We start from the raw sequence: 57,061 nt of genomic DNA, 5'->3' as shown, positions 1-57,061 counted from the left end.
TGCGGCATGAACTGCCCGTTCTGCGCGACGGGGCAGGCCGGGCTCACCCGCAACATGTCCACGGCCGAGATCGTCGAGCAGGTCGTCGCGGGCGCCCGGGCGCTGGCGCGCGGCGAGGTTCCGGGCGGTCCCGGCCGGGTGACCAACGTGGTCTTCATGGGCATGGGCGAGCCGATGGCCAACTACAAGGCCGTCATCGGCGCCGTACGCCGCCTGGTCGACCCCGCGCCGGAGGGCCTGGGCATCTCGGCGCGCGGGATCACGGTCTCGACGGTCGGCCTGGTGCCCGCGATCGGCAAGCTCGCCGACGAGGGCCTGCCGGTGACGCTCGCCGTCTCCCTGCACGCCCCGGACGACGAGCTCAGGGACACGCTCGTGCCGATCAACACCCGGTGGAAGGTCGCCGAGGTGCTCGACGCGGCCTGGAGCTACGCGGCCAAGACCAAGCGGCGCGTGTCCATCGAGTATGCCCTGATCAAGGACATCAACGACCAGGAGTGGCGGGCCGACCTGCTCGGCCGCCTGCTCAAGGGCAAGCTCGTGCACGTCAACCTGATCCCGCTCAACCCCACGCCCGGCTCGAAGTGGACCGCTTCGCGTCCCGAGGACGAGCGGGCGTTCGTACGCCGCCTGGAGTCCCACGGCGTCGCCGTCACCGTACGGGACACCCGGGGGCGGGAGATCGACGGGGCGTGCGGGCAGCTCGCCGCGGCGCCCCAATAAGGCGCGGCACCCGCGTCCCGATACCCGCGTCCCGATACCCGCGTCCCGAGACCGCGCTCCGACGATCGGTGCCTTGGTGTCCGGCACCCTGACGACCGGCACCTCGGCGACCGGCGTGGTGGTGCCTCAGGGGCGTGTGCGGCGCAGCCACGTGTAGGCCGCCAGGCCGATCGCGGGCCACAGCAGCGACTGTGCGGTGATCAGGGGCAGCCCGGACAGCAGCACCCCGTGATGGGCGTCCCGCATCCAGCCCATGACCGGCACGGTGAGCCAGCGGGCCCCGGCCATGCTGAGCACCAGCATCGACAGGTAGCCGAGGATCAGGGCGATCGTGGACACCGCCGGGGAGGGCAGGATCGGGCGGCTCGTCAGCGCTCCGAGCGTGAGGCCCGCCGCCGCGGACAGCAGATGCAGCCACACGCCCACCAGCAGCACGGTGAGGGTGGGGGAGCCGGCGAGGCGGAGGAGCAGCGCGGCCTCGCCGATCGCCGCCAGGACGAGCAGCGACGCGTACGCCGCCAGAAGGCCGCCGGCCAGTTCCTTCGCGCCCAGGGCCGAGATGGCGACGCTGCGCTGCTCGTCGGGCTCGGTGTCGAGCAGGCCGCGCGCGGCCCAGGCGAGCACCGGCACGAGCATGGCCGCCGAGTCCGCGGTGGCCGCGATCTCCTGCCCGGCGGGAATGGGGCTCGCGTAGAGGATCGCGAGCAGTGCCAGCAGCGCGATCAGCGGTTGCAACGCCCGGTGTGAGGCGACGTAGCCGGCCAGGCGGAACCTCGCCAGCGCCATCACGGCGGTCATCCGGCGACCTCCCGGGTGGCGCGGGCCGTGATGTTCACCGTGCAGCCCTCGGCACGCAGACGGTCGGCCAGGTCCTGCGCCTTCGACGCGGCCACCGCCACCTCCAGCACGGTCAGGGCCGGCTCCCCGGTGCCCTCGATCGGATCGATCGGATCGAGTTCCCGTAGGGCCCGGTCGCGGACCTCGCAGCGGCGCAGGCCGGGGAAGGAACGCAGATCGCCCTGGTGGTCGCTCATCACGACGATGCCGCCGCGCGCGCTGATCTCCCCGATGATCCGGGGGAGCTCGGCCCGGGTGGCGGCGTCGAGACCGGCGAAGGGCTCGTCGAGCACGAGCAGCCCCGGCTCGGCGAGCAGCGCCTGCGCGAGGCCCACCTTGTGGGCGCTGCCCTTGGACAGGTCGGGCAGACGCTGCCCGAGCAGATGGTCCATGCCCAGCCGCTCGCTCCACCGGCCGATCGACTCCGTGCCCACCCGCCGGACCGCCGCCATGTGCCGCAGGTAGGCGGCCACGGTGAACGGCTGGTCGGCGGGGAACCGCTCTGGGGCGTACCCGACGACCCGGGGGCGGTCCTCGACGCTTCCGCGCGTGGGCCGGAGCAGCCCGGCGACCAGCCGCAGGAGGGTGGACTTGCCGGTGCCGTTGGGCCCGGTGACCTCGACCACGTCGCCCGCGTCCAGGACCAGACCGGCGTCGGAGAGGATCCAGGGGGCGCGCCGTCCGTACCGGAAGGAGAGGCTGGCGATCCGCATAGTCATTTGAGCCTATCCGGATTGTTCCTCCCCGCGTGCGGACATCGGGCGATCTTTGGGTCTCGCCTTTTTGTTCGGAGTCCCGTCAGAATGGACGGGCTTGAGCAACGGGCAGGGAGGTGTGGTGTGAACCGCTTTCCCCGTGTCATGGCCGTGCGTTTGGGCTACGACCCCGCGCAAGTCGACGAATTCGTGCGCAGGATCGAGCGGACGCTCGGCCTCGGTCCGCTCGATGGGCCGCCCGTGACCGCCGACGAGATCAGGAATGCCAGGTTCGCCGTCAAGCGCGGGGGTTACAACGAGACGGCCGTGGACTTCGCGCTCGACGCGTTCATCGTGGCGGTCGAGGCCAGAGGAGACCGGGACACCGCTACACCCGCACCGAAGCCGCCCACCACTCCGGCCGTGCCACCGCCGACCGCCCCCGTATCAAAGCCGCCGCTCACCGCCCCGGCCGTGCCAGCGCCGCCCGCAGCCTCGGGGGCCACCGGCTCCGGATCCGCTGCCCCGGAGGCCTCCGCCGAAGAGTTCGCACCGGCCGTCCGGTGGCCCGCCGGACAGGCCGCTGCCGGAACGTCCCGGTCCGCCGCGTCCGCCCCCGCGTCCGCCGACGTGTCCCGGCCCACCGGGGCCTCCGGGCCCGTCGGGCAGGCCGCTGCCGGAACGTCCCGGTCCGCCGCCTCCGCCGCCGTGTCCCGGCCCACTGCCGCCCCGGCCTCGGCGGCCCCGCTACGCCGTACGCCTGCCGAGGACCGCGCACGCCCGCAGACGCCCTCCGCGAAGGCCGCCGTGGGCGCCGGCCGTGAGGAGAGGACGGGCACGCTCCCGCCGGAGCCGGGCTCCCCGAGCTGGCTGGAGACGCAGGCGGCGCGGGTGGAGCGGGTGGCCTTCCGCCCCGGGCGGCTCGGCATGGGCTACCGGGAGGAGGAGGTCGACGACTTCCTCGACCGGATCGTGGCGACGCTGCGCGGGACGGCGGCCGAGCCGCTCACGGCGGAGCAGGTCAGGAAGGCGACGTTCGCGACCGTGGTGTTCCGGCCCGGCTACGCGGTCGGTGAGGTGGACGGCTTCCTCGCCGACATGGCGAACGTGCTGGAGCGCCGCCCCTGAGGCGACTCGCAAAGCTCGTGGCCTGTCAGCGGCCGGTGGGAGCCGGTTCGAACCCCGCCGTGCGATACCGCTCGACCTCCGACCATGCGGCGGACATCCCGGCCAGGCACCGGTCGAACACCTCCGCCTGCCGGACGTATGCCTCGCGGGCGGGACCGGGGCGGACGCACAGGTCGTCGGTGTCGCTGACCGACCACGGCACGTCGCTGTGCCCGAGCGCGGCGGGCAGCAGCGAGGCGACCCCGCGTGCGCCGAGTTCGCTGGTGAGCTGACGGCGGACGGGACGGCCGAGCACGTCGGCGAAGATCTGCGCCCAGACCTCCGACCGTGCGCCGCCCCCAGCCAGCCGCCAGGGACGGTCGCCCACGTCGGCCCCGCTGGCCAGGACGCGGTCGAGCTGCACCCGGTGATACTGCGCGACCCCCTCGATGACCGCACGGGTGAGATGCCCGCGACGGTGTACGGCGGAGATGCCGAGGAAGGTCCCTGAGGCCGCCGGGTGCTCGGGGGCGCCGTTGACGAACGGCAGGAACAGCAGCCCGTCCGCGCCCGGCGCCACCGTCGCCGTCTCGGCCAGCAGGTCCGCCGCCGGAACGCCGGTGGTCGCCCGGTGCGGCACCGACGCGGTGCTCAGCCAGTCGAGGTTGGCGGCCGACGTGGGGGCGACCTCCATGGCGAGCATCGTTCCCGAGTCGGGCATCAGCGCGCTGAGCGTGACCTCGGGCGCGGGGGTGGCGGCGGGGACGACGACCCCGTTGATGGCCCAGGTGCCCACGATGATCGTCACGTCGCCCGGCGCCCGGCCGCCCGCGCCCAGAGTGGCGGCCACGCAGTCCATGCAGCCCGCGATCACGGGCAGCCCCTCCGGCAGTCCGGTCAGCTCCGCGACCCGCGCGCTGAGTCCGGCCACGACCTGCCCGGACTCGCGCAGCGGCGGGAAGCGGTCGAGGTCGCCGGCCGGAAGCCCCACCAGTTCGAGCGCCGTCGGCGTGTATTCGCGGGTGTCCAGCGCCACCATGCCGAACGCGCTCGCGTCGCTGTAGTCGGCGCTCGGCACGCCGGTGAGCTGCGAGGTCACCCAGTCCTTGCATGACAGCGCCCACCGGGTCGCGGCGTACGCCTCGGGGTCGGCGTCGTGCATCCAGCGCAGGAGCACGGACGGCTGGGCCGCCCAGGGGATGGAGCCGGTCTCGGCGGCCAGGCGGCGGGCGGCCTGCGGCTCGATCGCGTCCACGATGTGCTGGGCCCGGCTGTCCGACGACGCGATGGCAGGTCCGACCGGCCGCAGCGACGCGTCGACCGGGTAGAGCCCGTTGCCGTGCGCGGCCACGCCGATGCCGGCCGGCGCGTACCCGTCGGCGGCGAGTTTGCCCGCGAGGTCGCCGAGCAGTGACACGACGGTGCCGGCCAGCCCGGTCATGTCCACGTCGTGCCGGTGGGCGGTCACGCTGGTGCGGGGAGTGCGGGCGTGCACCACCCCCACCTCGCGTCCCTCGGTGTCGAACGCGGCGGCCTTCGACGCGGTCAGGCCGACGTCGACCCCGACGTAACACGTGGCCAGGTTCGTCATGGTCTCCTCCCGTCGTTGTCCATGCCTGCGCCCGCGCCTCCACCCGCCGCGGCGGCCAGCGCCCGGGGACGGTGGCGCCGCAGTTCGTTCTCGTAGGCGGCCACCTCGGCGCGGGCCCGCCCCTCGTCCCAGCCGAGGTGGCGTACGGCGACGTCGGCGCAGGTCGCGGCGCTGGAAAGGCCCATGTCGCCGTTGAGCCCGACAAGGATACGTCGCAGCATGACGTCGGCCAGGGTGACCGCGCCCTCCTCGCATACGGCCATGACGACCTCGGCGGCCAGGGCGCCGGTCTCCCTGTCGACGACCTCGGCGAGCGAGGGGTTCTCTGCCGCCAGGTCGAGCACCCGGCGGGCGCGCACGCCGTAGAGCTGCAGCAGCCTGCGGGAGGACGCACCGTCCAGCGGCGACTCACGCAGGAAGTCGCGCACGAACTCCGGCCAGTCCGAGGTGTCCGCGCCGGGGAACGGCCGGGTCCGGGTGACGCACGGGCGCGGCCGCTTGCCGAGCACGCGCAGCACCTCGTCGGTCACGTCCTCCGCGAGCGCCCGGTGGGTCGTGAGCTTGCCGCCGATGACCGTTAGCAGGCCCCGGTAGGCGGGCGCGTGGTTGAGCACGGTGTGTCCACGGCTGATCTTGGCGTTGTCCGACACCCCGGCCGTGTACGGCAGGGGCCGGATCCCGGCGACGCTCCACAGCACGTCGGCGGGTGTGAGGTTCGCCTGCGGGAAGATCCGGTTGGTCTCGGCGAGCAGGTAGTCGATCTCGGCGTCGCCGGCCACCACCTCGTCCAGGTCGCCCTCGTAGGTGAGGTCGGTGCTGCCGAGCATGTAGCGGCCCTGCCAGGGGAAGACGAAGATGGGCCGGCCGTCGGCCGCCGCCTCGAAGAAGATGCAGGTGTCGGGGGCTCCGGGGAACGGGTCGAGGACGACGTGGCTGCCCTTGGTGCCGCCGTTCAGCCGCCGGCTCTCGATCTGCCCGTCGAGGATCCGGTCGATCCACGGCCCGGCGGCGTTGACGGTGACGGCGGCCCGGATCTCCCCGCGCTCCCCGGACCGCACGTCCTCGGTCTGAAGGCCGGCGACCCGGTCGCTCTCGACGATCAGTCCGGTGACGGAGGTGTAGGTGAGGACGCGCGCGCCCAGGCGGCGGGCGTCGAGGAGCAGTTCGACGCAGAGCCGCTCCGCCCACGGCACCTGCGCGTCGTGGAACAGCGCCGCCCCGCGCAGGCCCTCGCGTGACAGGGTGGGCCACCGGCGGGCCACCGTGCGGACCGGTACGCCGCGGCTGAGCCCGCGTCCCCGGCCCAGGGCCATCGTGTCGAACGCCAGCAGGCCGAGCCGGATCAGCGCTCCCGGCCGGGTGTTCCCCTCGTAGAAGGGGATCAGCATCGGGTAGTCGCGGATGAGGTGGGGCGCGGTGCGGAACAGCAGGTGCCGCTCCCGGATGGATTCGTGCACGAGCGTGAAGTCGTAGCGCTCGAGATACTTGAGGCCGCCGTGGATCAGCCGGCTGGAGGTGCTCGACGTGCCCGAGCCCACGTCGGCGCGGTCGACGACGACGACGCGCAGGCCGCGTGCGGCGGCGTCCCGGGCGATGGCGAGCCCGTTGATGCCGGCTCCGATGACGGCGAGATCGACGACGTCGGTCTCACCGAAGGGGACGTGTTGCGACATGGGTGGCTCCCGGAGGGTGACGGGCGCGGGTCCGCGGGCGGACCCGCGCCGGAGAAGGATCGGACTAGGCGGCGGAGCCGCGCGCCCTCTCCTTGTAGATCTCGTACGCCTCCTCGGGCTTGAGCCCGTCGTGCACGACCGCGCGGACCGCGGCGAGCATGCCGGCGGGGCTGTCGCTCTGGAAGATGTTGCGGCCCATGTCGACGCCGGCGGCGCCCTCCTGGATCGACCGGTAGGCCATCGTCAGGGCGTCGATCTCGGGCAGCTTCTTGCCCCCCGCGACGATGATCGGCACCGGGCAGCTCGCGGTGACGGTCTCGAAGCCCTCCTCGACGTAGTACGTCTTGACGATGTGGGCGCCCATCTCGGCGCTGATCCGGGTCGCGAGGCGGAAGTAGCGGGCGTCGCGGACCATGTCCTTGCCGACGGCGGTGACGCCGAGCACGGCGACGCCGTGCCGCTGACCGGCGTCCACGAGCGCGGCCAGGTTGGCGACCGACCGCGACTCGTGCTCGCCGCCGATGAACACCTGGATGGCGACGGCGGCGGCGTTGAGGCGCAGCGCGTCCTCCATGTCGAGCGCGATGTGCTCGTCGGACAGCTCGCGCAGGATGCTCGGGCCGCCGCTGGCGCGCAGCACGATCCCGGCGTCGGTGGTCGCGGGGATGCTGGTGCGCAGCGCGCCGCGGGTCATCATGATCGCGTCGGCGTCCGGGATGAGCGGGGCGATCCGGGTGTCGAGGCGCTCCAGCCCGGCCATCGGGCCCACGAAGTAGCCGTGGTCGAACGCCAGCATGACCGTGCGCCCGGTGTCCGGCCGGAAGATGCGCGACAGGCGGTTGCGCAGGCCCCAGTCCTGCCCGTGCGCGCCCTTGACGTGGAAGCCGCTCGCCGCGGGCCCGGCGGACGTCCCGAAGTCGCGGGCGTCGAGCAGGCCGTCGGTGTCAGCCATCAGTGTCGTCTCCTGTACTAGTGGTGGTGGCGGTCGCGGTGCGCGATCGCCGTCTGAACAGAGATGCCGTACGGTCGCCTCCACCGGCGAGGAAGAGGACGAAGAGCACCAGGCCGCCCTTGAGCAGGTTCTGCGCCGCGGTGCTCCAGCCGACGAGGTTGACCAGTCCGTCAAGCAGGATGAAGAAGACGGACGCGCCCCACACGCCCACCGGGACCGCGCGACCGCCGGAGATGAGCGTGCCGCCGATGACCACAACGGCCACGGAGTCGAGCAGGTAGCGGGTGCCGAGATCGGCCGAGGGCGCGATGTAGGCGGCGAGCAGCGCGCCGGTCAGCCCGGCCAGCGCCCCGCTGAGCAGGTAGGTCGCCCCGATGATCCGGGCGACCGGGATGCCGGCCCGCTCGGCCGCCCGGCGGCTCTGGCCCACCGCGATCAGCGACCGGCCGTAGACCGTGCGGCGCAGCAGCGCAACGACGAGCACGGTCAGCACCGCGATCGCGAGCGCGAGGAGCGGGATGCCGACAGGGCGCAGGTTGAGCGCCGAGCGCAGACCGGGGTCTGGCACGGCGGTGAAGCCGTTGGCCGTCGACAGCGTGATCGACGAGGCGACGAGCCCCGCGGCCAGCGTGGCGATGATCGGGGGGACGGACAGGCCAAGGATGGCCACGGCGCTGACCGCCGCGACGAGGACGCCGACGCCGATCCCCGAGAGGATCCCCACGGCCGCGGAGCCGGTCGCGGAGGCCGCCGCCACCGAGACGAACCCGGCGAGCGAGATGACCGACCCCACCGACACGTCGATGTTGCCGGGGCCCGCGCTGATGACCAGCATCTGCCCAAGCCCGACGATGACGAGGTACGGCGCGAGCGACAGGGCGAGGGAGACGGTCTGCCCGCCGCCCTGGCCCGAGATGGCCAGGATCACCAGCCACACGAGCGCGGCGGAGGCGAAGCCCCAAATCCAGGGGGCACCGTTCCAGGGGCCGCTCCACTGGCGGGTCACGCGGATGTTCATCGCAACACCTTCCCCACGACGACGCGGCCCGCGAGCACGGCCAGGACGATCACGCCTTGCACGGCGGACTGCATGTCGGATCGGACGTCGAGCAGGCTGAGAACCACGCTGACCAGCCCCAGCGTCACTCCGCCGATCGCGGCGCCCCACGGCACGGCGTTGCCGCCGGAGAAGGAGCCCCCGCCGAGGATCACCGCGGCCACGGTTGTGAGCGTGTAGCTGGAGGCCGACGACACGTCTCCGCCGCCGGTCTGGGAGGCCAGGACGAGGCCGGACAGCACGCCGAGCGCGCCCGCCGTCGCGTAGGCGACGACGCGGGACGTGAGCGGCCGCAGGCCGGCCCGCCGCAGCGCGACCGGGTTGCTGCCCAGACCGCGCATCCGCACGCCTGCGGCGCTGCGTGCGGTGAGCAGGTAGACCACCAGCGCGACGACCAGGATCGGCAGCAGCGGCGCCGGGAAGCCCGCGGGTTGCCATGCGCCGAACGACGCCAGCCACCCGGGGGTCATGCCGCCCGGCGTCGGCAGCAGGAACAGGCCGAGCCCGAGCCAGACGAACGAGGCGCCGAGGGTCGCGATCAGCGCCGGCACCTCGCGCAGGTGGATGAGCAGGCCGAGCACGGCGTACGCCGCGACCAGCCCGATCAGGACGAGCACGCCGAGGAGAGGGGACGACACCAGCAGGGTGGCGGAGACCACCGTGATCAGGCCGACGAAGTTGCCGATCCCGAGGTCGATGTCGCCGACGGCCATGAGCGTCATCTGCGCCTGCGTGGCGATCACCAGCGGGACGGTCGCGGACAGGACCAGCGTGAGGCCCTCCACGGTCAGCACACCCGGCTGGAGCGACGAGCAGACGCAGAGCATCGCGACCAGGGCGACGGCGCTGACCGCGGCCGGGGCCGAGCGGCGCATCCGCGCGCGGTCGGGCAGCGCCGGGGCGAGAAGCTGGGCCATCAGTCGTTTCCTCCGTCCTCGTTGAAGGAGACGGCGATGATGCGTTCCTCGGAGATCTCCTCGCCGGTCAGTTCGGCCACGATCCGGCCGGCACGGAAGACGTAAACCCGGTCGCAGTGGGCCATCTCGGCGTTCTCGCTGGAGTACCAGACGATGCTCCGGCCCTTCGCCGCCTCATCCCTGATGAGGCGGTACAGATCGGTCTTGGTGTGCACGTCCACGCCCCGGAACGGGTCGTCGAGCAGCACGAGCCCGGAGGCGGAGGCGAAGGCGCGGGCGACGATGACCTTCTGCTGGTTGCCGCCGCTCAGCTCGGTGATCCCGGCCTCCGCGCCGCCCCTGATGGCGAGGCGCTTCACCCAGTCACCGACCACCGCGCGCTCCTCGGCCGGGCGGCGCAGCCCCCGGCGGGCGATGCCGCGCAGCGCGGTCACGATCAGGTTGTCGCCCACGCTCCACAGGGGCAGGACGCCCGAGCGTTGCCGGTCGCCCGGCACGTACGCCCGCGTCACGTTCACCGTGGTGTCGCGCCGCACCGGTCGCCACAGGCGTTCGAGCACTTCCTGCTGGCCCTGGCCGGCCAGCCCGGCGAGGCCCACGACCTCGCCCTTGCCGACCCGCAGGGTGACCTCCCGCAGGCCGGGTCCGATGGCGCCGCGCAGCTCGGCCACCGTCTCCCGCGCCGCGGCCCCGGCGGCGGCCGTCCGTGTGCCGGTCGCCGAGGGAGCGGCGACGTGGGCGCCCATCAGCTCGAGGACGTCCGGCTCGCCGAGCCCGGCGGCCGGCCGTTCCGCGGTGACCGCACCGTCGCGCAGCACGGCCACCCGGTCGGCCACCGAGAGGACCTCGCGGATGCGGTGCGAGATGAGCAGCACGGCGGTGCCGGCCCCGGTCAGCCTGCGCACGTAGGCGTACAGCGACCGGGCGGCGTCCGGGCCGAGCGACTCGGTGGGTTCGTCGAGGATCAGCAGGTCGAGCCGGTCCACCAGGCAGGCCCGGGCGATCTCCACCATCTGGCGCCGGGCCAGCGACAGGTCCTCAACCCGGTCACGCGGGGAGACGCCGTGGCCGGGAAACATCTCGTCGAGGCGGCGGCGCACCGCGTCGCTCGCCGCCCGCCGCCACCGCAGGCGGGGCAGGCAGTGCCGCGAGGACACCCACATGTTCTCCGCCACGGTGAGGTCGGGGCACAGTGACGTCTCCTGGTAGGCCATCCGCACCGACCGGAAGTCCCCGGCGGAGGCCTTCCTCCCGTGCACGAGGACCGTGCCCGTGTCGCAGGCCTCCAGCCCGGCGAGCACGCGCATGAGCGTGCTCTTGCCCGCGCCGTTGTGACCGACCAGCCCGAGCACCTCGCCCGCGCGGACCTCCAGGTCCACGCCCGTCAGGGCCCGGGTGCGCCCGTACGCCTTGGTCACGCCCCTGGCAGTGACGACGGGCGGCCGGGCGGCCGGTCCGGTGCCCGTCTGCGGCGGCGCCGTGCCGCCGGCCGGGAGATTGTCGACGTGCATGCCCGGTCTCCTCCGTCTCCTCCGTGCCGTGGTCGTTGCGAAGCCGGGTCAGCTCGCGGCCGACGGGATCGGCGGCTGGATCGGCTTGCCGCCGGTCTTCACGGCCTCCACCTGCTGCCGGAACAGCTCCCGGGTCCACGGCCAGGCGGCGTACTCGTCGGGCTTGAGCACCGAGGCCCAGGCGTCGCGGTCCTTCTGCTCGATCAGGACGATCGGGAAGGTCATCTGCTTGGGCACGTCCTTGCCGTCGAGCAGGTCCAGGGCCTCCCAGAGCGCGGCGACCGACTGGCCGGGGTCGGACATGACCGCGACCGAGCCGTTGTCGATCTTGTTGTCCCGCCAGTAGCTCAGCGCGCGGCCGTTGGTCTCGAAGTCGACCGCGGGCACGGGCTTGCCCGCCGTGGCGAACGCCTGGGCCACGCCGTAGCCGTCGCCGCAGCCGATGACGCCGTCGACCTTCGGCACGCTGGACAGCACGCCGAGCACGGCCTTCTGCGCGGTGGCGCCGTCGCACATGCCGGTGACCGTCGCCACGGTCTTCACCCCGGGGTAGCCCGCGAGGATCTTCTTGGTCGTGTCGAGCATCTCGGCCTCGGGCTGGGAGCCGACCACGCCGCGGCTCACGATGACCGAGCCCTTGCCGCCGATGCCTTCGAGCAGCGGCTTGGCGGCGTACGTCGCCCAGTCCACGAAGCTGTTCTGCAGCACGTGGGCGCAGGGCGCGTCGATGGCGGAGTCGAAGACCACGACCTTGACGCCGGCCGTACAGGCCTGCTGGATCACCGGCTGCAGCGCGGTGGGCGAGGCGGGGTCGATGAGCAGCGCGTCGGGCTTCTGCAGCAGCAGGCTCTTGATCTGGGCGACCTGCTCGGTCGCCGAGTTCTCGCCCGGCGCGTTCACGACCTTGTACTTGCCGATCAGCCCGTCGGCCTTGGCCTGCTCGGCGGCGGCCTCGAACTTGGCGATCATCGTCTGCCGCCAGCCGTTGCCGATGAAGCCGTTGCTCAGTGCGATGAAGGGCTTGTCACCGCCGCCGCCCGCGGTCCCGCCAGCGGCGTCCGCGGTGGCGCTACCGGAGCCGGAGCCGCAGCCCGCGGCCAGTACGGCGAAAGCGGAGATCGCCGCGGCGGAGGCGGCGCGCCAGGACCGGCGTGTGGGACGCATGTGCATGGTGTCTCCAGACAGAGCGGGTTCGCGAGGGGGGAGAGTCGGCGTCAAGGCTTCGCTCGATCGACCTGTCATTACAGGCCTGTAGTGACAAGCAAACTAGGCGGGCGTTACGGGCCTGTCAAGAGCGTGTTTTCGGTCGCCTCGGACCGCCAGTGACGATTAATCTTGGTAACAGCCGGGCCAACTTGTAGTTACAGGTTCGAGTGGGGCATCCTGCTGCGGTGCCGCCGAGGAGGTTCCCGTGACGATGACCTATCCGCCTCTCAACCGCGACGGGGCGGAACCGCTGTGGATGCAGCTCATGCGGGCGTTGCGCGCGGAGATCGAGAGCGGCGTGCGCGGGCCCGATCAGCCGCTGCCGTCCGAGGCCGAGCTGAGCGACCTGTTCGGCGTCTCCCGCACGGTCGTCAGGGAGGCGCTGCGTGAGCTGGTCCAGCAACGCCTGATCTACAAGGTAAAGGGCAAGGGAGCCTTCGTCGCGCCCCGCAAGACCGAGCTGAGGTTCGTCGGATCGATGTCAGGGTCGGCCGACGACCTGCGGGAGTCGGGGCGCCGGGTGACCACGCAGACCGTCCGCCAGGCGCTCGGCGAGGCCGACGAGCGGGAGGCCGCGCTCCTGCGCATACCGCTGGGGGAGCAGGTCGTCCGGCTGCGCAGGCTCCGCCGGGTCGACGGCCAGCCGTGGCTGCTCGTCGACACCGCCCTGCCCGCCCGGCTCGTCCCCGGGCTCGAACGCGCCATCATGGAGAACCAGTCGCTGTACGACGTGCTGCGCCGCCGGTATGGCATCGAGCCCGCCGCGGCCGACCGCTGGATCGAGGCGGTCTTCCCCAACCGGGAGGACGCGGCCCTGCTCGAGGTGTCCACCTCGACGCCTCTGCTCGGCATCGAGTCGGTCGCGTGGCTGGAGGACAACACCAGGTTCGAGGCGTACTACGCCCTCCACCGAAGCGACCAGACGCGCTTCTACGTCGGCATCCGCTGACCTGCCGGGCGTTCAGACCCGGCCGAGCTGTCCCGCGGCGCGGAGGGCCAGCCACACCTCGGCGAAGTCGCCCGTCGCCGACAGGTCGCGCCCGGTGAGCGCCCCGAACCGGCGCAGCCGGTACGCCAGCGTGTTGGGGTGCACGTGCAGGGCCCGCGCGGCGTCGTCGACGCGGCGGTCACGCTCCATCCAGGTCCGCACCGACGCGACCAGTTCGGATCCGTGCTCGGCGTCATACCGCAGGACGTCACCGAGCACGTGCTCGACGAGGGCGGTCAGCACGCCCACGTCGGCGGGCAGCCACCGGCCGGTGGTGTCCGCGCCGTAGGCGACCAGCGGCCGGCCCGACTCGGCGGCGCGGGAGGCCGCCCACAGCGCCTCGCGCTGGGCGACCCGCAGCGACGATCCGGGTGCGATAGCGCGGCTGACACCGGCCGCGATCCCGGGCACCGCCTCCAGCTCCGCCGTGTCGGCGTCCGCCGCCGTCAGCACGTACAGGTCGCTCTGCCGGCGGAGCATGAGGTGCGGATGCTCGCCGAGCGCCTGTACGACGGCGTCGTCGGCGGCGTCGCGCACCACGAGCAGCACGACGTCGCGGTCGGCCGCCAGGCCCGCCAGGGCGAGCCTGCGCCGCGCGGTCTCCGGGTCGAGCACGTCCTGCAGCAGCTCGGCCAGCGTCTCCGCGCCCTGCCGCCGCAGCGTCTCGCGTTCGCTGCGCACCATGGCCACCCGCAGGGCGGCGACGGTCGCGATGTGCTGGACGACGGCGAGCCCGGCGGGCCTGGCGCCCTCCCGCTCGAAGGCGACCAGGAACCCGGCGGGACCGCCGGGAGCGGGGACGGGGAGCGCGAATCCGCCGGGGATCGTCGGCGGGGCCTCCAGCGAGGCGGGCAGGCGTACGCCCGGCGGGGGCGCCGGCACGCCGGGCAGCAGCGGGCGGCCCTGCGGCGTGGTCAGGTAGATGTCGTAGCCCGACAGTCGTTCGAGCCGCCGGAACAGTCCGGCCGTGTCCAGGCTCTCCGAGGCGAGCCAGCGCAGCGCGCCGAACACCTGGAGCTGTGCCCCGAGCCGCTGCCGGGCGTCCGCCTGCACCGCGGCCGCGACCTCCTGGGCGATGGCGATGAACGGCACGGCCAGCGGCACCTCAAGCACGGGGAATCCGCGGTCCTCGGCGGCGTCGAGGAAGGCTCGGCGCAGCGGGGGGACGTGCAGGCCCGCGCTGAGCGCGAGCGCGGCCACCCCGGCGTCGTCGAGCCGTTCCAGGTACGCGCGCTGGGCGGCGGCCGCGCGCGGCACTCCGATGCCGGTGGTCATGATGACCTCGGCTCCGAGCAGCCAGGGCGTGGGGTCCTCCAGCTCGCTGACGTGGGCCCACGACACCGACCTGCCGAGTCCGCGCTCGCCCGCCAGCACTTTCAGCTGCAGCGCGGGGGAGCGCACCAGGTCTTCCACCGTGTTGTGCCCGTCCACAACGTCCAGCCTATTTCCGGTGATTGACCCAATTGTTCTGATTTGGGGCCGTTAGGCACACTCAAGCCATCTCCCCCCGACCTGGAGGAATGTATGACGACGGCTGCCCCCTCCGCCTCGCCCGGCGCCATCGAGGTCCGTTCGATCGACTACGTCCCGGAGGGCGAGCGGCACGGCAAGGTCTGGCACCAGGGCCCGTTCTGGTTCTGCGGCAACTTCCAGCCGTACACCGTCGCGATCGGTTTCGTCGGCCCGGCGATGGGGCTGCCGCTCGGCTGGACCTCGCTGGCGAGCACGCTCGGCATCCTGTTCGGCACCTTCTTCATGGCCTTCCACGCCTCGCAGGGCCCCTGGCTCGGGCTGCCCCAGATGGTGCAGTCGCGGGCCCAGCTCGGATATCGCGGCGTCATCCTGGCACTCGCCGGCACGCTCTTCACGTACGTCGGCTTCAACGTCATCGACACGGTCATCATCGACAACGGCCTCAACGCGGTGTTCGGCTGGAGCAAGCCGGTGATCGGGATCGTCATCACCGTGGTGGCCGCGGTGCTGGCCATCTACGGCTACGACTGGCTCCACCGGGCGTTCCAGGTGCTGTTCTGGATCTCGCTGCCGCTGTGGCTCGTGCTGACCGCCGTCATCCTGTTCGGGGGCGCGGGCGGGCAGGCGGCCCCTTCCTCCGGCGGCTTCACCTGGGTCGCCTTCATGGTCCAGTTCGCGGTCGCCGCCTCGTACAACATCACCTACGCGCCGTACGTCTCGGACTACTCGCGCTATCTGCCCCGGCGCACCAAGACCTCGCACATCGTGTGGTCGGTCTTCTGCGGCGCCGCGGCCTCGCCGCTGTGGCTGATCCCGATCGGCGCGTGGATGGCCACCCGGCTCGGCGTCACCGACACGCTCGTCGGCATCCACGACGCGGGCGAGAACGTGTTCACCGGCCTCGGCAGCGTGCTCACGGTAGTGTCCGTGCTCGTGCTGGTCGCGACCATGGGCCTCAACGCCTACAGCGGCATGCTGACCGTCGTCACCGCCGTCGACACCCTGCGGCCGGTGCGGCCGACCCGCTCGATCAGGATCGTCACCGTCGTCGTGCTGGCCGTGGTGTGGGCGCTCGTGGGGATGCTGCTCATCGGCGACTTCTCCACCGCCTTCACCAACGTGCAGCTGATCATGCTGTACGTGCTCGTGCCGTGGACGGCCGTCAACCTGGTCGACTACTTCTTCGTACGGCGCGGCCACTACGCGATCACGCACCTTTTCCGCAAGGACGGCATCTACGGCATGTGGGCGTGGCGCGGGCTGGTCTCCTACCTGCTTGGCCTGGCCGCGATGGTTCCCTTCGTGGTGCTCAGCTTCTTCACCGGCCCGGTGGCCGAGGCCATGGGCGGCGTCGACATCGCGTTCGCCGTCGGGCTGATCGTCGGCGGCGGCGTCTACCTGCTGCTGTGCCGCACGCTCGACGTCTCGTCCGAGGAGGGCGTCGTCGCGGCCAGCGAGCGCGAGCTCGCCGCGTCCTGAACCCCGCCGGATGTCGTCCGAGGAAGGAATCACATGACCGTCACCAACGCGGCCGTCCTCGTGCCGGGGCAGGGCCTGCGAAGCCGGGTGTTGCGCCTGGCCGACCCCCGGGACGACCAGGTCCTCGTCCGTATCGAGGCGAGCGGCGTCTGCCACTCCGACCTGCACGTCCTCGACGGGGACTGGCCGGTCGAGGAGCCGATCGTCCTGGGACACGAGGGCGCGGGCGTGGTCGAGGCCGTCGGCCCTGCCGTACGCGACGTCAGGCCCGGCGACCACGTCGTGCTGTCGTGGTTCGCGCCGTGCCGCCGCTGCGAGGCGTGCGCAGCCGGCCGTGCCTGGCTGTGCTCGAACACCAAGGCCGTGTCCAACACGCTGCCGGACGGCTCGACCCCGCTGTCCGACGAGGACGGCACGCCCGTGCTGCCCTTCCTCGGGCTCGGCACGTTCTCCGAATATGCCGTGGTGCCCGAGACCGCCGCGATCGTCGTTCCGGACGAGGTGCCGTTCCCGGTGGGGGCGCTGATCGGGTGCGCCGTGACGACCGGGGTCGGGGCCGCAGTGCACACGGCGGGGGTGCGGCCGGGCGAGTCGGCCGTCGTCATCGGCTGCGGAGGCGTCGGGCAGGCGGTCGTGCTCGGCCTCGGCCTGGCCGGCGCCCAGCCGGTCGTCGCCGTCGACCTGTCGGACCGGCGGCTCGGCCTTGCCCGGGAGCTCGGCGCCACGCACACCCTGCGCGGTGACGACCCGGCGCTGGCGGAGAAGGTGCTGGAGATCACCGGCGGGGCGCATCACGCGTTCGAGGCCATCGGCCGGGCCGCCACGATCGAGGCGCTGCCCGGGCTGCTGCGCGCGGGAGGCAACGCGGTGCTCGTCGGCATGACCGCGCTCGGCACGCGGGTCTCCTTCGACCCGTTCGACCTCGCCGACCAGGGCAAGAACATCCTCGGCTGCAACTACGGCTCCAGCGTGCCCGCGGTCGACTTCCCCCGGCTGGCGAGCCTCTACCTGTCCGGGCGCCTGCCGCTCGACCGGCTGGTCGGCGCCGAGGCCGGGCTCGCCGGCCTGCCCGCGGCCTTCGCCGACCTGCGCGCCGGCACCGGCCTGCGCACGGTCGTACGGCCGGGGGCGCCCGCGGGGACGTCCGCGGGGACGTCCGCGGGGACGGACACATGGACGGACACAGGGGCGAACGCGGGGACGAACGAGGGGGTGCGGTCGTGACGCGGGTCGCGGTGGCGCAGCTCCCGCTGCGGGTGGGCGAGCCGGAGGCGAACCGCGCCGCCGCCGAGGCGGCGATCAGGGAGGCGGCCGAGGCCGGCGCCCGGCTGGTGGTGCTGCCCGAGCTGGTCAACAGCGGCTACGTCTTCACCGGAGCCGAGGAGGCCAGGAGTCTCGCCGAGCCCGCCGACGGCCCCACCGTGACCGGATGGCGGCGGCTGGCCCGCGACCACGACCTCGTGATCGTCGGCGGGTTCTGCGAGCTGGACGGCGGTGCCGTACGCAACAGTCAGGTCATGGTCGACGCCACCGGCACCAGGGCCGTCTATCGCAAGGCCCACCTGTGGCACGACGAGCAGGACGTGTTCGTCCCCGGCGACGAGCCGGCCCCGGTCGTCGGGACCACGCTCGGCCGGATCGGCATGATGGTCTGCTATGACCTGGAGTTCCCCGAGTGGGTGCGGTCCGTGGGCCTCGCGGGGGCCGACCTGCTCGCCGTCTCCACCAACTGGCCCGCCTCGCCCGTCCCCGAAGGGGAGCGCCCGGTGCTGGTCGCCTTCGCCCAGATCGCCGCGGCGGCCAACCGCATGTTCGTCGCCGTGGCCGACAGGTGCGGGGTGGAGCGCGGCGTCGGCTGGGTCTGCGGCACCTCCCTGATCGGTCCCGACGGCTATCCCCTGGCGGGCCCCGTGCTGCGGGACGGGCCCGCCGTGCTGGTCGCCGACTGCGATCTCGCGCACGCGCGGGACAAGGCCACCGGCCCCCGCAACGACGTCCATCGTGACCGGCGGACCGACCTCTACTGGAAGGAAGAGCGCACGCCATGACAGAGCCCCGGGGACCCGTCGACTCCTCCCGGATCCCTCGATTCGCCGGACCGGCCACGTTCGCGCGGCTGCCGCGGCTGGACGAGGTCGGGCACGCCGACGTCGCGGTGGTGGGCGTCCCGTTCGACGGCGGGGTCTCCTACCGCCCGGGCGCCCGGTTCGGCCCTGCGGCCGTCCGGGAGGCCAGCCGCCTGCTCCGGCCGTACCATCCGGGCCTGGACGTCTCGCCGTTCGCCACGGTCCAGGTGGCGGACGCGGGCGACATCGCGTGCAACCCGTTCGACATCCGCGAGGCCGTCGAGACGGTGGAGGAGTCCGCCTCCGGGCTCATGGACGGAGGCACGAAGCTTGTCACCATCGGCGGCGACCACACGATCGCGCTGCCGCTGCTGCGCGCGGCCGCCCGGCGGCACGGCCCGGTCGCGCTGCTGCACTTCGACGCGCACCTCGACACCTGGGACACCTACTTCGGGGCTGAGTACACGCACGGCACGCCGTTCCGCCGTGCGGTCGAGGAGGGCATCCTCGACACCGAGGCGGTCTGCCACGTCGGCACCCGCGGCCCGCTGTACGGCAAGAAGGACCTGGAGGACGACCGGCGCCTCGGCTTCGGCATCGTGACCAGCGCCGACGTGCTGCGCCGGGGCGTGGACGAGATCGCCGACGCGCTGCGGCAGCGCATCGGCGGCCGGCCGCTCTATCTGTCGATCGACATCGACGTGCTCGACCCGGCGCACGCGCCCGGCACCGGCACCCCCGAGGCGGGCGGCCTGACCAGCCGGGAGCTGCTGGAGATCCTGCGCGGCCTGGCCGGCTGCGACATCGTCGGCGCGGACGTGGTCGAGGTCGCCCCGGCGTACGACCACGCGGAGATCACCTCGGTCGCGGCCTCCCACGTGGCCTACGATCTGATCGGCCTGCTCGCGCTGGGGAAGGCCTGACGCCAGGGGGAGAAGCCGTGATCGTCGACCTGTCGGTGCCCGTCGTGAGCGGCATGCCCGTCTACCCCGGCGACCCGGAGGTGGAGATCGCGCCCGCCCTCACGGTGGCGGCCGAGGGCGTCAACGTCCTCGGCCTGCACCTGGGGTCGCAGTCGGGCACGCACGTGGACGCGCCGTTCCACATCGACGACGCGCTGCCCACGCTCGACGACCTGCCGCTGGAACGCTTCCTCGGACCGGCGGTGGTCCTCGACGCCCGGGGCCTGCCGCCGCGCGCGCCCGTCACCCCGGCGATGCTCGCCGCGGTGACCGGGCGGCTGGCCCCGGGGACCGTCCTGCTGGTCGCGACCGGCTGGGACGAGCACTGGGGAACCCCGGAATACCTGACCCACCCCTACCTGGACGCGGAGACCGCCCGCCTGATCGTCGCCGCGGGCGTGCGCACCGTCGGCGTCGACGCGCTCAGCGTCGATCCCACCCCGGCTCCCGCCGATCTGCCGGCGCACCGCGTGCTGTGCGGCGCGCACGCCGTCATCGCGGAGAACCTGCGGGGTCTCGGCCCGCTGCTGGACGCCCAGGCCGCCGGTCGCCCGATCGAGGTCTCGCTGTTCCCGCTGCGCCTGGCCGGGGCCGACGGCGCTCCCGTCCGCGCCGTCGCCCGGATCGGCTGACCCCCGCGTACGCCGTGGGTTGACGGATGGCGGCATCGGGCTGCTATCGTGTCCGGCGCTCGTGACCCCAGGCTAGGAGACCAGACGTGGCAGGTGAGGACGACATCTCCGGGTGATACCGGAGATCGAGCGGCCCCGGCAGGCGCGCATGACCGCCGCCGATGTGGCCCTCGTTGTCGTTCTCTGATCCCTGTCCCCTTGCCGGGCGGCTCCGGTGCGCCCGGATCACGTACGAGGTCTCTCGCATGTCCGATGCGTTCATCATCTGTTCCGGCCTGTCCTTTTCCTGGCCTGACGACACGCCCGTCTTCGACGACCTGTCCTTCACCGTGGGCGGTGGCCGTACGGGCCTGGTCGCTCCCAACGGCGCGGGCAAGAGCACGCTGCTCAAGCTGATCGCCGGTGAGCACCGGCCTCGCGGCGGGAGCGTGTCCGTCAGCGGCGTGCTCGGTTATCTGCCGCAGAGCCTGCCTCTCACCGGCGACCTGGCCGTGGCCGAGGTGCTCGGCATCGCCCCGGTGATCGCCGCGCTCGACGCCATCGAGTCGGGCGACGCCGCCGAGGAGCACTTCACCACGATCGGCAACGACTGGGACATCGAGGAACGCACCCGTGCCCAGCTCGACCGGCTGGGGCTCGGCGACCTCGCGTTCGACCGCATCCTGCGTACGCTGAGCGGCGGCCAGGTCGTCTCGCTCGGCCTGGCCGCCCAGCTTCTCAAGCGGCCCGACGTCCTGCTGCTGGACGAGCCGACGAACAACCTCGACCTCGGTGCGCGCCGCAGGCTCTACGACGTGCTCGGCGACTGGAACGGCTGCCTGCTGGTGGTCAGCCACGACCGGGCCCTGCTCGACCGCATGGACCGCATCGCCGAGCTCGACCGGGGAGAGATCCGCTTCTACGGCGGCGGTTTCACCGCCTACGAGGCGGCCGTACGCGCGGAGCAGGAGGCCGCCGAACGGACCGTGCGCAGCGCCGAGCAGGAGCTCAAGCGCGAGAAGCGGGAGATGCAGCAGGCGCGTGAGCGGGCCGAGCGCCGCGCGGGCAACGCCGCCCGCAACCTCAAGAACGCCGGGCTGGCGCGGATCTTCGCCGGGAACATGAAGCGGGGCGCCCAGGAGTCGGCCGGGCGGGCCGGCCAGATGCACGCCGCCCGCGTGAGCGACGCCAAGGCCAGGCTCGACGAGGCGGGCCGGGCGCTGCGCGACGACCAGAAGATCGCGCTGGAGCTGCCGGGGACCAACGTGCCCGCCGGGCGGACGGTCTTCCTCGGCGAGGGCCTGCAGGTCCGTGGCCTGTTCGCCGAGCCGGGCATCGACCTGGCGATCCGCGGCCCCGAGCGCATCGCGCTGACCGGCGCCAACGGCGCGGGCAAGTCCACCCTGCTGCGCGTGATCGGCGGCGAGCTGGAGCCGGACGCCGGCACGACCAGGCGGGCCGACGGCCGGGTCGCCTACCTGTCGCAGCGGCTCGACCTGCTCGACGTGGATCGCACCGTGGCGGAGAACCTGGCGGCGTTCGCCCCCGGCATGCCGGAGGCGGAGCGGATGAACCTGCTCGCCCGCTTCCTGTTCCGCGGCGTGCGGGCGCACCTGCCGGTGGGCGTGCTGTCGGGCGGCGAACGGCTGCGCGCCACGCTGGCCTGCGTGCTGTGCGCCGAACCGGCGCCTCAGCTCCTGCTGCTCGACGAGCCCACCAACAACCTCGACCTGGTCAGCGTGGGGCAGCTGGAGAGCGCGCTCGGCGCGTACGAGGGGGCGTTCGTGGTGGTCAGCCACGACGAGCGGTTCCTCGCGGAGGTCGGGGTGGACCGGTGGCTGGAGCTGTCCGACGGCCGACTGCTGGAGACCTGAGCCCCCCGGCCCCGCCGGGCCGGGGCGGGGACGGTCGTCAGTGGGTGCCCCAGGAGTAGGTCTGCTTGTGCAGCTTGAGGTAGACGAAGGTCTCTGTCGCCCGCACGCTGGAGATCGCCCGGATCTTTCCGAGGATCTCCAGCAGGTGGGTGTCGCCCTCGCAGACGACCTCGACCATGATGTCGACCGACCCGGCCGTGAGCACCACGTAGTCGATCTCGGGGATCTGCGACAGCTCGTCGGCCACCTGCTCCAGGTCGCCCTCGCACTTGATGCCGATCATGGCCTGGCGGGGGAAGCCCAGGGTGAGCGGGTCGGTGACGGCGACGATCTGCATGACGCCGAGGTCGAGCAGGCGCTGCACGCGCTGGCGCACCGCGGCCTCCGACAGCCCCACCGCCTTGCCGATGGCGGCGTACGGCTTTCGCCCGTCCATCTGAAGCTGCTCGATGATCTGCTTGGAGATCTCGTCGAGCACCACCGGCCCACCCTTCGCGGCAGCCGCGCGAGCCTTTGGCGGAGTCGTCATCCTCGGGGGGTGTCCTCTCTTGGCGGGCTTCGGCTTCGATCGCCGTAGCGACCTGGTGTTACAGCATCATTTTTGACATGTTGCGATCGTGGTCTGACATGTTGTCAGCTCCGTCGCTCACGTCAAGCGATTTCGTAGCAATTTGGTATCTTAGCGACGAAATCCCTTGTCGTTGGCTCTTTCCTCTGCCAGAGTCGCGACAACTCAGCCACCACCAGGAGGTCACCGGTGACCACCCGTCTCCAGAACTTCGTGAACGGGAAGTTCGTCGACGCCGCCAGCGGCCGTTTCTCCGACGTCGTAGACCCTACGACGGGGGAGGCATACGCCCAGGCACCGGTGTCGGGCCAGGAGGACGTCGACGCCGCGTACGCCGCCGCGACGGCCGCCTTCGAGACGTGGGGCCAGACGACCCCGGGCGAGCGCGCGGCGCTGCTGCTGAAGGTCGCCGACGCGATCGAGGCCCGCGCTGACGAGATCAACGAGGCCGAGTGCCGCAACACCGGCAAGCCCCGCGCCCGCATGGCCGAGGACGAGACCCCGATCGCCGCTGACCACTTCCGGTTCTTCGCCGGTGCGGCCCGCACCCTTGAGGGCCCGACCGCCGGTGAGTTCCTCGCCGACCACACCTCGGTGATCCGGCACGAGCCTATCGGTGTCATCGGTCAGGTCACGCCGTGGAACTACCCGATGATGATGGCGGTCTGGAAGATCGCCCCCGCTCTCGCGGCCGGCAACACGGTCGTGCTCAAGCCGTCCGACACCACGCCGGTCTCCACGCTGAAGCTGGCCGAGATCCTCGGCGACGTCCTGCCCGCCGGGGTTTTCAACGTCGTGACCGGCGACCGGGAGACCGGTGCGCTGGTGGTCGGCCACCCGGCCGCGAGCATGGTCGCGATCACCGGTTCGGTCGGCGCGGGCATGTCGGTCGCCAGGACCGCCGCCGACGACGTCAAGCGCGTCCACCTGGAGCTGGGCGGCAAGGCCCCGGTCGTGATCTTCGAGGACGTCAAGGACATCAAGGCCGTCGCCGAGGCGGTCGCCGGGGCGGGCCTCTACAACGCCGGCCAGGACTGCACCGCCGCCTGCCGCGTGCTCGTGCAGGAGAGCATCCACGACGAGTTCGCCGCGGCGCTGGCCGAGGCCGCGGCCGCCACCAAGCTGGGCGGCCTCGAGGTCGAGGACGCCTACTTCGGCCCGCTGAACAACGCCAACCAGCTCGCCCGGGTCGAGGGCTTCTTCCAGCGCCTCCCCGAGCACGCGAAGGTCCTCACCGGCGGCACCCGGGTCGGCGACAAGGGCTTCTTCTTCGCCCCGACCGTCGTGGACGGGCTGAAGCAGGACGACGAGATGGTCCAGGACGAGATCTTCGGCCCCGTCATGACCATCCAGACCTTCACCGACGAGGCGGACGCGCTGGCCAAGGCCAACGGCGTCCGTTACGGCCTGTCCGGCTCGGTGTGGACCACCGACCACGGCCGCGCGATGCGGATGTCCAAGCGACTCGACTTCGGCGTCGTCTGGGTCAACACCCACATCCCGTTCGTGTCCGAGATGCCGCACGGCGGCTTCAAGCACTCGGGCTACGGCAAGGACCTGTCCGTCTTCGGCCTGCACGACTACACCCGCGTCAAGCACGTCATGCACTACATCGGCGAATAGGCGCCATCGGCCGCGGCCGGACGCCTATCGAAAAAGAGGGATAAGCCTGGAATGACAGAGATCCAGGCGGGCTCGGGGGCGGCCGTCGCGGCTGCCCCCGTATCAGGAGACGTGCCCGCCATCGAACTCGACCACGTGGTCAAGGAGTACGTCTCGCACGGCGAGGTCGTACGGGCGGTCAAGGGCGTGAGCCTCGCCATTGCGGAGGGGGAGTTCTTCTCCCTCCTCGGCCCCTCGGGCTGCGGCAAGACCACCAGCATGCGCATGATCGCCGGGTTCGAGGACCCCACCCAGGGGATCGTCAGGCTCCACGGGGAGGACGTCACGAACGTCCCGCCCAACAAGCGCGACATCAACATGGTGTTCCAGTCCTACGCGCTGTTCCCGCACATGAACGTCTGGGACAACGTCGCGTTCGGGCTCAAGCGCAAGAAGGTCCCCGACGCGGAGATCAAGCGCCGCGTCGGCGAGATCCTGGAGGTCGTCGACCTGGTCGGCCGCGAGAAGCGCCGGCCGAAGGAGATGTCGGGAGGCCAGCAGCAGCGCGCCGCGCTCGCCCGGGCCCTGGTCAACCGGCCCCGCGCGCTCCTGCTCGACGAGCCGCTCGGCGCGCTCGACCTCAAGCTCCGCCAGGCCATGCAGATCGAGCTCAAGCGCATCCAGCGCGAGGTCGGCATCACGTTCGTCTACGTGACGCACGACCAGAGCGAGGCGCTGACGATGAGCGACCGCATCGCGGTCATGAACGACGGCCTCGTGGAGCAGCTCGCGGACCCCCGCGAGATCTACGAGCGGCCCGCCAGCAAGTTCGTGGCGGGATTCATCGGCACCTCCAACCTGCTGAGCGGCACCGTCCAGCAGATCACCGGCGACACCGCCGTGCTCGCGCTCGGCGCGAGCGACCGCATCCTCGTCCCCGCCGACGGCGCGCTCGCGCCCGGCGCCACAGTCGACCTCACGGTCCGGCCCGAGAAGATCAAGATCGCCAGGGACCGGCCGGAGGGCGACCTCAGCGTGGTGCGGGGGACCGTCTCCGAAGTCGTCTACCTCGGCACCTACAACAGCTACGTCGTGGCGCTCGGCGACGGCGCCGAGATCACGGTGTTCGAGCAGAACGCCCACGACAGCACGATCACCGCCGAACGCGGCGACACCGTCTGGCTCTCCTGGCAGCCCTGGCACTCCTACGCGCTGCGGTAGATTCCCCCACCGGTTTCACCCTTCGAACCCCGCCACGAATCCCGAATCCCCGGCATCCCGAATCCCCGGCATCCCGAGTCCCCGGTTATCCCGAACCCCCCGGTACAGCGAACCCGGTAGAGCGAACCCGGAGCACGAACTCCTATGAACGACCCATACAGGCAGGACCCCGCCCTCCTCCGCGGCATGACCCAGCGCCGGCTCGGCAGGCGCGACGCCTTCCGGCTCGCGGGCCTGTCGGCCGCCGGGCTCGCTCTCGCCGCCTGCGGCGTGCAGGGCAAGGGCACGGCCAGGCCGTCCTCCTCCGCCCAGGCCCAGTCAGAGGTGGAGAAGTTCTGGTCGGGCAAGACGAAGAACGGCCACGTGGACTTCGCCAACTGGCCGCTCTACATGGACCCCAAGCAGCCCGAGCTCAAGCAGTTCACCCAGCAGACCGGCATCACGGTGAACTACAAAGAGGTCATCCTGGAGATGCCGAGCTGGTTCGCCAAGATCCAGCCGCAGCTCGCCGCCGGGCAGTCGATCGACTACGACCTCATGGTCGTCACGAACGGCCTGCACTTCCAGCGGCTCGTCGAGCTCGGCTACCTGGCCCCGCTCGACCACACCAAGCTGCCGAACTTCGCGGCCAACGTCGCGCCGGAGTACAGGAACGAGTCGTTCGACCCCGGCAATGTCTACAGCATCCCGTGGGCCTCCGGCATCACCGGCATCGCGTACAACCCGAAGTACGTCGACACCCCGCCGACCATGGCCGACCTGTGGAACCCCAAATACAAGGGCAAGGTCGGCATGATGTCCGACTCCCAGGAGATCGCCAACTTCGGCCTCTTCGCGATCGGCGTGGACCCCGACAAGTCCACCGAGGCCGACTGGCAGAAGGCCGCGGCCAAGCTCCAGGAGCAGCGCGACGCCGGCATCGTGCGCAAGTACTACGACCAGGCGTACACCGACCCGCTCGCCAAGGGCGACATCTGGCTCACGATGGCCTGGTCGGGCGACGTCTTCCAGAAGAACGTCTCCGACGGCACGGACCTCAAGTTCGTGGTCCCGCAGGAGGGCGGCACCATCTGGACCGACAACATGACGATCCCGAAGACCGCGACCAACCCGGTCGACGCGATCATGCTGATGGACTTCTTCTACGACGTGAACGTCGCGGCGCACCTCGCCGAGTACATCAACTACGTGACGCCGGTCCCGGCCGCCAAGGACGTCATCGCCGCCGACGCCGCCAAGGCCACGGGCGACGACAAGAAGCTCCTCGAACAGGTGGCGAGCAGCCCGCTGGTGTTCCCGAGCGAGCAGGACACCGCCAGGCTCCGCAGCTACGTGAACGGCAAGACGCCGGAGGAGCAGAAGAAGTTCGAGTCCATCTTCCAGGCGATCACGACGTCATGAGCAGGCTCCGGGCTTCGCTGACGCCATACCTGCTGCTGTTCCCCGGCACGCTCTGGCTGGCGATCTTCTTCGTCATCCCGACGGTCGTCATGCTGTCGCTGTCGCTGCAGTCGGGCGACGTCGTCAACGGCTACGCGTTCACCTTCAACTGGCACAGCTACGTCGACGGGATCAGCACCTACCACGACCAGATCGTCAGGTCCCTGGTGTACGGCGTGATCTCGACGGTGATCCAGATCGTCATCGGGTTCCCCGTGGCGTACTGGATCGCCTTCAAGGGCGGCACCCGCAAGTCGGTCTACCTGTTCCTCCTGCTGCTGCCCTTCCTGGTGTCGTTCGTGCTGCGCACCATCTCGTGGCAGTTCTTCCTGTCCGACAACGGCATGCTGCTCGGGCCGCTGAAGTCGCTGGGCCTGGTGCCGCAGGACTTCCACATCCTCGCCACGAGCGCGGCGGTGATCGGCGGCCTGGCCTACAACTTCCTGCCGTTCATGATCCTGCCGATGTACGTGGCGCTGGAGCGGATCGACCCGCGCGTCCTGGAGGCCGCGCAGGACCTCTACGCCAGCAAGACGCAGACCTTCCTGCGGGTGGTGCTGCCGCTGTCGCTGCCGGGCGTGTTCGCCGGCGTGCTGATGACGTTCGTCCCGGCCACGTCGGACTACGTCAACGCCTCGGTGCTCGGCGGCACCAGCAACACGATGATCGGCAACGTCATCCAGAACCAGTTCCTGATCAACCAGGACTATCCGACCGCCTCGGCGCTGTCGTTCACGCTGATGGCCCTGCTGCTCGTGGGCATCTTCGCGTACGCCAAGGCGCTCGGCACCGAAGACGTGCTGGAGGTGGCGGCGCGATGAAGCGTGGCCTGCTGCGGGGCCGCGGCCTGCAGATCTACACCTGGCTGGTGATCGCCTGGCTCGTGCTGCCGATCGCCGTGATGATCCTGTTCGGCTTCAACGACACCAAGGGCCGCTACAACACGGCCTGGCAGGGCTTCACGTTCAAGTGGTACGGCAAGCTGTTCGAGATCGGCGACCTCACCCAGGCGCTGGTGAACTCGCTGCTCATCGCCGTGCTGACGATGCTGATCGCCGGGGTGCTCGGGTCGCTGATCGGGCTGGCGCTCGGCCGCTACCGCTTCCGCGGCTCCGGGGCGATGAACCTCGTGATGTTCGCGGCGATCTCCTGCGCCGAGATCGTGATGGGCGCGTCGCTGCTGTCGCTGTTCGTCACGCTCGCCGTGCCGCTCGGCTTCTGGACGATCCTGATCTCGCACGTCATGTTCTCGATCTCGTTCGTGGCCGTGACCGTGCGGGCACGGGTGATGACGCTCGACTCCTCCCTTGAGGAGGCCGCCCGCGACCTCGGCGCGGGACCGTGGACGACGTTCCGGCTGGTCACCCTGCCGATGATCTTTCCGGGCGTGCTGGCGGGCTCGATGCTGGCCTTCGCGCTGTCGATCGACGACTTCGTCATCACCAACTTCAACTCCGGCGGCACCATGACGTTCCCGCTGTGGATCTGGGGGGCCACCCGCGTGGGCCTGCCACCGCAGGTGAACGTCATGGGGACGCTGATCTTCGCGGCCGGTGTGCTGATCGCCGTGGTCAACGCCCTCCTGGCCCGCCGCCGCGCCAACGCGTGAGGATGTGGGATTCGTGGTTCCGTCGAAGGCGCTCGCCGACGCGGAGCGCAAGCCGTACTGGCTGGACCGGCCGATCGCGCCCGAGCCGCTGCCCCCGCTGACGGGAGACGTCACGGCCGACCTGGCGGTGGTCGGCGGCGGGTTCACCGGCCTGTGGACCGCGCTGATGGCCAAGGAGCGCGACCCCTCGCTCGACGTGGTCCTCCTGGAGGGCCGCGCGGTCGGGTGGGCCGCCTCCGGCCGCAACGGCGGGTTCTGCGCCGCCAGCCTGACCCACGGTCTCGGCAACGGGCAGGACCGCTGGCCCACGGAGATCGCGACGCTGGAACGGCTCGGCCGGGAGAACCTCGACGAGATCGAGGCGACCCTCGCCCGTTATGGCGTCGACTGCTCCTTCGAACGGACCGGGGAGCTGCGGGTCGCCACCGAGGAGTGGCAGCTCGCCGGGCTCGACGAGGAGGTGAGCGGGGCGGCCTCGCTCGGCGTCCGGCTGGAGCGGCTCGACCGCGAGCAGGTGCGGGCCGAGGTGGACTCCCCGACATACCTCGGCGGCGTGTGGGACCGCGAAGGCGTCGCCATGGTCGACCCGGCGCGGATGGCATGGGGGCTGCGCGACGTCTGCGTGCGGCTCGGCGTGCGCGTCTTCGAACACACGCCGGTGCGCGCCGTGCACGACGACGGCGTCACGCTCGAACTGGAGACGCCGAAGGGGCGGGTCAGGGCCGGGCGGGTGGCGCTCGGCACCGGCGCCTTCCCACCGCTGCTGCGCCGGCTCAGGCACTTCCTCGTGCCGGTGTACGACTACGCGCTGATGACCGAGCCGGTGCCGGACGACCTGCTGGCGGCGATCGGCTGGCGGCACCGCCAGGGCATCGGCGACTCGGCCAACCAGTTCCATTACTACCGGCTGACCGACGACAACCGGATCCTGTGGGGCGGCTACGACGCCGTCTATCACAACGGCGGCCTGGTCAAGCCGGAGTACGACCAGCGCGACGCCACCTTCGAGAAGCTCGCCACGCACTTCTTCGAGACGTTCCCGCAGCTCCACGGCCTGCGCTTCACGCACAGGTGGGGCGGGGTCATCGACACCTGCAGCCGGTTCAGCGCCTTCTTCGGCACCGCGTACGGCTCACGCCTCGCCTACGCCGCCGGATACACGGGCCTCGGCGTGGGGGCCACCCGCTTCGGGGCCAACGTCATGCTCGACCTGCTGCAGGGCAGGGTGACCGAGCGGACGGACCTGCAGATGGTGCGGCACAAGCCGGTGCCCTTCCCGCCGGAGCCGGTGCGGTCGGGCGTCATCCAGCTCACCCGCTGGGCCATCGCCCGGGCCGACGAGCACGAGGGCCGCCGCAACGCCTGGCTGCGCACCCTCGACGCCTTCGGTCTCGGCTTCGACTCCTAGGTTCTCGTACCTTTCGGCGTGGACGACGACTGGGGAGCCGCCCGGGCCGTCCCCGAGATCATCGTGCCTTTCGCGCACAGGTAGCCTGCCGGCGCAGAAGACACGGATCGAGGAGTTCCGAGATGACCACAGAAGCCGGGCCCCCGCTCCTGGCCGTGGCGCGGCCGCCGCATCCCGCCCGATCGCGCTCGTGACCGGTGTCGGCCGGACCGTGGGCATCGGCGCGGCGATCGCCCGTGAGCTGGCCGCGTCCGGCTGGGACATCGCGTTCACCTACTGGACGCCGTACGACGAGCGCATGACCTGGGGCGCCGAGCGCGGCGCGGCAGACGAGATCGGCAGCTCACTCGCCGCGCGGGGCGCGGCGTTCGCGGCGATCGAGGCGGACCTCGCCGACGTGCGTGCGCCGGCGCGGATCTTCGACGAGGCGGAGCGCCTGCTCGGAGGCGTCACCGCGCTGGTGATGAGTCACTGCGAGTCGGTCGACTCCGGCCTGCTCGACACCACCATAGAGAGCTTCGACCGGCACTTCGCGGTGAACGCGCGTGCCGTCTGGCTGCTGATCCGTGAGTACGGCCGGTGGTTCCGCGGCGTGCACGCCAACGTCGTCAACCCGGGGCCCGTGGACACCGGGTGGATGTCGGATGAGGTGCGGGCGAGATGCCTCGCGCAGACACCCCTGGGCCGGCTCGGCATGCCGCAGGACACCGCGCACCTGGTGAGCTTCCTGTGTTCCCGGCAGGGGCAGTGGATCAACGGTCAGTTGCTCAAGAGCAACGGCGGATTCTCCTGAGCCACCCGTCGCGAGCCACCTGCAGCACTACTACCAGAGGTAGCATGCAGGGTATGAGCGGTAGTAAGAAATACTCCGTGAGCCTGCCTGAGGAGCTCGCCGAGGCGATCCGTGCCCAGGTCGGACCGGGCGGTTTCTCCGCCTATGTCGCCGAAGCCCTCGAGCACCGGATGGCCATGGACAAGCTGCGCGAGATCGTGGCCGACTTCGAGACCGACAACGATCCGCTGACGCGAGAGGAGATCGACGCGGCGCGTGCCCTCCTGCGTCACGACCACAGGGCCAAGGGCGGGGCGGCCGCCTGATGCCGGGCACGCTCGTCCTGGACAGTGAGGGCCTGTCACGGCTCTACCGCAAGGACCGCAGCGTGCTGGCGCTTCTCGCGGCTGCGGAGGAGGAGGGCGTACGTGTCGTGACCACGGTGATGACCACGCTCGAGGCCGACGACGAACGGGTGCATCCGGCACGGGTCCGATGGGTTCTGTCGCGTATCGACGTCCTCGACGTCACCCGGGAGGTGGGAGCCGAGGCGGCGGCGCTGCTGCGTACCCACCGCCTTCGCGGTCACAGGTACGCGATCGACGCCGTCCTGGCCGCGAGCGCGCGTGTCGCGGCCCGTCCGGTCACGGTCCTGACCTCCGATCCCGCGGATCTCACGCCACTCTGCGGCGACCACGTCGAGATCGTCAAGATCTAGGTGCACCGCCACGATGTCGGTCATCACCGCGGACACACCGCATGAAGCCCCGGTTCGACGTTCAGACGAGGGGATGAATCTCGCGCTGAGGGAGCTCGAACCACTCCGGGTCCAGATGAGCACCGCTGTCCATGGTGACGAGCGCCAGAGCGCTCGCGCGCGACGCGATCGTGAACGGGTCAGGCAGCAGGTGCACCAGGTGGTCGAGAGCGTGCGGGTCCGGTCCGTGCACCTCACGCGGGTCGAGATTGTGCATCCACAGCCGGATGTGCCCATCGGCCGCGTAGAGCATCCATGCGCGCCCGACCGGCCTGTCCGGCCGTTGGACCACCGTCCAGTTCAGCCCCATGTCCAGCCACTGCGCCACGCTGAGCAAGCGCCGGTAGTGCTCGACCAGGTCCATCGGGCCGTCAGGCGGTGAGCCAGCGGAGCGGGTTCTCGTGGGTGATGAGACGCAGGGTGTCGTCGTCCACGCCGGCCTCTCGCAGGGCAGGGAGGACTGAGGAGAACAGCCGCCCGTAGCCCTGCCCGCCGTAGCCGGACAGGTGCTCCCGCAGGCGTACGCCGCTGCTGAGCAGGACGCGCTCGGCGTGCCCGCCGTCGAGGAGGGTGAGGACGTCCTCGGCGTCGTCCACGCTCACGTACGCCCCGGTCTCGGCGATCTTGCGCTGGACCAGTGGATCGCCGGAGCGGGCGGCCAGACGCCGGGCGGGGACGTTCTGCGAGAGCAGGAGCTCCAGCAGCTCCAGGCCGCCCGTCGCCACGGGGAGGTCGGTGCGCAGCGAGGCGCGGGCGGCGGCGGTGACGGCCCGCTCCTCGGCCGGGGTGGGCGTCTCGTCCCACGCGGCGGCGACGATGACACCCGGCCGCGCGCCCGTCCCGTCGAGCCCGGCGCCGATCTCGTGCAGCAGGTCGGCGGTCAGGTCCTCCACGCCGTACCGCGTGATGGCCGCACCCGCGAACGGCTGCGCGGCGAAGCCGGTGGCGGCCACGATCGGCACCCGCGAGGCCATCGAGATCCGGGCGAGCGCGGCGGGGTCGCGGGCCATGCCGATGCAGCTGTGCTCAACGATCAGGCCCAGCGCCTGCTCCCTGCCGAGGTTCTTGACCTCGGCCAGCACATATCGCTCCTCGTCCAGCCACCGATGGGGATCGGAGTCCACGCCGATGCCCCAGCGGGTGTCGGTGCGCAGGTGCTCGTACGGCAGCACCGGCCCGTCGATCTCGGAGACGGGGACGGCGCCCGTGACGGTCTGGATACGGGGAAAATATGCGCCGGACATGAACGGACATTAACCGATTTTTTGCCGAAACAGCTCGCGAATCACATGATTCTTTGGTTTCGACCAGGTGAAATCAGCTCATCGTCTTGCCGCCGTTGACGGCGAGCCGCTGGCCGGTGACGAACCGGGCACCGGGGGAGGCGAGGAACGCCACCGCCTCGGCCACGTCCATCGGCACGCCCATGTGGCCCAGCGGGACGTCGCTCAGATAGCCGGTGTAGTCCTCCGGGGGAACGTCCGCGTGCCGCTCCACCGGGATCCAGCCGGGCTCGACGGTGTTCACCGTGATCCCGTACGGCCCCAGCTCCCGGGCCCACGACCGGGTGAGCCCGTGCATGGCGGCCTTGGCGGCGACGTAGTGCCCTAACTCCGGGTTGCCGAGATCGGTGACCTCGCTGCCCACGTTGACGATCCGGCCCGAGCCGGCCTCGCGCATGCCGGGCAGCACGGCCTGCAGGATCAGCAGCGGGGCCTTGACGAAGAAGCGGAGCTGGCCGAGGTGGTCCTCCCAGGTCTGCTTCTCCACCGGCACCAGCGGCTGGGGACCGGTGGCCTTGTTGACGACCACGTCGACAGGCCCGATCGCGGCCACGCCCTCCCGTACGGACTCCTCGTCGGTGACGTCGAACCTGGCCAGAGCGGCCGAGCCGCCGGCGGCGGTGATGCGGTCGACGACGGCGGAGGCCCCGGCCGTGTCGTTGGCGTAGTTGACGGCGACGTGCCAGCCGTCCGCGGCGAGTCGTTCGGCGATGACGGCGCCCAGACCTCGTGAGGCGCCGGTGACCAGTGCGTTACCCATGACATGCGTCCCTATCACAGATCACGTAGGGCGATGGGGCGGGGGAACCGGCCCGGATCGGCGCCGACGCCCTCGTGGGCGGGTGGCGCACCGGCCTGCACGCCCGCAAGCAGAGCTTCCACACCGTGAGCAACTTCGCCGTGACGGTGGACGGCGCCGAGGCGCACGTGACCACCAAGGGATACTCCTACAACCTGCTCGACGCCAAGCTCGGCGGCGGCATGTTCGAGGTGTGGGGCGTCTACCGGCTCCGGCTCGTACGGCAGGCCGTGGGGTGGAAGGTGACGGCCTTCGCGTTCGACGCCTGGCACACCCGCGGCGACGAGGCGGCGCGCACCCACCGGCTGGAGGCCTGACGGGGGCTGACAAGGACCAACGGGGACTAAGGGGGACTAACGGGTGACCGCCGGAGTCTCGGTGTGCAGCCGCCCCAGGACCCGGCGGAACGCCCAGACGGATGCCGCGAAGGCCAGGCCGGTGACGACGGCGACGGCGGCGGTGCGGATGATCAGGTAGTCGCCGATCGACTCGTTCAGCAGCAGCCAGATGCTCATGGCCGAGTTGGCCAGGAGGACGAACGCCCACAGCAGGGTGATCCGGGCGAAGAAGGTGCGGACGCGTTCGTGCCGCAGCACGAACGACGGCAGGTGGATGTAGTCGAGTGTGAGCCGCTGGACCAGCGGGCGGCGCATCCGCACCGACGCCAGGAGCACCATGCTGATGCAGATCGTGCCGAGCTCCGGCTGGATGAAGTAGAGGACGGGGCTGCCGGTCCACAACCCGATCACGGTGCGGAAGGTGATCGCGATCGTCGCCATGATCATCGTTCCCGGCAAGGGCTGGCGCCGGACGAGCCGCCACAGGACGCCCAGGTAGACCCATGACACCGCGGCCATCAGCGCGCCGCGCAGGCCGAGCACCGCGAGGGCCGTGTAGAAGACCACGAGGGGGGCCACCACGCCTTCGAGGAGCCTGGGCACCGCCTGCCTGATCAGCGCGGTGAGCCGTGGCAGGGCGAAGGGTGCGTGGTTCATGGCGACTCCAACGGGCCGGTGGGGGAGACCGACGCTGTAGTTGGGCAACGCACCTACCCGGACATAACGGATGGAAACCCCGGGTTGGGCGGCATCGTCGGTGGCTTACCGTACCTGACCGTCACGCCCGCGGGGGCCGAATGCCGAAGCGCCCCCGCGCTTCATAACGGTACGGTATGCCTCCAGTGGCCGTCTCGGCCGATGGAAAACCCCTGATCAGCGCTTTACCAGGGGGTGCTGAGCGCTTTTCCCGGCGGGTGGCGGACGCGGGTTACGTTGACGGCATGGACTCGGGTTTCGGCTACTTCGCAACGGATGATGCGGTTCGTCCTGATTCCTTGGCCCGGCTCGTCGAGCAGCGCGGCCACACGGCGCTGCTGTTCACCGAGCACACGCACATTCCGGTGCCACCCGCCGGCGAGACGCCGAAGGACCAGGAGGGAGGCGAGCTGCCCCGGCGCTACTGGCACAGCTACGACCCGTTCATCGCCTGCATGGCGGCGGGCGCGGCGACGACGCGGCTGCGCGTGGGCACGGCAATCTGCCTCGTGCCCGAGCACGAGCCCATCAGCCTGGCGAAGACGGTGGCGAGCGTGGACAACCTGACCGGCGGGCGGTTCGAATTCGGCATCGGCGCCGGATGGCAGCGTGAGGAGCTGCGCAACCACGGCGTCGATCCGGCCCGCCGCTTCGCCGTCATGCGGGAGCGGGTGCGGGCGATGCAGGAGATCTGGACCCGTGACGAGGCCGAGTTCCACGGCGACTTCGTGTCCTTCGGCCCGATCTGGTCATGGCCGAAACCGGCGCAGAAGCCCTACCCGCCGATCCTGGTGGGCGGCGCCGGGCCGCGTGTCTTCGACCGCGTGCTCGGTTATGGGGACGCGTGGCTGCCCAACTACGGCCCCGGAATCCTGGAGCGCATCCCCGAGCTGTTCCGGCGGGCCGAGGAGGAGGGCAGGGACGTCGAGGTCATCGTGGTGTCCGTGCCGGCCGACCCCGGCGTGCTGGAGCGGTGCGAGAAGGCGGGGGTCGCCCGGGTCATGCCCTGGCTGCCGTCGGCGGGGTGGGACCGGATCCAGCGGGCGATGGACGCCTTCGAGAACGCCCTCGCCGACATGCGCGGCGAATGAGCCTGCCGGATGCCCGCCGGATGAGCCCGCCGGATGAGGCCGCCGGATGAGGCCGCCGGATGAGGCCGCCGAATGGGCAAGGCCCAGGGCGGGTGTCAGCTCAGGGTCGCGGTGGCCAGCTTGGCGCCGAAGCCGAGGAAGAGCGCGCCGACACCCGAGGTGAGCCCGGCGGCCAGCTTGCGGCGGCGCCGGAAGTGGCTCGCGAGGAACGTGCCGCCGAAGATGAGCGTGCTCAGGTAGGTCACGCTGAAGATCTGCACGATCAGCGCCAGGATCAGGAACGACAGCGCCGGCGCGCCGTACGACGGGTCCACGAACTGCACGAAGAACGCCACGAAGAACAAGATGGCCTTGGGGTTGAGCAGGCTGATCGTGAACGCCTTGCGGAACGGGCTGCGCACCGGCGCCTGCTCGGTGGTCTCCGTGGCCTGGGCCGTCTCGGCGACCTGGGAGGCCGCGGCCGTGCCGCGGGAGGCGCGCAGGGAGCGCCAGGCGCCGCGGAGCATGCCGAAGCCGATCCACGCCAGATAGATCGCGCCCGAATACTTCACGATCGAGAACAGGACGGGCGTCGACTTCAGCAGCGACGCGACCCCCGCGGCCGACAGGAACATGAGGACCGAGTCACCGGCGAAGACCCCGGCCGCCGCCCGGTAGCCCTGCCGCACGCCACGCTGCGCGGCGGTGGACAGCACGAAGAGCGAGTTGGGCCCCGGAAGCAGGATGATCAGGAACGTTCCCGCGATGTAGGTCCAGATGTTGGTGATGCCGAAGAACATGCTCGCTCCCGTCACGAAATCGCATGTCCTGTTATAGCCCTATCCAGGCGCCGGTCACAGTCAGTAGATTCCTATTGACTTGGTAGGGAACGCGGGAGAATCCTGGGGTGCATGACGTTGTGGAAGCCTGACCCCACGTTCTATCCCTCACCGAGGGACGCCGCCGAGGCGCCGCCGGAGAAGCTGGCCTACGTGGCCGCCTTCGACCGGTCGGCCCAGCGGCCCGACGCGCTCGCCGTCCTCGACACAGATCCCGGCTCCCCGTCGTACGGGACCGTGGTGGGCTGGACCGACCTGCCGTACACGGGGGACGAGCTGCACCACTTCGGCTGGAACGCGTGCAGCAGCGCGCTGTGCCCCTACGCCCCGCACCCCCACGTCGAGCGGCGCTACCTGATCATCCCCGGCCTGCGGTCGTCGCGGATCTACATCTACGACACCAAGGACCGGGTCAGCCCCGAGCTCGTGAAGGTCATCGAGGCGGAGGAGCTGGGCAAGCGGGCCGGCTACTCCCGCCCGCACACCGTGCACTGCGGCCCCGAGGGCCTGTACGTCAGCGCGCTCGGCGGCTACGGCGACGACGGGCCCGGCGGCATCGCGATCCTCGACCACAACTCGTTCGAGGTCCTGGGCCGGTGGGAGGTCGACCGCGGCCCGCAGTACCTCGCGTACGACTTCTGGTGGCACATCAACCACGACGTGCTCGTCACCTCCGAGTGGGGCACGCCGTCCATGGTCGAGGACGGGGTGGTCGGCGAGCTGCTGCTCGGCCGCAAGTACGGCCACAAGATCCACTTCTGGGACCTGCGCAAGCGCAGGCACGTCCAGGAGGTGGACCTCGGCGACCAGCACCAGATGACGCTGGAGCTGCGCCCCGCCCACGACCCGACCAAGACGTACGGCTTCGTGGGCGTCGTGACCAGCGTCGAGGACCTGTCGGCCTCCGTGTGGGTGTGGCACAAGGACGGCTCCCGGTGGACGGCCGAGAAAGTGATCACCATCCCGGCCGAGCCCGCATCGCCCGACGACCTGCCCGACGTGCTCAAGCCGTTCGGCGCGGTGCCGCCGCTGGTGACCGACATCGACCTGTCGGTGGACGATCAGCGCCTGTACGTGTCGTGCTGGGGCACCGGCGAGCTCAAGCAGTATGACGTCTCCGACCCGTTCAAGCCGGTCGAGATCGGCTCGGTCCGCCTCGGTGGCATCGTGCGGCGCGAGGCGCACCCGGCCGCGCCGGACGAGCGGCTCTCGGGCGGCCCGCAGATGGTCGAGGTGAGCCGCGACGGCCGCCGGGTCTACGTCACCAACTCGCTGTACGGCGCTTGGGACGACCAGTTCTACCCCGACGGCGTGGGCGCCTGGATGGCGAAGGTCGACGCCGAGTCGTTCACGCTGGACGAGCGGTTCTTCCCGCACGGCGACGACTTCCGCGGCCTGCGCCCGCACCAGACCCGGCTCCAGGGCGGCGACGCGTCCTCCGACTCCTACTGCTACCCGTGACCCTGACCGCCGTCATCCTGCTGGGCGCCTTTCACGGGATCAATCCCGCGATGGGCTGGCTGTTCGCTGTCGCCCGCGGGTTGCAGGAGCGCAGCCGCGACCTGCTGCTGCAGTCCCTGCCGGTCATCGCGCTGGGCCACCTCGCGTCGGTGGCCCTCGTGGTGCTCGCCGTGTCGGCGACCGGCTCGATCGTGACGGCCACGGCCCTCTCGATCGGGGCGGGCGTCGTGCTCGTCGGGTTCGGCCTGTGGCACCTGCTCTCCCGGCGGCACTTCCGCTGGGTGGGCATGCGGCTGTCGCTGCCGCAACTGGCCGCCTGGTCGTTCCTGATGTCGTCGGTGCACGGCGCGGGCCTGATGCTGCTGCCCGTGCTGACCCGCATGCCCGCCGCCGGTCACCACGGGCACGCCCTGTCGGGCGGCATGCTCGTCGCCGGGGTGCACACGCTCGCGATGTTCCTCACGGCGACCGTCGTCGCCGTCGTGGTGTACGAGTTCCTCGGCGTGGCCGTCCTGCGCCGGGCCTGGTTCAACCTCGACAGGATGTGGGCGTTCGCCCTGGTGGGAGCCGGCGTCGTCACCCTCGTGGGCGCCGTCTGAGCGACCACGCGACGGGCGGGCGGCGCGGCCTCCCGTACGGCTGGCAGGATAGACCGGCGTGCGGGTTCGTCTCCTCGGCGCGCTCGAGGTCCTCGATGACGACGGGGCTCCGGTCGCCGTCACGGGCACGCGGGTGCGCGCGTTACTGGCCGTGCTGGCCATGCGGCCCGGCCGCCTCGTCCCGGCCGACCGGCTCGTGGACGCGCTGTGGGAGCGCGACCTGCCCGCCAACGCCGCGAACGCCCTGCAGACGCTGGTCAAGCGCCTGCGCGCGGCGCTCGGGCGGCCGGACGCGGTGCTGTGGCGCGACGGCGGCTACGTGCTCGACCTCGACCCGGCGCGGGTCGACGCCCACGTCTTCCTGCGGCTGACCTTGCCGTACGCCACGGGCACGCTGCCGGACGGGGTGACGGACGGCGTCACGGACGCCGAGGCCGCGAGCGGGGAGCTGGACGAGGCGCTGGCGCTGTGGCGCGGGCCCGCCCTGGCCGACCTGCGCGCGGTGTCCTACCTGGCGGCCGCTGCGGCCCGGCTGGAGGAGCGGCGGCTGGCCGCGGTCGAGGCACGCGCCGCCGCGCACCTCGCGCTCGGCCGCGAGGTGGACCTGTCGGCCGAGGTGGCCGCCCATCCGCTGCGTGAACGGCTGTCCGCCCTGGCGATGCGCGCGCTCGCCCGCTCGGGCAGGCAGGCGGACGCCCTCGCCCTGTGGGAGCGGATCCGCCGGGCGCTCGCGGACGAACTCGGCGTCGATCCCGGTCCGGAGCTGCAGGCCGCCCATCTCGACGTACTGCGCGGGCAGGATGCCCCGATGCCGCCCAGCCCGCCGATGAACCGCACCCCCAGCGCCCCCGGCACCCTGGGCGGCCCCGGCGATAGGGGCACCCCCGGCGCGGCGGGCGCCCCCACTACCGGCGCGGTGGGCATTCCCGACGTCCCGAGCACACCGGGCACCCCTGGCATCCCCAGTGCCCCCGGCATTCCCGACGCCGCCGGTTCCCCCGACAGCCTGGGCGGCTCCGGCACTCGCGCGGGCAGGGTGTGGGCGCCGCCGACGACGTTCGTGGGCCGCGAGGAGGAGGTCACGCGTCTCGCGGCCCTGCTGCGCGACTCCCGGCTGGTCACGGTCGTCGGTCCGGGCGGGGCGGGCAAGACGCGCCTCGCGGTCGAGACGGCCCTGCGCGTCGCCCCGACCAGTGCCGCCGAGCACCGCCACGGCTCCGGTACCGGAGGTTCCGTGGAGGGCGGGCGAGGCGAGGACAAGCGTGGCAAGAGCGGGCGGGGTGAGGACAAGCGTGGTGAGAGCGGGCGGGGCGAGCACACGTGCGGTGAGGGCCAGTGTGGTGACGACAGGTGCGGTGAGGGCCGATGTGATGAGAGCAGGTGTGATGAGAGCGGGTGCGGCGAAGGCGCGTGGCTGGTCGAGCTGGCCCCTCTGACGGACCCTGCCGACGTCGTGCGGTCCGTGCTCGAAACGCTGGGCGTCGCCGCCGAGCCGCGGGTGGGCGGCGACTGGCGGCGCGACCCGCCCGACCCGGCCGAACGTCTGGTCGCCGCCCTCTCCGGGCGCGAGTTGCTGCTCATCCTCGACAACTGCGAGCACGTGATCGACGCCGCGGCGCGCCTGGCCGAGCTGGTGCTGCGCCGCTGCCCGGGAGTGCGCGTGCTGGCGACCAGCCGCGAGCCGCTCGGCGTGCCGGGGGAGACGCTCGCCCCGATCCCTCCCCTCGGCCTGCCCCCGGAGGGCGTCACCCCCGGCGAGGCGGGCGGCTACCCCGCCGTACGCCTCCTGGTCGACCGCGCCCGCGCGGTGAGTCCCGGCTTCGTCCTCGACGAGCGTACGACGCCGCACGTCGTGACGATCTGCCGTCGCCTCGACGGGATGCCGCTGGCCATCGAGCTGGCCGCGGCGCGGATCAGGGCGCTCGGCCCCGAACGGCTCGCGGCCCGCATCGACGACCGGTTCCGCCTGCTGACCGGCGGGAGTCGTACAGCTCTGCCCCGGCACCGCACGCTGAGCGCGGTGGTCGAGTGGAGCTGGGACCTGCTCGCGCCCGAGGAGCGGACGCTGGCGGAGCGGCTCGCGGTGTTCGCGGGCGGGGCCACGCTGGACGACGCGGAGCTGGTCTGCGGTGGCGACGGCCTCGACGTGGTGGCGGTGCTGCCGTCGCTGGTCGACAAGTCCCTGCTGGAGACGCCGGGCGACGGCCGGTTCCGGATGCTGGAGACGATCCGCGCATACGCGTTGCGACGGCTGACGGACAGCGGTGAGCTCGACCACTACCGGCGCCGGCACGCGGCGCACTTCCTTCGGCTGGTCGAGGACGCCGAGCCGCGCCTGCGCGGAGCCGGGCAGCTGGAGTGGATGGCCAGGCTGACCGCCGAGCAGGACAACCTGAACGCCGCCCTGCGCTGGGCCGTCGACTCCCGGGACGCGGAGACCGCGCTGCGCCTGTGCGGCACGATGAGCTGGTATTGGTGGCTGCGCGGGCATCGCGGTCAGGCGTCCGTCTGGGCCGGGCAGGTGCTCGACCTCGTTCCCGAAGGCCCGCCCGCCGGGCTGGTGCGCGCCTATGCCGGATGCCGGTTCGCGGTCACGGTCACCCGGCTCGGCATGATCTGGACGGAGCCCGGCCGCGTCGAGGAGATCCGCCGGGAGCTCGGCGACCTCATCGAGGAGGCGCTCCGCGAGGGGCCGGTGCATCCGATGCTGCCGATCCTGCGGGCGGTCGTGACGGCGATCGCCGGACGCAGGGAGGATGCGGCCGCGATGCTCGACGCGTACGCCGGCTCGGACGATCCCTGGCTGGCCGCCTCGGCGCTCATGATCAGAGGCGGCTCGCTCGGCCCGCACGGCGGCAGCGAACGGGACGTCGCCGAGGCGGTGCGCAGGTTCCGCGCACTGGGGGATCGCTGGGGGCTCAGCGAGGCCCTCCTCACGCTGGCCACGCTCCGCGCCCGCCGGGGCGCGGAGACGACCGACCTGATCGACGAGATCGCCGGGCTGACCGCGGGATGGGTCAGCGCGGACGACATGATCTCCACCCTGACCCGCCTGGCCGAGCTGCGCCTCCAGGCGGGCGACCGCGAGGGCGCGGCGGCGGACGTGGCGGCGGCCCGTTCCCACGTGACCGCCGGCGTCTCGCCGTACGCGCTGGTGCAGGTGAGCATGGGCGAGGCGAACGTGGCGCGGAGCGGGGGCGATCTCGACGGCGCGGTGGCGGCGTACGAGGAGGCCCTGTCCGTGCTGGAGGACAGCCCCGCCGTCCCTCAGCAACTCGCGTCGACAAACGCCGCGTATGGCAGGACGCTGCTGGCCAGGGGCGACCTCGACGGCGCGCTCGCGCGTCATCACCAGGCGCTGGACGCCCTCGGCGCCGCCCCCGACCCGCCGGTCCTTTCGACCGTGCTGGCCGGGATGGCCATGATCGCCCTGGCCGGGGGCGACGCGACGCGGTCCGCGGCGCTCTTCGGTGCGGCCGACGCCGCGTTCGAGGGCTGGCGGGCGGACGCCGAGGCCGCCGCGGCGCTGGAGTCGGCGCGTGAGACGGCGGGCCCGGCCTTCGACGCCGCCTACGAGCGGGGCCGTACGGCGTCGCGCGAGGACCTCGGCCTGCCCGTCACCGGCAGCAGCAGGTAGGACGGCGCGCTGATCGTGATCCGCGCGGGGGCCGCGTGCCGGGCGAACTTGGGGAAGTTCGATCCCGCCACCTCCACCCGCACCCGGTGCCCGGCCCCGAAGACATGGGCGAGGTTGCCGAGGAGGACACGCGCCGTCTCCGGCTGAGCGCCGCCGCCTGTGAGCTCGGTGCCGCCGTCCGCGACTTGGGCGGCACCGTCCGCGAGTTGAACGCCGCCGCCTGTGAGCCGAGTGGCACCGTCCGGGAGTTGGGTGGCGCCGTCCGCGACACGCGCGATGCCGTCCACGAGGATTTCCTCCCGGCCGTCGGGGTGCACGTCCACGAGCTTGCCCGTCACCGTGAAAGACCTCGCGTCGGATTCCACGGTCACCACCAGTTCGGCCGCGCCCATGACCTCAAGCGGCGCCGGCAGCGGCCCGGTCGTGTGGCGCAGCACGTCGGACCGGCCGGCGAGCGGCCGCTGGTCCACCGGCCCCGGGCCCGGCGGCAGGAACTCGACCACGCCGCCGCCCATGGTCGGCACGGGATCATCGGGGTCGGACAGGAAGCAGGCGCGCAGCGCCGCCTCGGGCCCGAGCGAACCACCGTCTCCCAGGTGATAGCGGACAGTCTCGTTCTCGGGCGGCCAGCCGGCCATCGTCCGCCATTCGCAGGCGCCGGTGACGAACACCCGCACCTTCGCGTCGTCCCGCAGCGGTGTGCCGCGCATCCAGTGGCCGAACCAGTCGAGGTGGAGGCCCGTCCAGTCCACGGCCTCCCCGCTCGCCTGGTCGCCGTAGTCGCGCCCGGCCAGAGTCCGCTCGCGGAGGGCGTGGCTCCACGGGCCGACGACGAGGCGGGCCCGGTCGCGCAGCGCGTGGTAGGTGCGGATGGTGCTGTCGCGGAAGTAGTCGTACCACCCGGTCGACAGCAGCGCAGGCACCTCGATCCTGTCGTAGCGGGCCTCCAGGTCGGTTTCCCTCCACAGCTCGTGCGACGGGTCGGGGTGCGCGAGCCAGTCGGCATAGAAGGGGAAGAGCGCCGTGATCTCCGGCTGGTCCTCGACGGGCAGGCGGCGGAGCAGCTCGCCGAGCCGTGCCGCAAGGGAGGCTTCGCTCGCGTGGAGCCGTGCGCGGCGGGCCAGGTGGAGCGGCGCCATGACGGCAGCCAGGACCGGCAGGATGACGCCCAGCCTGGGAACGCCGCCGGCGTACACCACGTCGTGCAGCCCGGCGGGGCAGACGGAAGGCGCGATGGCCCGCAGCCCGTCCGGCCGCTCGCTCGCGGCGAGGAGCTGGGCGATCCCGAGATAGGAGTCGCCGAACATCCCGACCTGCCCGTCACACCAGGGCTGACGTGCGGTCCAGGTCACTGTGTCGTGCCCGTCGGCGGCCTCTCCGGTGAGGAACCGCAGGTCGCCCTCCGACTCCCCGGTGCCGCGCACGTCCTGCACCATCACCGCGTAGCCAGCCGACAGCAGCCGGGCGACGTCGAGCCGAAGTCCCGGCCCGTACGGCGCCCTGCCGTACGGGGTCCGGGCCAGCAGGACGGGGTGCCGCCCGTGAGGCGCGGGCAGCCAGACGGTCGCGGCGAGCCGGGTGCCGTCGCGCATGGGCGTCCACACGTCCCGGCCGTCGGGGAGCTCATGGGCCCAGGCCGGCACGGGGACGGGGACCCCCGGACTCCTCCCCGGGGCGTTCACCGGATCCTCCGGGCATAGGCGCGTACGGCGAGCGGGGCGAAACACGCGGTGACGGCGGCGGCCCAGGCCAGCGTGACCCAGACGTGCGGTCCCACGGGAGTGCCGAGGAGCAGCGCCCGGACGGCGTCGGCCAGGTGGGAGATCGGGTTGATCGACGACCACCAGCGCAGCGCGGCCGGCAGGTTGGCCGGGGGGATGAACGCGCTGCTGCCGAACGTCAGCGGCAGCAGGATCACGGTCGCCATGCCCTGCATCGAGGCGACGGACTTGGCCTTCAGCCCGAGCCATGCCGACACCCAGCTCAGGGCCAGGGCGAACAGCAGCAGGAGGGCCACACCGGCCAGCGCCTCCAGGGGCGCGGCGGTGATGCGGAACCCGGCCGCGATGCCGGCGAGCAGGGACACCGCGATGGTGACCGTCGTCATCAACGCGTCCGCGGCGACCCGCCCGATCAGCGGGGCAGAGCGCGCGATCGGCATGCTCCGGAATCGGTCGAACACGCCTTTCACGATGTCTTCGGCGAGGTTCATGCCCGTGGTGTTCGTCGAGATGAGGGTCACCTGTGTGAGCACGCCGGGCACCAGATAGCGCGCGGCATGATCGGGGTCGCCGGACATGGCCCCGAACATCAGGACGAAGACCACGATCATGAAGACCGGCTGGAGCAGGAACTGGATGAGCCGGCCGAGTTCGTTCCGCAGCGGCACCAGGCTCCGCCAGGCGAGGGTCATGCCCTGGGCGAGCGCGCCCCTGCGTCCGGTCGTGAACGGTGTGGCGGTCATCGCGTTCTCCCCGCGGTCGTCGGCCGGTCTCACTCGTGTCGTGGGTGCGACGGTCAACGCGTCCTCCCCGAGGTCGTGGTGCCGGTGAGGGCGAGGAACGCCTCGTCGAGCGTGGGCCGCCGGACGGCGTGCTCGGCGAGGGAGACGCCGGCCTCCTCCAGCCGCCGGAACACGGCCAGGCTCACGGAGGAGTTCAGCAGTGGCACGCTGATCAGCCCGTTCTCGCCGCGGTGCGGGGTCAGCCCGGTGACCTCGGCGAGGATCAGTTCCGCCTTGTCCGCGTCGTGCTCGGGCCGGATCTCCAGACGCCGGTCACCCGCCCTGGCTTTCAGCTCGCCCGGCGTGCCCGTCGCGGCCACCACGCCGTGGTCGATGAGCACGATCTCGTCGGCGAGCTGGTCGGCCTCTTCCAGATACTGCGTCGTGAGCAGCACGGTCGCCCCGCCCGCCACCTGCTCGCGCACGATGCGCCGCAGGTCCGCCCTGGCGCGCGGGTCGAGCCCGGTCGTCGGCTCGTCCATGAAGACGATGGACGGCCGGCCGACCAGGCTGACGGCGAGGTCGAGCCGACGCCGCATGCCGCCGGAGTAGGACCCCGCCGCCCGGTCGGCTGCGTCCTCCAGCGTGAACTCGGCGAGCAGCGCCGCCGCCCTGCTCCGGGCGTCGGCCCGGCTCATGCCGAGGAGCCGTCCGATCATCACGAGGTTCTGCCGCCCGGTGAGCTTCTCGTCCACCGACGCGTACTGGCCGGTCAGCCCGATCAGCCTCCGCACCTCGGCCGGCGCCTTCACCACGTCGTGCCCGCCGACCGCCGCCCGGCCCTCGTCGGGGGAGACGAGCGTGGCGAGGATGCGGACCGCGGTGGTCTTGCCGGCGCCGTTCGGGCCGAGCACGCCGAGCACCGTGCCCGGCGGCGCGGCGAGGTCGACCCCCGCCAGCGCGGCCTTGTCGCCGTATCTCTTCACGAGGCCGTGGGCCTCAATCGCGTACGTCATGCTCCGACGGTCGCCGCCCGTGCTGGCACGGAGCTGGCAGAGGGCTGGCAGAGGGCTGGCGGAGGGCTGGCCGGAAGCTGGCACCGTGCTGGCACGGAGCCAGAATGAGACTCGCGCAGCGTCGGCAGGGTGTCGGCACGGTGTCGGCACGGCGTCGGCACCATGGCGAGCGCGGGCGGCGGTCTCGCCGGTCGCGGCGAGCGCGAGCGGCTGGGTGGAAGTAGCGAACGTGGGCGGCGGTCTCGCTGGTCGCGGTGAGGGTGAGCGGTGGGTGAAGACGGCAGGGTCAGGGGCGGGCAGAAGCGGCGAGCGCGAGCGGCTGGGTGGAAGTAGCGAGCGCGGGCGGCGGTCTCGCTGGTCGCGGTGAGGGTGAGCGGTGGGTGAAGACGGCAGGGCCAGCAGCGGGTGGAAGTGGCGAGCGCGAGCGGCAGGGCAGAAGCGGCTGGGGTGAAACTTGCAGAGAAGGGCGGCATCGCGGATAACCGCAGGTGATGCCCCTGGAACGCGCCCACCTGCGACATGAGACGCGCATAACCCGGGCTTAAGACTGCGCCGCTTGTACGTCCGGCGATGACGTCACTACGCTCCCGCGGCATTCCTCTTCCCGCCTCCATGTTCGTCGCGGAGGCTCGTCCTTGTTCGGAGCCCACCATGGGAGCGATCACGCGTGGCGCCTTCGCCGTCGTGGTCCTGAGCGCCGTGTTGTCCTCGTTGTTCGTGGCCTGTTACGACCTGGTCCGCGCCACCGAGACCGGCGTCAGCGCCGTCGGCCAGACGCAGGCCAGAACGCGTGTCGTGGTGCGCAAGGCCGCTGCCGCGCCGGCCCAGGGCACGCCGGCGCGGGTCGTGGTCGCTCCCGCGCAGGGCGCATCGGCGCAGGGGGCCGCTCTGGCACAGGCCGCCGTCGCTCCGGCCCAGGCCGCACCCGCTCAGGCCGCGGTCGCAGGCGCGCAGGGGGCCGTTCCTGCACAGGCGGCACCGGCCCAGGCCGCGGTCGCTCCCGCGCAGGCCGCACCGCCGCAGCCGGCCTCTCCCGAGCAGGCCGCGTCTGCGCGGGCCGCCGCACCCGTGCCCGAGGTGACGGTCACCGTCACCGTCACGCCGTCGCCGTCCCCCTCGCCGGGCCGCATCAGGGTGGGCTACGTCTCGCAGCGCGGCGCGTACGGTGCGACGTCCACCGTGCGCGACCTCGACACCAGCGGGCTGGCGGGCAGGCTGACCCACGTCTTGTACGCATTCGCGAACATCGACCCCGAGTCGCTGACCTGTCTCAGCGGGGTCACCCAGCCTCTCGCGCCCGACCCCAACGACCCCGACCAGGGCGACGGCGCGGGCGACGCCTGGGCCGACTACCAGCGTGGTTTCACGGCCGCGGAGTCGCTGGACGGTGTCGCCGACCCTCCGGACGCCCCGCTCGCGGGAAACTTCAACCAGCTGAAGAAGCTCAAGGCTCGCCACCCTGGCCTGAAGGCACTGATCTCGATCGGCGGCTGGACCTACTCCAAATACTTCTCGGACGTCGCCCGCACCGCCGCCGCCAGGCAGAGGTTCGTGAAGTCGTGTCTCGACGCCTACATCAGGGGCGACCTGCCGGGAGCCGGAGGCAGGGGCGGCCCGGGCAGCGCGGCGGGCGTCTTCGACGGCATCGACATCGACTGGGAGTGGCCGGGTGGCGGGGGTCACCTGGGCAACCACACCGGTGCCGATGACAGGCGGAATCTGACGGCCCTGCTGGCCGAGTTCCGCGCGCAGCTCGACGCGCTCGGCGAGGCCACCGGCCGCCACTATCTGCTCACGGTCTACCTGCCCGCCGACGCCGATCGCATCGACGCCGGGTTCGAGCTGGAGAGGATGGTCGGCCTCGTCGACTTCGTCAACGTCCAGCGCGAGGGCCGGCACGCCGTCCGCGAAGGCGCGATCCTGCGCTGAGCCGCCCTCGCCGACCTACTCGCGGTGACCCGCCCCGGCGGCCACGGCGACCTGTACGCGATGCCTGCCCTGCCTGCGCGCGGTGCCCCGCCCGGCGGCCACGGCGACCTGTACGCGATGCCTGCCCTGCCTGCGCGCGGTGCCCCGCCCGGCGGCCACGGCGACCTGTACGCGATGCCTGCCCGCCCTGCGCCTTGCCCTGCCCGGGCAGGCCGGGGCGGTCTCCTGGCTGGGGGAGCGGCGATGGCGGCGTTCCCCGTTCCCCGTTCCCCGTTCCCGTTCCCCGACTGAGCCGTCAGCCCGAGAAGCGGACCTTCGCGCCCCGGCTGGTGATCGACAGGACGCGCACCGACAGGCCGTTCAGGCTGCCGCGCGCGCCTTCGCCGAGCGTCACGCTGACGCCGGGCCCCCACACGTGGACCATGGGACTGTTGAAGAAACCGCTGTGCACCCTGGCGACGCGCACTCTGGACAGGTGGTAGCGGCTGGCGACGCGGAAGCTGACCGGCTTCGTGATAGTGATCGTGCACTTCCCGTCGTAACAGGCGCGGAGACTCGGCTTCGCGGCCGCGCTCGCCGGGGTGGCGATGAGGGACACCGCCGTTGCGGCGGTCGCGAAAGCCAAGGCAGTTATGGCTGTCCGGTGCATGAGCTCCCCTGATGTCCGTGGCACGGAACGCCTGACTTATCCATTTACACACGGTTACGGACCGACAGTAACGAATCGCCAAGGGAAGGTAAAGCACGTTCCGCAGTCGAGAACACACGCTTCGTCTCATCACGCGCCCGATCGTCCGCGGAGGCAACCGACGGACGTGACCTGACAGGCGGGTGCCGCCCACGATGTGGCGCGCTCGACATGTCCGACGCACCCCGCGCGGGAAGTCCGGGCGCCTCTGACAGGCGGTGTGGACCTTAATGGCCGAGCAGCCGGCCCTTAACACGCGCATAACCAGGTCCCGTACGCCGAGCGGCGATGACACGGTTCGTTAGGAACGCTGTCGAATTGGGTCTTGTGGACCCGCGACCGCGAAGCTACGATCCGTACAACTCTTAGGAAACTTTCCTAAAAGAACGACCGGGAGCCGCATATGGCCCTTCCTAACCTCTAGCGCCTTCCTCTCGCGTCCCGTCACCAGACGCCCTTGAGTGCCGTACGGCCGGTGCCGTTCCGATCGGCCGCCTCCGTCAGGCGCCGGCCGTACGGATTCCCATGACCTCCCCGTTCACCCCCCACAGAGGTTGTGTCCATGCAGATCAGGTACGTCTGGCGTGCGCTCGCAGCGATGGCCGCACTCGCGCTCGCTCTCGTCGCGCTGCCCGCCGAGGCCGCCACGGTCAAGGCCGTCTTCTCGGCCGACTCCGACTGGGGCTCCGGCTATCAGGGCCGCTACACCATCACCAACACCGGGACCGCGGCGATCTCCGGCTGGACGGTCGAGTTCGACCTTCCGGCGGGTTCGACTGTCGGGACCTACTGGGACGCGCTCATGACGCGTTCCGGCGACCACTACACGTTCAGGAACCGCGAATACAACGGCGGCCTGGCTCCCGGCGCCGCCACGACGTTCGGGTGGGTGAACGGCGGGCCCGGCAAGCCGGTCAACTGCCGCCTCAACGGTGGCCCGTGCGACGGTGCGACGACCTCGCCGTCCCCCTCGCCGAGCCCGTCTCCCAGCACGTCACCAAGCCCGAGCCCGTCGCCGAGCCCCAGCACGTCACCAAGCCCGAGCCCGTCGCCGAGCGCCTCTCCGAGCTCGCCGCCGCCCGTGCCCCTGCGCGCCGCGCCGTACGTGGACATGGGCGCCTGGCCCACCCCGAGCCTGATTGCGATGGCCTCGGCCTCCGGCCTGAAGAGCTTCACCCTCGCGTTCGTCACCGCGTCGGGCTGCAAGGCCATGTGGTTCAACGCGTACGACCCACGGCAGAAGTGGGCGAAGGACCAGATCGACGCGATCCGGGCCGGCGGCGGTGACGTCAAGGTGTCCTTCGGCGGCGCGACCGGCATCGAGCTCGCCCAGGCGTGCACGGACGTCAACGCGCTGGTCACCGAGTATGACGCCGTCGTCACCGCGTACGACCTGAAATACATCGACCTCGACATCGAGGGATCCGCGGCGGCCGAGCCCGCGTCCATCGCCCGCAGGTCGCAGGCGCTCGCCCGGCTGCAGCAGGCCCATCCCGACCTGAAGATCTCGCTCACGCTGCCCGTGCTGCCGAACGGCCTGACCTCCGACGGCCTCAACGTGGTGCGGTCGGCCCGCGACGCCGGAGTGCGGCTCGACGCCGTCAACGTCATGGCCATGGACTACTACCAGTCCGTCGACTACGGCGACGCGGCGGTCCAGGCGGCGAACAGCGTCTTCGCGCAGCTCAAGAGCCTCTATCCGAGCCTGTCCGACGCCCAGGTGTGGCGGATGGTCGGGGTCACGCCGATGCTCGGCCAGAACGACGACGGCCGGATCTACAACCAGGACGACGCCCGCCAGCTCGTCGCCTTCGCCAAGGGCAAACACCTCGGGCTGCTGGCCTTCTGGGAGATGACCCGCGACCGCAACGCCTGCACCGGCGCGCTCTACTCCTGCACCAACATCCCCCAGTCGCCCTACGAGTTCTCCAAGATCTTCGCTTCGTACACGGGATGACGCACATGAAGAAGCTCATCGGCCTGGGCGCGGCGGCGTCCGTCGCCTTCGCGGGCCTGCTCACGGCGACGTTCACCGGCCCGGCCCTCGCCGCCAACATCGCGGCCAATCCGGGGTTCGAGTCGGGTCTGTCGGGCTGGACGTGCGCGTCCACGGCGCAGGCGGTGTCGAGCCCGGTCCACGGCGGATCGGGGGCGTTGTCCGCGACCCCGGCCGGCAGCGACTACGCCCGGTGCGAGCAGACGGTCACCGTCAGGCCGTCCACGACGTACGCGTTGTCGGCGTGGGTGCGGGGGAACTACGTGTTCCTCGGTGCGACCGGCACCGGGGTGAACGCCCAGACGTGGGCGTCGCCGGGATCGGCGTGGTCGCAGCTTTCGACGTCGTTCACGACGGGGTCGTCCACGACGAGCGTGACGATCTACGTCAACGGCTGGTACGGCCAGGGCACCTACTTTGCCGACGACGTCGTCCTCGACGGCCCCGGCACCCCGCCCTCGCCCTCTCCGCCACCTTCGGCGAGCCCGTCCCCGTCCCCGTCCCCGTCCCCGTCGGCGTCCCCGTCCGCGTCCCCGTCACCCTCGCCGAGCGCGCCGCCACCACCGGGCGGCAAGCGGCTGATGGCCGGATATCTGCACGCCTCGTTCGCCAACGGCTCCGGCTACGTCCGGATGGCCGACGTCCCCGACGCGTGGGACATCATCGACCTCGCCTTCGGCGAGCCGACCTCACCCACCTCCGGCGACATCCGGTTCACCCGCTGCCCGGCCACGGAGTGCCCGAATGTCGAGGGCGACGCCGAGTTCGTCGCGGCCATCCGCGCCAAGCAGGCGGCCGGCAAGAAGGTGCTGATCTCGATCGGCGGCCAGAACGGGATCGTCCAGCTCACCACCACCACCGCCCGCGACAAGTTCGTCCAGTCCGTCTCGGCGATCATCGACAGGTACGGCCTGGACGGCCTCGACATCGACTTCGAAGGCCACTCGCTGTCGCTGAACGCCGGTGACACCGACTTCCGCAACCCGACCACCCCGGTGGTCGTGAACCTCATCTCGGCGATCAAGACGCTCAAGGCCAGGTACGGCGCGAAGTTCACGCTCACCATGGCCCCCGAGACGTTCTTCGTCCAGCTCGGCTACCAGTTCTACGGCCCGGGCCGCAACGGCACCGCCGACGCCCGCTCGGGGGCGTACCTGCCGGTGATCCACGCGTTGCGTGATGACCTCACGCTGCTGCACGTCCAGGACTACAACTCCGGGCCGATCATGGGCCTCGACAACCAGTACCACACGATGGGCGTGGCCGACTTCCACGTCGCCATGACCGACATGCTGCTCACCGGCTTCCCCGTGGCCGGTGGCGCGACGTTCCCGCCGCTGCGTCCCGACCAGGTGGCGATCGGCCTGCCGGCCGCGCCGTACGCCGGCAACGGCTACACGAGCACGGCCGAGGTGCAGAGCGCCTTCACCTGCCTGGCGAAGGGGACGGGCTGCGGTTCCTACCGGCCGCACGGCACCTTCCCCGGCCTGCGTGGCCTCATGGCCTGGTCCGTCAACTGGGACAGGTACGCGGGCTCCGAGTTCTCCCGTTCCCACAGGGCGTATCTCGACGCCCTGAAGTGATCCCCCCACCCACCCCCCAACCCTTGCGAGGAGAAATGCACCTTCGCTTTGGTACCGGCCGGCGTGCGAGGACGGCCCTCGCTCTGCTCGCCTCCCTCCTCATGGCCGTCGCCGGACTGGTCGCGGGCACGGCCGCGTCCGCCTCGGCGGCCCCGAACAGCGTGGTCATGCTGGCCTACCCGGCATGGGCCCCGAACACCTGGTACGCCATCGGCGCCCGCGTGACCTACAACGGCGTCGACTACGAGTGCATCCAGGCGCACACGTCCCTGGTCGGCTGGGAGCCCCCGATCGTCCCGGCTCTGTGGAAGAAGGTCAGCGGCGGCGGCAACCCGTCCCCGAGCCCGTCGCCGACGCCGCCCGCGGGCGCGCCAGGCAAGCCGGGCAACCCGTCGGTCACCGGCACCACGAACTCGTCGATCTCGTTGTCGTGGGGCGGGTCGAGCGGCACCGTGACCGGCTACCGCGTCTACGAGGGCACCTCGGTCAAGGCGACCGTCGGCGGCACCAGCGCCACGATCTCCGGCCTGGGCACCTGCACCACCCACACGTACACCGTCAAGGCGTACAACTCGAACGGCGAGTCCGCGGCGAGCGGCTCGGTGACCGGCACCACCACGGGCTGTCCCGCGAGCGGCGGGAAGCTGCCCGGCGCGCCCTACCTGTACATGGGCTGGGGCAACCCGCCGAACCCGGCGACGGTCATGAACGCCACCGGCGTCAAGCAGTTCACGATGGCCTTCATGCTCTCCAGCGGCGGCTGCAACCCGGCCTGGGACGGCTCCCGCCCGCTGTCCGGCAGCCCTGACGCCACCGCGATCTCGCAGATCAAGGCCGCGGGCGGCAACGTCCAGATCTCCTTCGGCGGCTGGTCGGGCAACAAGCTCGGCCCCAACTGCTCCAGCTCGTCCGCCTTCGCCTCTGCCGTCCAGCAGGTCATCAACGCCTACAGCCCGGCCGTCGTCGACTTCGACATCGAGAACAGCGACGAGTTCGAGAACGAGGCCGTGCAGGACCGCATCCTCGGCGGGCTGAAGATCGTCAAGCAGAACAACCCGAACGTCAAGGTCGTCGTCACCTTCGGCACCACCACGACCGGCCCGAGCTGGTGGGGCACCCGCCTGATCAACCAGTCGAAGGCGCTGGGCGTGAACATCGACAACTACACGATCATGCCGTTCGACTTCGGCGGCGGCGCGAACATGTACCAGAACACCGTCAACGCGGCCGAGGGCCTGAAGAACGCGCTCAAGTCGGCCTGGGGCTGGAGTGACGCGCAGGCGTACGCGCACATGGGCATCTCGGGCATGAACGGCCTGTCCGACCAGCAGGAGCTCACCTCCGTGGCCACCTGGACCCAGATCCGTGACTGGGCCAAGTCCAAGGGCCTCGGCCGGCTCGCCTTCTGGGCGGTCAACCGCGACCGCGGCTGTCCCGGTGGGGGCGTGGTGTCGAACTGCAGCGGCATCGCGCAGAACGACTGGGACTTCACGCGGATCACCGCGGGCTTCTGACCCGTCGGCCTCTCGACGGCCAGAGGGATCCGGGCACGGCCCGCCGGACCGGATCCCTCGCCGCCCGCGCGGATGCGAGCGCGCACCGTTGTGAGCCCAGACCGTTGTGAGCCCAGACCGTTGTGAGCCCAGACCGTTGTGAGCCCAGACCGTCGCGAGCACGGACTGATGTGAGTACGGACCGACGCGAGTCGGGCCGCCATGAGCAGGCGGTCGGCTCGGCGGGGGTGACCCCCCCACCCGCCGTGCCGGTCGCCCCCGTGCGTGGGGGCGAGCAGGCCGATCAACATTCCGACGATCATGGCCACGGCAACGGTGATCCACAGGCGAATTTTCATCGAAGTCTCCCGAATGTAACGCTCCGTGGTCACAATACCCCGAAATGTGACGGATCGCGATGGCCGACGGCCCGAATCGGGGAACGAGTCGCCTGTACGCCCATTCGTCAGGCAGGCTTGGCACGTCATGGAATACGCGATCCCCACCAGCATCGTCCTCGTCGCCGGCGTCGTGCTCGCCCTCGTCGCCCAATGGAAGGGCTGGCGGCCGTCCCTCGCCGTCACGCTCACGTTCGGCATCGCCGTACGCGTGCTGATCATGGTTCTGTCGGCCAGGGACACCCACTGGCAGCCGGTCGACTACGTCAACAGCTTCCAGCCCGCCGGTGTGGCGATCCTCGACCACCGCGATCCGGTGCTCGAGAGCAACGGCGGATGGCACTTCCTCCCCACCATCCCGTACATGTACGGCCTGCTGCTGTGGCTGGGCATCCCGTGGGAGTACGCCGGGCGCATCGTCACCGTCGTCGCCGACGTCGTGCTGATTCCGCTGGTCGGCAAGCTGGCCGGGGCGCGGACCGAGAAGCTGCGCGCGTTCCAGTACGCCTGCAACCCGCTCGCGATCCTCGTCGCCTCCGTGCACGGCCAGGTCGAGCCGGTCTCCCTGGTCTTCGGGGTCGCGGCGTACGTCGTGGCGCGCGGCCCGGGAGAATGGCGGCGCCCCGAGCCGCTGCCGTGGGCCCACATACGGCTCGCGAACCGCGACCTGCCGCTGCCGTGGATTTCGCCGGCCGAGATCGTGCGGCGCATCGTCCACCCGTCGGACGAGGACCGCGCGGCGACGGGCCGGGCCGTGTGGGCGGGTCTGCTCATGGGGCTCGCGCTCTGCGCCAAGAGCTGGCCGGTGATCCTCGTGCCTGCTCTGCTGATGTTCCTGCCGGGGCTGCGCAGCCGCCTGGTCACACTGGTCGCGACCGGCGTCTCGCCGGTGTTCTTCCTGCTGACGCTCCCGATCGGCGGCTGGACGGAGTGGCGGCAGCTGCCCGAGGTGCTCAACACCATCGGGCTGCGGCCCAGCGACGTCCGCCCGATCACGGGTGACTGGGGCTGGACCGCTGTGGTGAGCGGCGGACACTGGAACCTCGACCCGACCCCGGCCAGGATCGGCCAGTACATGATCTACGCCGCGATCGTCGCCTGCCTGTTCTGGTGGCGCAAGGCCGATCCGGTCGACGTCACGATCGCGATCCTGCTGTCCTTCATGATCTTCACGCCGCGCCTGGGCGCGCAGTATCTGCTGTGGTTCATGCCGTTCCTGGCCGCCCGGCCCACCCGCTGGGCCTGGCCGGCGATCATCGGCAGCTCGCTGTGGGCGGCGATCGGATACATCGTGCTCACCCAGTTCCCCGGGCCCAAGTGGGGCGAGCTGCACGTGCCGTGGTCGATCGGCTCGCTGGTGCTCTTCCCGGTGCTGATCGCGGCGATCCCGTGGCGGCGCAGGAACACGGAGATCACGCCGGATTCGCTTCCGGGGGAGAGGGAGAGCGTCCCCGCCACCTGAGCCGGGGCCCCGGTCTCCGGTCGCGTCTCAGGTCAACGCCTCAGGTCACATCTCGGGTCACGCCTCAGGTCACGATGAGGCGGACCATGTGGCCGTGGCTCGCGTAGCCGGAGTCGCCGTCGAGCATCCCGGTCACGCACTCGAACACGCCCGGTGCGGCCTGCCGTACGAAGAAGACGGTCTCGGCGATCGCCGACAGCAGCCGGATCACGTCGCGCTGCACGTGGACGCCCTCTCTGTCGCCGGCCAGCGAGACCGTCACCTCGTACACGCCGTCGTCGAGCAGCCGTTCACCGGTCAGCAGCCACTCCGATCCGCACGCCCGGCGCAGGTGGGGGAGCAGATGCGCCTCGGGCTCCTCGGCCACCCACCCGTCTCGTGCCATCGCGTCGAGCAGGGCGGACACCTGTGGCTCCATCGCCGAGGCGTCCGCGATCCCGGTGAGGCGCTCGTCGTTGTCCCATCGCCGCATGATCAGACCCTAAGCCGGAGCACGGCGGCGCACTCCGCAAGCGCTCCGTGTCGGGTTCCGTCCTCGCAGCTCCACCCGAAATGTCGCCCACGGCTCTGCGCCCGGACGGTCTGCGCCCGGACGGTCTGAGCCTCAGCGAGGCTCGTGCTGTTCGGACTGCTCGTGCTGCTCAGACTGTTCGGGCCCTCCGGCCTGTTCCGGCCGGGGGTCGGGTTGGGAGCTGGGTTTGGAGCCGGGATCGGAGCTGGGGGAGCGCTCCGGTAGTCGTCCTGAGATGAGCGCGGCGGCCCAGGCGCCGTCCGGATCGCTGTCGACGAGCAGAGCGCGGACGAGCAGGCTCAGCGGGATCGCCAGCAGCGCGCCGAGCGGACCGAGCACCCACGTCCAGACGATCAGCGAGAGGAACGTGGCCGTGGTGGACAAGCCCACCGCGTCACCCAGGAACTTCGGCTGGATGAACGACTGGATCACCACGTTGATGGCGATGTAGGCGATGATCACCAGCAGCATCGTCTTGGGCCCGCCTTCCAGCAGTCCGAGCAGCGCCGGCGGGATGAGGCCCAGGATGAACCCGATGTTCGGGATGTAGTTCGTGATGAGGGCGAGCACCCCCCACAGCAGCGGGAGCGGCACGCTCAGCACGTACAACACGATGATGTCCAGGACCGAGCAGATGAGGCCGAAGACGGTCGAGACGACGAGGTAACGACGAGTCCTGTACGTGAAGGACTTGAGCGCACGGGCGAGGGCGGGACGTTCGGCCGACGCGGCGTCCACGATCCGGGCGAACACGGGAGCGTCGAGGCTCATGGCCAACAGCAGCACGACGATCAGGAACAGGCTCGACAGCACGCCCAGAAGGCTGCTCAACACGCTCTGGGCGAGACCGATCAACTTGCTGAAATCGAGCGACGACAGCGCCTTGTTGAGCTGTTCACTTCCGTAGCCGAGGCTCGCCGCCCAGTGCTGGAGGTCGGCCACCATCGCGTTGAACTGCACCGCGTACGTGGGAGCCAGGATGGCGAGCTGCGCGGCGGCGAGGCTGAGCACCGCGACCATGCCGAGCAGGACCAGCAGCACCACCGCGAGGGGGAGGGCCACCTGCAACCACACCGGCGCGTTGTGGCGAGCCAGCCAGCCGCGCACCGGGGCGACCGCGATGACGAGGGTCAGCGCCAGGACGACAGGGCCGACGATCGAGCCCACCGCCTGGACGCCGGCGAGGGTGATCACTGCGGCCGCGGCACAGACCAGCACGATCAGGGCGCGAGGGAACCCCTGTCGAGTCACGTCCCGTACCTACCCCTTCTCCCTGTGGAAAGGCTGTGCAAGGTGGATCAGTCGTAGCACGCCCCGGCCCCTACCCTTGCCCGCGCGGGCGAGTCGTGACGGGAATGAAGCCGGGTCGGGCGTCGTTCGATTCGTGCGGACCTTCCACCCAGTGGGTGACCTGCTGGAATAGGTCTCCGCACAGGTGCGTTGGAGCTTAGCCGGGCCAAGTCGTCGGCAGGCCCTGGTAATCTTGTGGTGTCGGCGCGGTTCGGCGCACTCCTCTTCGATCACTTCGGTGGTTGTCTTGCGTGTGCGCGGGTTGTCGTCGGCGCTCTCCTCTGCTTTTTGATCTTTCGGATCTGGTGGTTTTGCGCCGGGCTGGGAGTTCGGGTAAGTTAGAGGGGTTGCCCCGGAAACGGGGGGTCGGAATTCCTGTCGGTCGGCGGGTTTCGGGTCAAATGAAGTCCCGGTGGGGCGGATTTGACACG

At 71.4% G+C, this 57,061-nt stretch carries 51 protein-coding genes (1 of these 51 cut by a window edge); 28 read left to right on the top strand and 23 right to left on the bottom strand.

Features of this window, described 5'->3' with window-relative positions:
- Positions 1-723, top strand: partial view of a 23S rRNA (adenine(2503)-C(2))-methyltransferase RlmN gene (gene rlmN, locus FLV34_RS26245; protein WP_142623553.1) — the 3' portion only. Its footprint begins 390 nt before the window's first position; 723 of the gene's 1,113 nt are visible here — the last part of the coding sequence; the start codon falls outside the window, past its left edge; it ends in the stop codon at positions 721-723.
- Between the two features lie 126 nt (positions 724-849).
- Here rlmN and FLV34_RS26240 read toward each other — a convergent pair whose 3' ends face one another.
- Entirely contained in the window at positions 850-1,521 is a 672-nt protein-coding gene (locus tag FLV34_RS26240; RefSeq protein WP_142650475.1) for a hypothetical protein, read from the bottom strand.
- Positions 1,518-2,273 carry an ATP-binding cassette domain-containing protein gene (locus FLV34_RS26235; protein WP_142650476.1) on the bottom strand — a complete coding sequence of 252 codons (756 nt, stop codon included), beginning with the start codon at positions 2,271-2,273 and terminating at the stop codon, positions 1,518-1,520. The genes FLV34_RS26240 and FLV34_RS26235 overlap by 4 nt, the downstream gene beginning before the upstream one ends.
- Before the next feature lie 90 nt (positions 2,274-2,363).
- Between FLV34_RS26235 and FLV34_RS26230 the strand changes: the two genes are divergently transcribed.
- Positions 2,364-3,383 (top strand): DivIVA domain-containing protein, encoded by a 1,020-nt coding sequence (locus FLV34_RS26230; protein WP_147944355.1) that lies wholly within the window; start codon positions 2,364-2,366, stop codon positions 3,381-3,383.
- Between the two features lie 25 nt (positions 3,384-3,408).
- Here the strand turns inward: FLV34_RS26230 and FLV34_RS26225 are convergent, their stop codons facing one another.
- The 7 genes from FLV34_RS26225 to FLV34_RS26195 form a co-directional block, all read right to left on the bottom strand.
- On the bottom strand, positions 3,409-4,953 hold the full coding sequence (locus FLV34_RS26225) for an FGGY-family carbohydrate kinase (protein WP_142650478.1): 1,545 nt from the start codon (positions 4,951-4,953) through the stop codon (positions 3,409-3,411).
- The gene (locus tag FLV34_RS26220; RefSeq protein ID WP_147944354.1) at positions 4,950-6,626 is read right to left on the bottom strand and encodes a glycerol-3-phosphate dehydrogenase/oxidase; all 1,677 of its coding nucleotides are present in this window, start codon (positions 6,624-6,626) and stop codon (positions 4,950-4,952) included. The genes FLV34_RS26225 and FLV34_RS26220 overlap by 4 nt, the downstream gene beginning before the upstream one ends.
- Positions 6,627-6,690: 64 nt before the next feature.
- On the bottom strand, positions 6,691-7,578 hold the full coding sequence (lsrF, locus tag FLV34_RS26215; protein WP_147944353.1) for a 3-hydroxy-5-phosphonooxypentane-2,4-dione thiolase: 888 nt from the start codon (positions 7,576-7,578) through the stop codon (positions 6,691-6,693).
- Positions 7,571-8,596: an ABC transporter permease gene (locus FLV34_RS26210; RefSeq protein ID WP_142650481.1), complete on the bottom strand. Its 1,026-nt coding sequence runs from the start codon at positions 8,594-8,596 to the stop codon at positions 7,571-7,573. Before FLV34_RS26210 ends, lsrF begins: the two co-directional genes overlap by 8 nt.
- Positions 8,593-9,552 carry an ABC transporter permease gene (locus FLV34_RS26205; RefSeq protein WP_142650482.1) on the bottom strand — a complete coding sequence of 320 codons (960 nt, stop codon included), beginning with the start codon at positions 9,550-9,552 and terminating at the stop codon, positions 8,593-8,595. The genes FLV34_RS26210 and FLV34_RS26205 overlap by 4 nt, the downstream gene beginning before the upstream one ends.
- Positions 9,552-11,063 (bottom strand): sugar ABC transporter ATP-binding protein, encoded by a 1,512-nt coding sequence (locus FLV34_RS26200; protein ID WP_142650483.1) that lies wholly within the window; start codon positions 11,061-11,063, stop codon positions 9,552-9,554. The genes FLV34_RS26205 and FLV34_RS26200 overlap by 1 nt, the downstream gene beginning before the upstream one ends.
- Positions 11,064-11,111: 48 nt before the next feature.
- Positions 11,112-12,227 (bottom strand): ABC transporter substrate-binding protein, encoded by a 1,116-nt coding sequence (locus tag FLV34_RS26195; RefSeq protein WP_261985909.1) that lies wholly within the window; start codon positions 12,225-12,227, stop codon positions 11,112-11,114.
- 253 nt (positions 12,228-12,480) lie between these two features.
- Between FLV34_RS26195 and FLV34_RS26190 the strand changes: the two genes are divergently transcribed.
- Positions 12,481-13,218: a GntR family transcriptional regulator gene (locus FLV34_RS26190; RefSeq protein WP_142650521.1), complete on the top strand. Its 738-nt coding sequence runs from the start codon at positions 12,481-12,483 to the stop codon at positions 13,216-13,218.
- Between the two features lie 12 nt (positions 13,219-13,230).
- On the opposite strand, the gene FLV34_RS26185 is transcribed toward FLV34_RS26190, so the two are convergent.
- A complete protein-coding gene (locus FLV34_RS26185) occupies positions 13,231-14,688 on the bottom strand; it encodes a PucR family transcriptional regulator (protein WP_147944352.1) in 1,458 nt (485 codons plus the stop codon).
- A 93-nt stretch (positions 14,689-14,781) separates the two neighbouring features.
- Here FLV34_RS26185 and FLV34_RS26180 point away from each other — a divergent pair, with 93 nt between their 5' ends.
- The 6 genes from FLV34_RS26180 to FLV34_RS26155 all read left to right on the top strand — a co-directional run bounded on the left by FLV34_RS26180 (position 14,782) and on the right by FLV34_RS26155 (position 21,722).
- Entirely contained in the window at positions 14,782-16,209 is a 1,428-nt protein-coding gene (locus FLV34_RS26180; RefSeq protein WP_147944351.1) for a cytosine permease, read from the top strand.
- Between the two features lie 33 nt (positions 16,210-16,242).
- On the top strand, positions 16,243-17,433 hold the full coding sequence (locus FLV34_RS26175) for an alcohol dehydrogenase catalytic domain-containing protein (RefSeq protein WP_147944350.1): 1,191 nt from the start codon (positions 16,243-16,245) through the stop codon (positions 17,431-17,433).
- On the top strand, positions 17,430-18,257 hold the full coding sequence (locus tag FLV34_RS26170) for a nitrilase-related carbon-nitrogen hydrolase (protein WP_205830817.1): 828 nt from the start codon (positions 17,430-17,432) through the stop codon (positions 18,255-18,257). The genes FLV34_RS26175 and FLV34_RS26170 overlap by 4 nt, the downstream gene beginning before the upstream one ends.
- Positions 18,254-19,198, top strand: coding sequence for an agmatinase (gene speB / locus FLV34_RS26165; protein WP_147944349.1), 945 nt, complete (start codon positions 18,254-18,256; stop codon positions 19,196-19,198). The genes FLV34_RS26170 and speB overlap by 4 nt, the downstream gene beginning before the upstream one ends.
- A gap of 17 nt (positions 19,199-19,215) precedes the next feature.
- Complete coding sequence (locus FLV34_RS26160; RefSeq protein ID WP_147944348.1) at positions 19,216-19,869, top strand: cyclase family protein; 654 nt, start codon at positions 19,216-19,218, stop codon at positions 19,867-19,869.
- A 245-nt stretch (positions 19,870-20,114) separates the two neighbouring features.
- Positions 20,115-21,722 carry an ABC-F family ATP-binding cassette domain-containing protein gene (locus FLV34_RS26155; RefSeq protein WP_147944347.1) on the top strand — a complete coding sequence of 536 codons (1,608 nt, stop codon included), beginning with the start codon at positions 20,115-20,117 and terminating at the stop codon, positions 21,720-21,722.
- 37 nt (positions 21,723-21,759) lie between these two features.
- Here the strand turns inward: FLV34_RS26155 and FLV34_RS26150 are convergent, their stop codons facing one another.
- The gene (locus FLV34_RS26150; protein ID WP_030511698.1) at positions 21,760-22,251 is read right to left on the bottom strand and encodes an Lrp/AsnC family transcriptional regulator; all 492 of its coding nucleotides are present in this window, start codon (positions 22,249-22,251) and stop codon (positions 21,760-21,762) included.
- 228 nt (positions 22,252-22,479) lie between these two features.
- Here FLV34_RS26150 and FLV34_RS26145 point away from each other — a divergent pair, with 228 nt between their 5' ends.
- The 9 genes from FLV34_RS26145 to FLV34_RS26105 all read left to right on the top strand — a co-directional run bounded on the left by FLV34_RS26145 (position 22,480) and on the right by FLV34_RS26105 (position 31,060).
- Positions 22,480-23,913, top strand: coding sequence for a gamma-aminobutyraldehyde dehydrogenase (locus tag FLV34_RS26145; protein ID WP_142650492.1), 1,434 nt, complete (start codon positions 22,480-22,482; stop codon positions 23,911-23,913).
- 51 nt (positions 23,914-23,964) lie between these two features.
- Positions 23,965-25,113, top strand: a complete 1,149-nt coding sequence (locus FLV34_RS26140; protein WP_147944346.1) for an ABC transporter ATP-binding protein — start codon at positions 23,965-23,967, stop codon at positions 25,111-25,113.
- A gap of 144 nt (positions 25,114-25,257) precedes the next feature.
- The gene (locus tag FLV34_RS26135) at positions 25,258-26,514 is read left to right on the top strand and encodes a spermidine/putrescine ABC transporter substrate-binding protein (RefSeq protein ID WP_205830818.1); all 1,257 of its coding nucleotides are present in this window, start codon (positions 25,258-25,260) and stop codon (positions 26,512-26,514) included.
- A complete protein-coding gene (locus tag FLV34_RS26130; RefSeq protein ID WP_142650494.1) occupies positions 26,511-27,374 on the top strand; it encodes an ABC transporter permease in 864 nt (287 codons plus the stop codon). Before FLV34_RS26135 ends, FLV34_RS26130 begins: the two co-directional genes overlap by 4 nt.
- Entirely contained in the window at positions 27,371-28,162 is a 792-nt protein-coding gene (locus tag FLV34_RS26125) for an ABC transporter permease (RefSeq protein ID WP_142650495.1), read from the top strand. The genes FLV34_RS26130 and FLV34_RS26125 overlap by 4 nt, the downstream gene beginning before the upstream one ends.
- 13 nt (positions 28,163-28,175) lie before the next feature.
- Positions 28,176-29,570, top strand: coding sequence for an FAD-binding oxidoreductase (locus FLV34_RS26120; protein WP_142650496.1), 1,395 nt, complete (start codon positions 28,176-28,178; stop codon positions 29,568-29,570).
- 181 nt (positions 29,571-29,751) lie between these two features.
- Complete coding sequence (locus FLV34_RS26115; protein WP_261985912.1) at positions 29,752-30,363, top strand: SDR family oxidoreductase; 612 nt, start codon at positions 29,752-29,754, stop codon at positions 30,361-30,363.
- Between the two features lie 53 nt (positions 30,364-30,416).
- Positions 30,417-30,668 carry a hypothetical protein gene (locus tag FLV34_RS26110; protein WP_142650497.1) on the top strand — a complete coding sequence of 84 codons (252 nt, stop codon included), beginning with the start codon at positions 30,417-30,419 and terminating at the stop codon, positions 30,666-30,668.
- Positions 30,668-31,060: a type II toxin-antitoxin system VapC family toxin gene (locus tag FLV34_RS26105; protein ID WP_142650498.1), complete on the top strand. Its 393-nt coding sequence runs from the start codon at positions 30,668-30,670 to the stop codon at positions 31,058-31,060. Before FLV34_RS26110 ends, FLV34_RS26105 begins: the two co-directional genes overlap by 1 nt.
- 61 nt (positions 31,061-31,121) lie before the next feature.
- Here the strand turns inward: FLV34_RS26105 and FLV34_RS26100 are convergent, their stop codons facing one another.
- The 3 genes from FLV34_RS26100 to FLV34_RS26090 form a co-directional block, all read right to left on the bottom strand.
- Positions 31,122-31,463: a hypothetical protein gene (locus tag FLV34_RS26100; RefSeq protein ID WP_147944344.1), complete on the bottom strand. Its 342-nt coding sequence runs from the start codon at positions 31,461-31,463 to the stop codon at positions 31,122-31,124.
- Positions 31,464-31,470: 7 nt separating this feature from the next.
- On the bottom strand, positions 31,471-32,343 hold the full coding sequence (locus FLV34_RS26095) for an aryldialkylphosphatase (protein WP_142650500.1): 873 nt from the start codon (positions 32,341-32,343) through the stop codon (positions 31,471-31,473).
- A gap of 73 nt (positions 32,344-32,416) precedes the next feature.
- Positions 32,417-33,142: an SDR family oxidoreductase gene (locus FLV34_RS26090; protein WP_147944343.1), complete on the bottom strand. Its 726-nt coding sequence runs from the start codon at positions 33,140-33,142 to the stop codon at positions 32,417-32,419.
- A gap of 56 nt (positions 33,143-33,198) precedes the next feature.
- Here FLV34_RS26090 and FLV34_RS26085 point away from each other — a divergent pair, with 56 nt between their 5' ends.
- The gene (locus tag FLV34_RS26085) at positions 33,199-33,498 is read left to right on the top strand and encodes a nuclear transport factor 2 family protein (protein WP_147944342.1); all 300 of its coding nucleotides are present in this window, start codon (positions 33,199-33,201) and stop codon (positions 33,496-33,498) included.
- Between the two features lie 36 nt (positions 33,499-33,534).
- Here the strand turns inward: FLV34_RS26085 and FLV34_RS26080 are convergent, their stop codons facing one another.
- Positions 33,535-34,176, bottom strand: coding sequence for a VC0807 family protein (locus tag FLV34_RS26080; protein WP_147944341.1), 642 nt, complete (start codon positions 34,174-34,176; stop codon positions 33,535-33,537).
- A gap of 338 nt (positions 34,177-34,514) precedes the next feature.
- On the opposite strand from FLV34_RS26080, the gene FLV34_RS26075 reads away from it, so the two are divergent.
- Positions 34,515-35,306, top strand: coding sequence for an LLM class F420-dependent oxidoreductase (locus FLV34_RS26075; protein ID WP_261985908.1), 792 nt, complete (start codon positions 34,515-34,517; stop codon positions 35,304-35,306).
- 95 nt (positions 35,307-35,401) lie between these two features.
- On the opposite strand, the gene leuE is transcribed toward FLV34_RS26075, so the two are convergent.
- Positions 35,402-36,085, bottom strand: a complete 684-nt coding sequence (gene leuE / locus FLV34_RS26070; RefSeq protein WP_142650505.1) for a leucine efflux protein LeuE — start codon at positions 36,083-36,085, stop codon at positions 35,402-35,404.
- A 111-nt stretch (positions 36,086-36,196) separates the two neighbouring features.
- Here leuE and FLV34_RS26065 point away from each other — a divergent pair, with 111 nt between their 5' ends.
- The 3 genes from FLV34_RS26065 to FLV34_RS26055 are packed head-to-tail and all read left to right on the top strand — an operon-like array spanning position 36,197 to position 41,821.
- Positions 36,197-37,585, top strand: a complete 1,389-nt coding sequence (locus FLV34_RS26065; RefSeq protein WP_142650506.1) for a selenium-binding protein SBP56-related protein — start codon at positions 36,197-36,199, stop codon at positions 37,583-37,585.
- Positions 37,573-38,184 carry a hypothetical protein gene (locus FLV34_RS26060; RefSeq protein WP_205830832.1) on the top strand — a complete coding sequence of 204 codons (612 nt, stop codon included), beginning with the start codon at positions 37,573-37,575 and terminating at the stop codon, positions 38,182-38,184. Before FLV34_RS26065 ends, FLV34_RS26060 begins: the two co-directional genes overlap by 13 nt.
- 58 nt (positions 38,185-38,242) lie before the next feature.
- Entirely contained in the window at positions 38,243-41,821 is a 3,579-nt protein-coding gene (locus FLV34_RS26055) for a BTAD domain-containing putative transcriptional regulator (protein ID WP_147944339.1), read from the top strand.
- On the opposite strand, the gene FLV34_RS26050 is transcribed toward FLV34_RS26055, so the two are convergent.
- From FLV34_RS26050 to FLV34_RS26040, 3 genes are read right to left on the bottom strand one after another with little or no spacing between them, the layout of a single operon-like run.
- On the bottom strand, positions 41,755-43,503 hold the full coding sequence (locus FLV34_RS26050) for a CocE/NonD family hydrolase (protein WP_147944338.1): 1,749 nt from the start codon (positions 43,501-43,503) through the stop codon (positions 41,755-41,757). The two genes, FLV34_RS26055 and FLV34_RS26050, sit on opposite strands and share 67 nt — an antisense overlap.
- Positions 43,500-44,285, bottom strand: a complete 786-nt coding sequence (locus FLV34_RS26045; protein ID WP_142650509.1) for an ABC transporter permease — start codon at positions 44,283-44,285, stop codon at positions 43,500-43,502. Before FLV34_RS26045 ends, FLV34_RS26050 begins: the two co-directional genes overlap by 4 nt.
- Before the next feature lie 53 nt (positions 44,286-44,338).
- On the bottom strand, positions 44,339-45,280 hold the full coding sequence (locus FLV34_RS26040) for an ATP-binding cassette domain-containing protein (RefSeq protein ID WP_142650510.1): 942 nt from the start codon (positions 45,278-45,280) through the stop codon (positions 44,339-44,341).
- A gap of 651 nt (positions 45,281-45,931) precedes the next feature.
- On the opposite strand from FLV34_RS26040, the gene FLV34_RS40725 reads away from it, so the two are divergent.
- On the top strand, positions 45,932-47,209 hold the full coding sequence (locus tag FLV34_RS40725) for a glycoside hydrolase family 18 protein (protein WP_240971899.1): 1,278 nt from the start codon (positions 45,932-45,934) through the stop codon (positions 47,207-47,209).
- Between the two features lie 15 nt (positions 47,210-47,224).
- Here FLV34_RS40725 and FLV34_RS40720 read toward each other — a convergent pair whose 3' ends face one another.
- Together FLV34_RS40720 and FLV34_RS26030 are read right to left on the bottom strand one after the other, a co-directional pair.
- Positions 47,225-47,368, bottom strand: coding sequence for a hypothetical protein (locus FLV34_RS40720; protein WP_187280735.1), 144 nt, complete (start codon positions 47,366-47,368; stop codon positions 47,225-47,227).
- 136 nt (positions 47,369-47,504) lie between these two features.
- Positions 47,505-47,834, bottom strand: coding sequence for a hypothetical protein (locus FLV34_RS26030; protein ID WP_142650511.1), 330 nt, complete (start codon positions 47,832-47,834; stop codon positions 47,505-47,507).
- 625 nt (positions 47,835-48,459) lie between these two features.
- On the opposite strand from FLV34_RS26030, the gene FLV34_RS26025 reads away from it, so the two are divergent.
- The 4 genes from FLV34_RS26025 to FLV34_RS26010 all read left to right on the top strand — a co-directional run bounded on the left by FLV34_RS26025 (position 48,460) and on the right by FLV34_RS26010 (position 54,829).
- On the top strand, positions 48,460-49,854 hold the full coding sequence (locus FLV34_RS26025) for a cellulose binding domain-containing protein (protein WP_147944337.1): 1,395 nt from the start codon (positions 48,460-48,462) through the stop codon (positions 49,852-49,854).
- 5 nt (positions 49,855-49,859) lie between these two features.
- Positions 49,860-51,476 carry a chitinase gene (locus tag FLV34_RS26020; protein WP_147944336.1) on the top strand — a complete coding sequence of 539 codons (1,617 nt, stop codon included), beginning with the start codon at positions 49,860-49,862 and terminating at the stop codon, positions 51,474-51,476.
- Positions 51,477-51,577: 101 nt separating this feature from the next.
- Positions 51,578-52,990, top strand: coding sequence for a carbohydrate-binding protein (locus FLV34_RS26015; protein ID WP_240971900.1), 1,413 nt, complete (start codon positions 51,578-51,580; stop codon positions 52,988-52,990).
- 465 nt (positions 52,991-53,455) lie between these two features.
- Positions 53,456-54,829 (top strand): hypothetical protein, encoded by a 1,374-nt coding sequence (locus FLV34_RS26010; RefSeq protein WP_142650515.1) that lies wholly within the window; start codon positions 53,456-53,458, stop codon positions 54,827-54,829.
- A 64-nt stretch (positions 54,830-54,893) separates the two neighbouring features.
- On the opposite strand, the gene FLV34_RS26005 is transcribed toward FLV34_RS26010, so the two are convergent.
- Positions 54,894-55,301, bottom strand: a complete 408-nt coding sequence (locus tag FLV34_RS26005; RefSeq protein ID WP_142623512.1) for a hypothetical protein — start codon at positions 55,299-55,301, stop codon at positions 54,894-54,896.
- A 132-nt stretch (positions 55,302-55,433) separates the two neighbouring features.
- On the bottom strand, positions 55,434-56,591 hold the full coding sequence (locus tag FLV34_RS26000) for an AI-2E family transporter (protein ID WP_142650516.1): 1,158 nt from the start codon (positions 56,589-56,591) through the stop codon (positions 55,434-55,436).
- Between the last annotated feature and the right edge of the window lie 470 nt (positions 56,592-57,061).

It is taken from the genome of Microbispora sp. CSR-4, assembly GCF_008033685.1.
Classification (GTDB): Bacteria; Actinomycetota; Actinomycetes; order Streptosporangiales; family Streptosporangiaceae; genus Microbispora.
This window is presented reverse-complemented; position numbering and strand designations above follow the sequence as displayed.

Coding starts and splice junctions, on each gene's coding strand:
- FLV34_RS26240 (WP_142650475.1), bottom strand. CDS start 1,521: ATGACCGCCGTGATGGCGCTGGCGAGGTTCCGCCTGGCCGGCTACGTC.
- FLV34_RS26235 (WP_142650476.1), bottom strand. CDS start 2,273: ATGCGGATCGCCAGCCTCTCCTTCCGGTACGGACGGCGCGCCCCCTGG.
- FLV34_RS26230 (WP_147944355.1), top strand. CDS start 2,364: ATGGACGGGCTTGAGCAACGGGCAGGGAGGTGTGGTGTGAACCGCTTT.
- FLV34_RS26225 (WP_142650478.1), bottom strand. CDS start 4,953: ATGACGAACCTGGCCACGTGTTACGTCGGGGTCGACGTCGGCCTGACC.
- FLV34_RS26220 (WP_147944354.1), bottom strand. CDS start 6,626: ATGTCGCAACACGTCCCCTTCGGTGAGACCGACGTCGTCGATCTCGCC.
- lsrF (WP_147944353.1), bottom strand. CDS start 7,578: ATGGCTGACACCGACGGCCTGCTCGACGCCCGCGACTTCGGGACGTCC.
- FLV34_RS26210 (WP_142650481.1), bottom strand. CDS start 8,596: ATGAACATCCGCGTGACCCGCCAGTGGAGCGGCCCCTGGAACGGTGCC.
- FLV34_RS26205 (WP_142650482.1), bottom strand. CDS start 9,552: ATGGCCCAGCTTCTCGCCCCGGCGCTGCCCGACCGCGCGCGGATGCGC.
- FLV34_RS26200 (WP_142650483.1), bottom strand. CDS start 11,063: ATGCACGTCGACAATCTCCCGGCCGGCGGCACGGCGCCGCCGCAGACG.
- FLV34_RS26195 (WP_261985909.1), bottom strand. CDS start 12,227: ATGCGTCCCACACGCCGGTCCTGGCGCGCCGCCTCCGCCGCGGCGATC.
- FLV34_RS26190 (WP_142650521.1), top strand. CDS start 12,481: ATGACCTATCCGCCTCTCAACCGCGACGGGGCGGAACCGCTGTGGATG.
- FLV34_RS26180 (WP_147944351.1), top strand. CDS start 14,782: ATGACGACGGCTGCCCCCTCCGCCTCGCCCGGCGCCATCGAGGTCCGT.
- FLV34_RS26175 (WP_147944350.1), top strand. CDS start 16,243: ATGACCGTCACCAACGCGGCCGTCCTCGTGCCGGGGCAGGGCCTGCGA.
- speB (WP_147944349.1), top strand. CDS start 18,254: ATGACAGAGCCCCGGGGACCCGTCGACTCCTCCCGGATCCCTCGATTC.
- FLV34_RS26155 (WP_147944347.1), top strand. CDS start 20,115: ATGTCCGATGCGTTCATCATCTGTTCCGGCCTGTCCTTTTCCTGGCCT.
- FLV34_RS26150 (WP_030511698.1), bottom strand. CDS start 22,251: ATGACGACTCCGCCAAAGGCTCGCGCGGCTGCCGCGAAGGGTGGGCCG.
- FLV34_RS26140 (WP_147944346.1), top strand. CDS start 23,965: ATGACAGAGATCCAGGCGGGCTCGGGGGCGGCCGTCGCGGCTGCCCCC.
- FLV34_RS26135 (WP_205830818.1), top strand. CDS start 25,258: ATGAACGACCCATACAGGCAGGACCCCGCCCTCCTCCGCGGCATGACC.
- FLV34_RS26130 (WP_142650494.1), top strand. CDS start 26,511: ATGAGCAGGCTCCGGGCTTCGCTGACGCCATACCTGCTGCTGTTCCCC.
- FLV34_RS26125 (WP_142650495.1), top strand. CDS start 27,371: ATGAAGCGTGGCCTGCTGCGGGGCCGCGGCCTGCAGATCTACACCTGG.
- FLV34_RS26110 (WP_142650497.1), top strand. CDS start 30,417: ATGAGCGGTAGTAAGAAATACTCCGTGAGCCTGCCTGAGGAGCTCGCC.
- FLV34_RS26105 (WP_142650498.1), top strand. CDS start 30,668: ATGCCGGGCACGCTCGTCCTGGACAGTGAGGGCCTGTCACGGCTCTAC.
- FLV34_RS26100 (WP_147944344.1), bottom strand. CDS start 31,463: ATGGACCTGGTCGAGCACTACCGGCGCTTGCTCAGCGTGGCGCAGTGG.
- FLV34_RS26095 (WP_142650500.1), bottom strand. CDS start 32,343: ATGTCCGGCGCATATTTTCCCCGTATCCAGACCGTCACGGGCGCCGTC.
- FLV34_RS26090 (WP_147944343.1), bottom strand. CDS start 33,142: ATGGGTAACGCACTGGTCACCGGCGCCTCACGAGGTCTGGGCGCCGTC.
- FLV34_RS26080 (WP_147944341.1), bottom strand. CDS start 34,176: ATGAACCACGCACCCTTCGCCCTGCCACGGCTCACCGCGCTGATCAGG.
- leuE (WP_142650505.1), bottom strand. CDS start 36,085: ATGTTCTTCGGCATCACCAACATCTGGACCTACATCGCGGGAACGTTC.
- FLV34_RS26065 (WP_142650506.1), top strand. CDS start 36,197: ATGACGTTGTGGAAGCCTGACCCCACGTTCTATCCCTCACCGAGGGAC.
- FLV34_RS26045 (WP_142650509.1), bottom strand. CDS start 44,285: ATGACCGCCACACCGTTCACGACCGGACGCAGGGGCGCGCTCGCCCAG.
- FLV34_RS26040 (WP_142650510.1), bottom strand. CDS start 45,280: ATGACGTACGCGATTGAGGCCCACGGCCTCGTGAAGAGATACGGCGAC.
- FLV34_RS40725 (WP_240971899.1), top strand. CDS start 45,932: ATGGGAGCGATCACGCGTGGCGCCTTCGCCGTCGTGGTCCTGAGCGCC.
- FLV34_RS26025 (WP_147944337.1), top strand. CDS start 48,460: ATGCAGATCAGGTACGTCTGGCGTGCGCTCGCAGCGATGGCCGCACTC.
- FLV34_RS26020 (WP_147944336.1), top strand. CDS start 49,860: ATGAAGAAGCTCATCGGCCTGGGCGCGGCGGCGTCCGTCGCCTTCGCG.
- FLV34_RS26015 (WP_240971900.1), top strand. CDS start 51,578: ATGGCCGTCGCCGGACTGGTCGCGGGCACGGCCGCGTCCGCCTCGGCG.
- FLV34_RS26010 (WP_142650515.1), top strand. CDS start 53,456: ATGGAATACGCGATCCCCACCAGCATCGTCCTCGTCGCCGGCGTCGTG.
- FLV34_RS26005 (WP_142623512.1), bottom strand. CDS start 55,301: ATGCGGCGATGGGACAACGACGAGCGCCTCACCGGGATCGCGGACGCC.